Raw genomic sequence first — 43,228 nt, forward strand, 5'->3', positions numbered from 1 at the left:
CCGCACCGCCGACGTCTTCAACCCCAGCACCGGCGAGGTGCAGGCCACGGTGCCGATGGCCGGCAAGGCCGACGTCGACGCGGCGGTGGCCTCGGCCGTCGAGGCCCAAAAGGGTTGGGCGGCATGGAATCCGCAGCGCCGGGCCCGGGTCATGATGCGCTTCATCGAACTGGTCAACAAGAACAGCGACGAGCTGGCCGAGTTGCTGTCCCTCGAGCACGGCAAGCCGGTGGCCGACTCACGCGGCGACATCCAGCGCGGCATCGAGGTGATCGAGTTCTGCATCGGGATTCCGCACCTGCTCAAGGGCGAGTACAGCGAGGGCGCCGGTCCGGGCATCGACATCTACTCGATGCGCCAGCCGCTGGGGGTGGTCGCCGGCATCACCCCATTCAACTTCCCCGCGATGATCCCGCTGTGGAAGGCCGGACCGGCGCTGGCGTGCGGGAACGCGTTCATCCTCAAGCCCAGCGAGCGCGACCCGTCGGTCCCGGTGCGGCTGGCCGAGCTGTTCATCGAGGCCGGCCTGCCGCCGGGCCTGTTCCAGGTCGTGCACGGCGACAAGGAGGCCGTCGACGCCATCCTGCATCACCCCGACATCAAGGCCGTGGGTTTCGTCGGCAGCTCCGACATCGCGCAGTACATCTACTCAACGGCCGCGGCGACCGGCAAGCGGTCGCAATGTTTCGGCGGCGCCAAGAACCATATGATCGTGATGCCCGACGCCGATCTCGACCAGGCCGTCGACGCCCTGATCGGGGCCGGATACGGGAGCGCCGGCGAACGCTGCATGGCGATCAGCGTCGCGGTGCCCGTCGGCGAGCAGACCGCGGAACGGTTGCGCGCCAGGCTGATCGAGCGGATCAACAACCTGCGTGTCGGGCACTGCCTGGATCCCAAGGCCGACTACGGCCCACTGGTCACCGAGGCCGCCTTGGCCCGGGTGCGCGACTACATCGGCCAGGGTGTGGACGCGGGCGCCGAAATAGTGGTCGACGGCCGCGAGCGCACCAGCGACGACCTCGCGTACGGCGACGCCAACCTGGAGGGCGGATTCTTCATGGGACCGACCCTCTTCGACCGCGTCACCCCGGACATGTCGATCTACACCGACGAGATCTTCGGGCCGGTGCTGTGCATCGTGCGCGCCCACGATTACGAGGAGGCGCTGCGCCTGCCCTCGGAGCACGAGTACGGCAACGGCGTGGCGATATTTACCCGCGACGGCGACACCGCCCGCGATTTCGTCTCGCGGGTGCAGGTGGGCATGGTCGGCGTCAACTTTCCGATCCCGGTCCCGTTGGCCTACCACACCTTCGGCGGCTGGAAGCGCTCCGGCTTCGGCGACCTCAACCAGCACGGTCCGGCGGCGATCCAGTTCTACACCAAGGTCAAGACCGTCACGTCGCGCTGGCCGTCGGGCATCAAGGACGGCGCCGAATTCGTCATTCCCACAATGGATTAGCGCCGTGTTCACCCTGAACGACGACGAGCGGGTCATCATCGAGACGGCGGCCGCGTTCGCCGCCAAACGAATCGCCCCGCACGCGCTGGAATGGGATGCGGCCAAGCACTTTCCGACCGACGTGCTGCGCGAGTCCGCCGAGCTGGGCATGGCCGCCATCTACTGCCGCGAGGACGCCGGCGGCAGCGGGCTGCGCCGGCTCGACGGGGTCCGCATCTTCGAGCAGCTGGCCATCGCCGACCCGGTCACCGCGGCGTTCCTGTCCATCCACAACATGTGCGCGTGGATGATCGACAGCTTCGGCACCGACGAACAACGCAAGTTCTGGGTTCCGCGGTTGGCCTCGATGGATGTCATCGCCAGCTACTGCCTCACCGAGCCGGGCGCCGGCTCGGACGCCGGCGCGCTGAGCACCCGGGCCGTCAAGCAGGGTGGCGACTACGTGCTCGACGGCGTCAAGCAGTTCATCTCCGGCGCCGGGGCCTCCGACGTCTACGTGGTGATGGCCAGGACCGGCGGCGAGGGGCCGCGCGGCATCTCCGCGTTCGTCGTCGAAAAGGGCACGGAGGGCCTGGGTTTCGGGGCGCTCGAGGAGAAGATGGGCTGGCACGCCCAACCCACCGCGCAGGTGATCTTCGACGGCGTGCGGGTGCCCGCCGACGCCATGCTGGGCGGCGCCGACGGCGAGGGCGCCGGCTTCGGCATCGCGATGAACGGCCTCAACGGCGGCCGGCTCAACATCGCGGCGTGCTCGCTCGGCGGCGCGCAGTCCGCCTTCGACAAGGCGGGCGCCTACGTGCGCGAGCGGCAGGCCTTCGGCTCTCCCCTGCTCGACGAGCCGACCATCCGGTTCGCCCTGGCCGACATGGCCACCGGGCTCGAAACCTCGCGGATGATGTTGTGGCGCGCCGCGAATGCGCTGGACGCCGAGGACCCCGACAAGGTCGAGCTGTGCGCGATGGCCAAGCGCTACGTCACCGACACCTGCTTCGAGGTCGCGGACAAGGCGCTGCAACTGCACGGCGGCTACGGCTACCTGCGCGAGTATGGTCTGGAAAAGATCGTCCGCGACCTGCGGGTGCATCGAATCCTGGAAGGTACCAACGAAATCATGCGGGTGGTCATCGGCCGGGCCGAGGCCGGCCGCGTGCGGGCGAGCGCCTAGGAGGCTCAGTTGACGTCAATCGCGTTCCTGGGGTTGGGCAACATGGGCGGGCCCATGTCGGCCAATCTGGTTGCCGCCGGCCACGCGGTGCGCGGGTACGACCCGGTGCCCGCGGCGGCAGCCGCCGCGACCGCCGGCGGCGTCACGGTGTTCGACAGCGCCGCCGACACGGTGGCCGAGGCCGACGTCGTCATCACCATGCTGCCCAACGGCGACATCGTCAAACGCTGCTACGCCGAGGTACTGCCCGCCGCCGCAGAAGGCGCGCTGTTCATCGACAGCTCGACGATCTCGGTCAACGATGCCCGCGAGGTGCACGAGCTTGCCCAGCAGCACGGGGTCGCACAGCTCGACGCTCCGGTTTCGGGCGGCGTGAAGGGCGCCGTCGCCGGGACGCTCGCGTTCATGGTGGGCGGCGACGAGTCGGCGCTGCAGCGGGCCCGGCCGGTGCTGGAACCCATGGCGGGCAAGGTCATTCACTGCGGCGCCGCCGGGGCGGGCCAAGCCGCCAAGGTGTGCAACAACATGGTCCTCGCGGTGCAGCAGATCGCGGTCGGCGAGGCGTTCGTGCTCGCCGAAAAGCTGGGGCTGTCGGCGCAGTCCCTGTTCGACGTCATCACCGGCGCGACCGGGAATTGCTGGGCAGTGCACACCAACTGCCCGGTCCCCGGCCCGGTTCCGACGTCACCGGCCAACAACGACTTCAGGCCGGGCTTCGCGACCGCGCTGATGAACAAGGACCTCGGCCTGGCGATGGACGCGGTGACCTCCACCGGTTCGGCGGCGCCGCTGGGCACCCACGCCGCGGAGATCTATGCGAAATTCGCCGCCGACCACCCGGATAAGGACTTCAGCGCGGTGATCGAGGCGCTGCGCTCCGGCTCGGCCTGAACGCTTGCGTCACTGCACCTTTCGCCCGAGGAACGCCGCCAGCTGATCGGCGGGCGCCCGTTCGGGCGAGCACGACTGCTCGTGACCGAACGGTCGGCCCGGGCCGCGGAATTCGTTCCTGACAAACGCACGCACGGCGGCCAGCTGCTCGGCCGCCAACTCCGGATCGAGGTCGGTGGACTGGTTGGTGGCAAAGGCGAGATCCCATGCATGGGTCAGCACGTCGGAGGTCCGCATCCCGACGAAGACCTGCCCGGGGACTTCGCCGAACGGCAGCTTGTACATGCCGGTCATCCCCTCCGGTCCCGCGAAGACGTTCTGGGCGGCCAGCGCGGAGGCCCGGTGCGCGGCGACGGCGTCCCCGGGCCGGGCCTGCGGCTGCGTGGGGTTGGCCGCCCACAACCCGACGCGTTCGTTGCCGCCGATGACGTGCTCGATCAGGTCCCCGATCGTCCACTCCGAGCAGGGCGTCGGGGCGCCGAGCTCATCGGGGTGCACGCGGGACAGGACGCCGGCGAACGCCTCCTGCGCGCGCTGATGCGCAACTAATGGGTCCACTGGAGTACCGCCTTTCTCTCGTGTCAGTCTGAGAAGTCACCCGCGTTGCGCCGCAAGGTTTCGATGGACGACACCAGCGCTTCGGATTCGGCCGCCTGGATTCCGATATCGGCGAACACCCGCTCGTTGAGCGTGACGGTGGCGTCCTCGACGGTGGAACGTCCGAGATCGGTGATCTGCACCAGCGTCGTGCGCCCGTCGGTGGGGTGCGGCACCCGCTGGACCAGCCCGTCGGCCTCCAGCCGGCGGATGGCGTGGGTCACGCTGGTCACGTGCACCTGCAGGCGATCGGACGCCTTGGTGATCGGCAGCGCTCCGGTCCGGCTGAATGCCAGCAGCCGCAGCAACTCGAAGCGGGAGAAGCTCAAGTCGTAGGGCCGCAGCGCATTCTCGACGCGGGCCAGCAGGATTTGGTGCGCGCGCATCACCGAGGTGACCGCGACCATGCCCTGAGACACGTCGCCCCACCCGGCACGCTCCCAGTTGGCCCGTGCCGCGGCGATCGGATCGCGCTTGGAGCTTGATGGGGCCACGCCCATTCTTACCGCATCTACAACCCAGCCGTGGCCTTTCCTATCGCCGACACCACCGCCAGCGTCGACGCGCGGTTGCCGACGGTAATCCGCGCGCCGCCGTCCGCGTAGTGGCGGACGTGCAGGCCGCTGCCCGCGAACACCTCGTGCCACGGCCGAACCCGCCGACCCCTCGAAGGCAGGTACATGAAGTTCGCGTGGGCATCGGTGGTGTAGATGCCCAACGCGCTCAGCCGCATCCGCAGATAGCGACGCTCGGCGTTGATCGCCTGAATCCGTTGCAGCAGTTGGCCTTCCGCCTCATAGGAGGCCGCGACCGCGAGCAGGCCGGTGAGCGCAACGCCGAACGGCAACTGCTGGGACCACAGGGGGCCGGCCAGTTCCGGCGACGCCAGCCCGTAGCCGATCCGCAACCCCGCCAGTCCGTACGCCTTGGAAAAGGTCCGCACCACCACGACATTGGGAAAGCGCACGAGCAACCCCGGGATGTCGATCCGGTGCTCGGGCACGGCGAATTCGATGTACGCCTCGTCGAGTAGCACGACGGTGTCGCGCGGCACCCGGCGCAGGAACCGCACCACCTGGGCCGCGGGCTCCAGCGTGCCGGTCGGGTTGTGCGGGCGGCACACCACCACCACCCGCGCGGTGGCGGCGGCGTCGGCGAGCCCGTCGAGGTCGTGGTGGCCGTCCGCATCAAGCGGAACGGTCAGCGAATTCAGCCGGGCCATCCGCGCGATGATCGGATAACCGTCGAAGGTCGGCGAGGCCATCGCCACCGCGTCACCCGGCGCGGTCAGCGCCTGCAGGGCCTGCAACGCCACACCCGTCGCGCCGGCGCCCAGCACCACCTGCTCGGCGGGCACGCCGACGTGGCCGGCGATCACGCCGCGCAGCCGTTCGGGCAGGAACTCCGGATACCGGTTGACCGCGTAGATGGAGCGGATCAGCGCCGACCGCACCGCCGGCAGCGGCGGGAACGGGTTCTCGTTGAGCGACAAGGCAAGCGGATCGATCGCGGTGGGGAACGCGTCGTCGATCCCGGCGGCGAAGGGGCTGCGGACGGGTTGCATCAGTCGCGCCCGCCCCAGCGCACCGCCGCCGCGCCCGCGAAGTCGCCGGCGTGGGCGAAGGCCGCCATCATGACCACGTCACCGGGCTTCGCCTGACCGTCGGAGATCGCGTGATCGAGGTTGACCGGGATCCCGGCGCCGAACAGGTTGCCGCATTTGTCGAAGGTGTCGCGATGGCGTTCGGGGGGCAGCTCGAGCGCGTCGCGCCAATTGCGCAGAAACGCCCGGTTGGGCTGGTTGGTGACCAGGACGTCGACGTCCTTGGAAGACAGCCCGATTCGGTCACAAACCGCCAGCGCCACCTCGGGCACCTGCCGGTTGCCGCGGGCCAGCACCTTGGTGATCTTGCTTTCGGTGAAGCCGATGCTGCCCTCGCCGGGGCCGGCCTGCCACCACTTGCGGGGCGGGTCGTAGGACAGCGCCATCTCACCGGCGTATTCGCCGTAGGTGCGGCACTCGACGCCGAGGATGGGCGACCGGTCGGACAGCGTCACCAGGCCCACCGCCGCCCCGTCGCCGGGCACCGCCGACTGCGCCTTGCGGCGGATCGTCGGCTGGTCGAAGAACTGCCCCGCGGCGTTCTGCGCGACGGCGATCAGCGCGGTCTGACCCTCCCCCGATGACAGCAGTTTGCGGGCCACGTTGAGCGCCAACACGAACGCCGCGCATCCACCGTTGTTCAGGTCGAGCACCCACGAGGGCCGCATGCCCAGCCGGTGCGCGATGCCGCCCCCCTGGCCGTAGAACGCCATGTCCGGCACCTGGGTGTGGGTGATCAGCACGTCGGCGCCCTCGATGGCGTCGTGGCCGTGCCGCTCGATCAACCCCTGCGCCGCGCGCTCGATCATGTCGATCGAGCCCTCCTCGGGCGCGACGTGATGGCGGAACGCGGGGGCGCGAAACATGAGATTGTCACGCAGGTCGTCGGATTCGGCGAACTGCGCGTAGTAGTCGGCGCCGATCGGCTCGCCGGGCAGATACGTGGAGACGTCGATCAGGCTGACGCTCGGCTCATTCATAGTTCACCCCATCCATTTCGGCGTCACCGGCAGCCCGTTGCGGTGGCGGTACTCGGCGATGGCCTTGAGGTTCTTCAGCTCCAGCAGGTGGCCGGCGCCGAACATGTCCCAAAAGTCGCCGACCCACACCGGGCGCTGCGGCGGCGCGGTGTCCGGATACGGGTTGTGGTCGTAGAACGGGTGGTGGCAATTGGTCCACAGCACAACGGAACCCGGCTTGTCGAGGACGACCTGCGCGTCGACGACGCGCATCAGGTAGACCATCCACAGGTGCTTGCCCTGATCCCACGCGCAGTGGTAGTCGACGGTGCGGGCCCGCGCGTTGGCGATGGTCCGCGTGTAGATCTCGGTCTCCGAGCCGAGCCGGTCACGGGCCAGCCACAGGCCGGGCTCGTCGGTCGGGGTGAACCCGCGCAGGCTGTACGTCCACTCCTCGAGGCTGCGGGTGTCGGCCATGTACTCGTACAGCTCGTCGGGCGGACAGTCGACGTAGGCGTTGACGGTGCAGTACTCCCCGAAGACCTGGTCGTGCGGGTACACCGACCGCATCATGTCCATGATGATCGGGGTGGCCTTCTCCCGAGGGCTGGTCTCGATGCGGGTCACGCCGTCGAGGGGCGTGGGGATGTCCTCAAGCGCTGGCAGCGACATCGGTCCTGTCCTCCTTGATGGTCGGAATCAAAAACGGTGCGAACGGCGGGATCTCGTCGGCGGCGCATTCGACGCTGACGACGGCCGGGCCGTCGGTGGCCAGCGCCACGCGCACCGCGGAAGCCAGGCCGTCGAGGTCGGCCACGTCGACGGACCTCAGGCCCGGGAACATCGACGCCAGCCCCGCGCCCAACCGGCTGGACCGGAATCGGTTGTAGCTGTACTGATTTTCGTAGAACAGCTGCTCGCGGGTCACGCACATGGCGTGCGCGTTGTTGTTGAACACCACGAAGGTCACCGGCAGCCGGTACTGCACGGCGGTGTGCACCTCCATGCCGTGCATGAAGAACGCCCCGTCGCCCGCGATCACCACGGTGCGCCCGCGGGGCCGTCCGCTGTTGGCGCGCCCGAAGGCCATCCCGATGCCTGCGCCGAAGCTGTAGCCCATGCCGCCCATCCCGAGCGCGACCGCGAACCTGCCGTCCCGCCGCGCCGGTAGGTAGTGGATCGCCGCCGCGCCGGTGTTGCCCGCGTCGACGACGATGTCCGCGCCGTCGGGCACGCAGCCGTCCAGCACCGCCATCGCGTCCCGGTAGCGCACGCCCGGACGCGCGCACGGCGGCGGCGACAATTCGGTGCGCCGGACCACGTCGGGCACCCGCACCCATGCCGGTCGCCCCGGCCCCGACAGCGCCCGGGTCAGCATGCGCAGCGAGCCGCGCAGGTCGTCGGTGTGCACGTGCGTGCACGGAACGTACGGCGGCGCCGAGCCGATCGAGACCGTCCGCACGGCCGCCAGCGCGTCGTCGAGGCCGGTGCGCGCGGTGAGCGGCAGCCGGGTGCCGACCACCAGGCAGACGGCGCTGGCGGCCACGGCTTCGGCCACGCCCGGGTGGCCCATGACACCGGTCACCCCGAGCGCCGACGACGAGCCCAGACCCGGTGTGCCGGCGCCGTCCTTGGCGTCGGGCACGGTCGCCACCCGGGCGCGCAACACCGCACGCAGCGCTTCGAGCTCGTCGCGGGCGTCGTCGCGGGCCACCTGCTCGCCGACGATGATGGTGACGGGGCCCTTCGCGTCGCGCAGGATTGCGGCGAGCGGGTGGGGGCTGAAAACCCGCGCGACGGGCCGCAGATGCTGCGCGGTGTAGCCCGTGCGCTCGTCCAGGTAGCCCTGCTGAATGTCCTTGGGCAGCAACAGCACCGCCGGGCCGCCGGTGCGCGCCGCGGCGATCGCCCTGGACAGGGCCGGCGCGGCGCCGGCCGGGGTGAGCACCCGCTCGCATGACACCGACACCGCGGAGAACACCGCCCGCGCGTTCAGCGATCCGTTGTCGCCGCTGGTGTCCTGAAAGCTGCCCCGGCCGTCCATCGTGGTGGGCGTTTGGCCGACGAGGGCCAGCACCGGAACCCGGCTTGTCAGCGACTCCCCAAGGGCGGCAACGAGATTGAGCGCCCCGCCACCCGAGGTCGCCGCCACGCACCCCAGCCCGGCCCCGCTGCGGCTGTACCCGTCGGCCATGGCCGCCGCGGAAAACTCGTGCTTCGCCAGCACCGCGGTGACCTCGGATCGGAAGTGCGCGGCGTCGTACAGGTCTTCGATGTTGGCGCCGTCCACTCCGAAGATGTGGTCGACGCCCGCCGAGGCGAGTCGCTCGACGATGTGGTCGACCACCCGCTGCTTCCTGGGCATGCCTGTAACACGGCGCGCGGGTAACTTGAGTTCACCGCGCGCCGGGTTTTTACAGCGAGCGCTGCAGCAGAACCTGACCGCTATCCGCCGAAACCACCTGCACGGCGGCAATCTGGTCGACCGGCGTCGAGATGCTGCCCGCGGGCGTCGCCGTGTGGCCCGGTTCGGCCACCCACGTCGCGAGCCGGGTTTGGCTGCCGTCGCGACCGACCACGACCATCGCCAGCGTGTCGTGGTGCGCGTTCAGCGGGGCCAGGCAGACGCACTTCAGGTTGATCGACGTCCCCCAGTGCTGGCTGGACAGCTGCACCGTGGACGCCAGCAGGGTGGTACCGACCTGCGCCATGGGTTGCGAGGACGACGCCGCCTGCTGTGCGGGCGACGAGGTATACCCGTGCACACCGACCAGCACTCCGACCCCCAGCACCGCGGCCGCCGCGGACGAGGCGACCCAGGTCGCCACCCGGGTGCGGCGCCGGCGCCAGCGCACCGTCGCCAACAACGCCGGCAGCAGCTCCGGTGACATCTCGGGTGTCGCCGCGGCGCGGCCCGGTTCGTCCATCGCGGCCACTTCGGCGCGGTCGAGCTGCGACAGCAGGGCCGGCACGCCACTCAGGTCGGCGACGGCCTCCCGGCATGCCGGGCAGCCGGCCATGTGCGACTCGAATTCGCGGCGGTCGGAGGCAGACAACGACCCCAGCACGTATGCGGCATCCCACATCGCGTAACGGTGGTCATCCCCAGTAGTCAGGCCAAACACCTCGCTGTCACCGGGCGGGCCGATGCCTGTCAGCGGCGTCCTCATCTCGTCCATCTCCTGTCACCCATCAAGTATTTCGGAGCCGATGGCCATGCGGATGGTCATCGCGTGACTCCAAGTTCCTGCAGAGTGAGCCGCAACGCCCGCACGGCATAGTGTAGTCGCGACTTCACTGTTCCTTCGGCGATGTCGAGGTCGGCAGCAATCTGCGCGGTGGTCCAACCGCGGTAGTAGGACCGTTCGATCACGGCCCGGTGCTCGGCGGACAATTGCGTCATGGCCTCGGCGATCAGCAGCCGGTCGAGCGCCGCGTTCACCTCGTCGGGCGTCGACTGCTCGGGCGCTCCCGCTTCGTCCAGCGAACCGACCACGTTGCGGTACCTGGCGCTGCGCCGGTCGTCGATGATCATGTTGCGGGCGACGGTGAACAGCCACGCCCGCGCCGACCGCTCGGTGTCGCCGATGACCTCCGGATGCTGCCACGCCCGCAGCAGCGTCTCCTGGACGACGTCCTCGGCATGGCTGGCGTCCCCCGTCAACCGGAGCGCGTAGCGCCACAAAACCGCGGCGTGCTCGTCGTAGAGCGCCTTCATCAGAGCGGCTTCAGCAGCCCTGGACGTCCCCCAAGTGCCTGCCACACGAGCCACTCGATCACCTCCGACTACTGAAACGAGTCGAATGAGCGTTTAGTTCAGGCCAGGGTCAGGATGCGCGGCCCGCCGTCGGTGACCGCGACGGTGTGCTCCCAGTGCGCCGCGCGCGACCCGTCGGCGGTCGTGACGGTCCACGCGTCGTCGAGGACCAGCGTTTTGCCGGTTCCCAGCGTCAGCATCGGCTCGATGGCCAGCACCGAGCCCGGGGCCAGCAGCGGGCCCCGGCCCGGGGAGCCCTCGTTGGGCAGGAACGGGTCCATGTGCATGTGCCGGCCGATGCCGTGGCCGCCGTAGCCCTCAACGATCCCGAACGCGATGCCGTAGCGGGCCGCGGCGGCGCGCGTGCCCGTTTCGATGGCGTGCGCGACGTCGGTCAGGCGGTTGCCGGGGATCATGGCCGCGATGCCGGCCTGCAGCGATTCCCTGGTCGCATCGCACAGCGCCTCGTCGGCCGCGTCCAGCTTCCCGACCCCGAAGGTGATGGCGGCGTCGCCGTGCCAGCCGTCCAGCACCGCCCCGCAATCGATGGACACCAGGTCGCCGGGCGCCAGTATTTCCGCGGCGGACGGGATGCCGTGCACCACGCGGTCGTTGACCGACGCGCAGATCGACGCCGGGTAACCGTGATAACCCAGGAACGACGGCACCGCGCCGGCCTCGCGGATCACCGACTCGGCGATCTCGTCGAGGCTCAGGGTCGACGCCCCGGCGACCGCGGCCGCGTGGACTGCCTGCAGGGCGGAGGCCACCACGGCGCCGGCCGCGGCCATCGCGTCGAGTTCGGCGGGGCTGCGCTGCGGCACGACCCGGCGACCCCGCAGTCGCGCCAGCGCGCTCACGGCTACTTGCCCAGCGCTTGCAGCGCGCGGGCGAACACCTCGTCCATCGACCCGACCGCGTCGACCGTCTTCAGTTGGCCGCTGTAGTACTCCAGCAGCGGCGCGGTCTCGTCGCGGTAAACCTTCATCCGGTTGATGATGACGTCGTCGGTGTCGTCGGCGCGGCCGCGCGCCTTGAGCCGTTGCAGCAACTCGTCCTGCGAGACGCGGAACTCGACCACCGCGTCGATGTCGGTGCCGCGGCGTCCGAGCATCTCGTGCAGCGCCTTGGCCTGCTCGAGCGAGCGCGGGTAGCCGTCCAGGATGAAGCCGTTGGCGGTGTCCGGATCGTCCAGCCGGTCGTCGACGAGCTGGTTGGTCAAATCGGAGGGCACCAGGTCACCGGCGTCCAGGTAGCGCTTGGCCTCCAGGCCGAGTTTGGTCCCGTTCTCGATGTTGTCCCGGAACAGCTCCCCGGTGGAGATTTGCGGGATCCCCAGCTTCTCGGCGAGCTTTTGGGCCTGCGTACCCTTGCCCGCCCCGGGCGGTCCCAGCAAAACCACTCTCACTTGAGGAACCCTTCGTAGTTGCGCTGCATGAGCTGGCTCTCGATTTGTTTGACCGTATCCAAACCGACGCCAATCATGATCAAAACCGCAGTACCGCCGAACGGCAAATTCTGGACCGTTCCGGTATTGCCGATCTGCAGGAACAGGTTGGGCAGCACCGCGATCGCGCCCAGGTAGATCGAGCCCGGCAGCGTGATCCGGCTCAGCACATAACGCAGGTAGTCGGCGGTGGGCTTGCCCGGCCGAATGCCGGGGATGAACCCGCCGAACTTCTTCATCTCCTCGGCACGCTCGTCGGGGTTGAACGTCACCGACACGTAAAAGTAGGTGAAGAAGATGATCAGGCCGAAGTAGATGGCGATGTAGACCGGGTCGCTCGGGTCGGACAGGTAAGTGCCGACGAACTTGTCCCACCAGCTGTTGCCCACACCGCCGCTGCCGCTGCGGACGAGCTGGGTGATCAGGTGCGGGATGTAGATCAGCGACGACGCGAAGATGACCGGGATGACGCCGGCCTGGTTGACCTTCAGCGGCAGGTAGGTCGACGTTCCGCCGTACATGCGCCGGCCCACCATACGCTTGGCGTATTGCACGGGAATCCGGCGCTGGCCCTGTTCGACGAACACCACGCCGACGATGATGGCCAGCGCGGCGGCGCAGACAGCGGCGAAGATGACCCCGCCGCGACTGTCCAGGATGGTCTTGCCTTCGCTGGGGATGCGCGCCGCGATGCCGACGAAGATCAGCAGGGACATGCCGTTGCCGATGCCCCGCTCGGTGATCAGCTCGCCCATCCACATCACCAGCGCCGCGCCGGCCGTCATCACCAGCACGATGACGACCAGGGTGAAGATGCTCTGGTCGGCGATGATGTCCAGCGAGCAGCCCTGCAGCAGCCCGCCGTTGGCCGCCAGCGCCACGATGCTGGTGGCCTGCAGGATGGCCAGCGCGATGGCCAGATAGCGGGTGTACTGGGTCATCTTGGCCTGGCCGGACTGGCCTTCCTTGCGCAACTCCTCGAACCGCGGGATGACCACGGTCAGCAGCTGCACGATGATGCTGGCGGTGATGTAGGGCATCACCCCGACGGCAAAAACCGTGAGCTTGAGCAGCGCGCCGCCGGAGAACAGGTTGATCAGCGAATAGATCTGTCCCGCCTCGCCGCCGCTGGCCTCTTTGATGCACTGCTGCACGTTCGGGTAGTTCACACCCGGAGACGGCAAAGCGGCGCCGACCCGGTAGAGAAGGACGATGCCAAGCGTGAAGAGGATCTTCCGTCTCAGGTCGACTGTCCGCAACGATGAGATGAAAGCCGAAAGCACTCTTCCTCCTGCGTCCTGCGTCACGCGCCTAACACCCGCAGGCCAGGACGTACGGCTGCCATATCTACAAGCGCGTCAAACCGTGTACGAGACTAACAGCTGGGCGGGGCAGGTCCTGTCAACACCCTTTTCGACGGCCTTTTTACGGCCTTTTGACGGCCTTTTGACGGCTGGTGACGGCCTTTTGACGGCCTTTTGACGGCCTTGTGACGACACAGGAACCGGACAGCCGCGAGGCGTAGAGTTTTCGGAGGCTCATTGCATTTGCTAAGTAAGTAGGAGCAACATGACGCGAACCGATCAAGACACCTGGGATCTGGCCTCCAGCGTCGGCGCCACGGCCACGATGGTCGCCGCGGCCCGCGCGCTGGCCAGCGCCGAACCGAACGCGATCATCAGCGACCCGTTCGCGGCGCCGCTGGTGCGGGCGGTCGGCCTCGACTTCTTCATCCGCCTGGTCGACGGTGACGTGCTCCCGTCGGACGCGCCCGGCGGCGAACGGGACCTGCAGCTCGAGACCGACTCGATCGCGGTGCGCACCCGCTTCTTCGACGATTTCTTCCTCAACGCCGCCCGCGACGGCGTCACCCAATCGGTGATCCTGGCCGCCGGTCTGGACGCGCGCGCCTACCGGCTGGCCTGGCCGCCCGGCAGCGTGGTCTACGAGGTCGATCAGCCCAAGGTCGTCGAGTTCAAGAGCGCCGCCATGGCCAACCTGGGGGCCGAGTCGACCGCGGACCGGCGCACCGTCGCCGTCGACCTGCGGGAAGACTGGCCGGAAGCGTTGCGCCGCAGCGGTTTTGACCCGTCGCACCCGACTTCGTGGAGCGCCGAAGGCCTGTTGATGTACCTGCCGCCCGACGCGCAGGACCGGCTCTTCGACAACATCACCGGGCTCAGCGCGCCCGGCAGCAAGCTGGCCACCGAATACCACGGCGATTCGGGCCGCACCATGACCGAACGCGCGCGGCAATTCAACGAGCGGTGGGCCAATCTGGGGTGCGACATCGACCTGTCGGGGCTGTTCTTCGACGGCGAGCGCAGCAATGTCGTCGACTACCTGGGCGAGCGGGGCTGGCAGGTCACCACCCGGCCGCGCCGGGAGTTCTTCGCCGATTACGGGCGCGTCTTCCCGGACGACGAGGAATCGCAGCTCCGCAACATCATCGCCGTCACCGCGACGCTGCGCTAGGAGCGACGATGGCCGAGACCGACAGCAAGCGGTTCGATGGCGACAGCTGGGATCTGGCGTCCAGCGTGGGCGCCACCGCCACCGCGGTGGCCGCCCGCCGGGCGATGGCCGCCAAGGGCCCGGACCCGCTGATCGACGACCCGTTCGCCGAGCCACTGGTGAACGCCGTCGGCGTCGACGCCTTCATCCGGATGATGAACGGCGAAATCGACCTGGCCGACGACGATCCGGCCTTCACGCCCCGCCGGCTCAGCGAAGGCATGGCCGTGCGCACCCGGTTCTTCGACTCCTTCTTTCTCGAGGCGGCCGATGCCGGCCTCCGCCAGGCCGTCATCCTGGCCTCGGGGCTGGATACCCGCGCCTACCGGCTGCCCTGGCCGCCGGGAACGGCCGTCTACGAGATCGACCAGCCCAAGGTGATCGAGTTCAAGACCCGCACCCTGGCCGACCTCGGCGCGGCCCCGACCGCCGACCGCAAAGCGGTGGGCGTCGACCTGCGCGACGACTGGCCGGCGGCGTTGCGCGACAACGGGTTTGACACCGCCCGGCCCACGGCGTGGATCGCCGAGGGGCTGCTGGGCTACCTGCCGCCGGACGCGCAGGACCGCCTGTTCGACCACAGCACCGCGCTCAGCGCCACCGGCAGCAGGCTGGGCACCGGCTACGTGCCCGACATGCGCGACCGCATCGCAAAGCGGGGCCGCGAGATCAGCGAGCGCTGGAGGCGGCTGGGACTGAACCTCAACTGGGCCGAGCTGGTCTACCCCGGCGAGCGCAACGACGTGGTGGCCTACCTGGCCGACCGCGGCTGGGCGTCGACGGTGCGTGGCACGCCGGAGCTCTACGCCCAGAACGGTTTTGAGTTCCCCGACCAGCCGTCCATGGTCGCCTTCGGCGACATCAAGTACGTCACCGCGACGTTGACCGGCCGGGGCTAGGCGGGCCTGGCCGGCGGCGTCCGGACGACCAGCGGCACGGCGGGAAAGCACCACGCCATCTCCGACCGCGACTTGCGCAGCGCGGCGGTGCCGTAACCCTTCTTCCGGTGCTCGGGGTGGATCCAGATCCGCACGTTCACCTCGCCACCGACCAGCTCGCCGAACACCATCCCGACCTTTTCGCCCGAATCGACGGCCACGAACCAAGCCGCCTCCTCGTCCTCGACGCGCCCCAGCGCCGCCCGGATCTCGTCGTCGAGGTTGCCGGCCGGCCCGCCGGACCCGTCCCCGGCGGCGCCCATGTCCTCGGTGCGGGCGGCGAAGATGTCGCGGTCCTCCTCGGCGGAGAAGGGCCGCAGCTCGAGGGTCTCCCCCGAACTCGCCGGACGCTCGCCGAGCGTGAAGCTCAGCTGCTTGTTCAGGTCTTCCAGGTCGGCCTGGATTTTCTTGCGCGAATCCTTGGTGAGCAGATCGAAGGACATGCCCATCACCGCTTCGGCGCCTGTGCGCGACGTGTCGAGCAAGCTGACGATCGCCTGGACCGCGGCCGCCTTGTCCTCGGACTCCACTATGAGGTCGAGTACTTCATGCCGACGTTCGAGGGCTTTCAGCAGGGCGTCCGCGATCTCGCGGCGGGAGGCTTTGCGGTCCTGGTCAGTCATTACATCAGCCTAGAACGCCGCCGGAGGTATGGCGGCGCCAGATCTCCGGTTTCCCAGCTCCAGGAAGCGTTGGTAGCGGTCCGCGGTCGCCGCGGCCCAGGCGGGATCGGGATCGACGGCGCGCTCGATGCGGGCCCACCGCGCGGCGTCGGCAATCGAGGTCTCCAGGCCGGCGGCCATGCGACCCAGGAAGGCCGCGCCCAGCGCCGCCCCCTCGGCCACCGCGGACACCTCCACCGGACGCCCGGTGGCGTCGGCGATGGCCTGCATCCACGGCGCGACCCGGGTGCCGCCGCCCGCGGCCACGATGCGCGCCACCGGCGCCCCGCTCAGCTCGATGAGCTGACGGACTACAAAGCCCGACGCCTCATAGGCGGCCCGCCGCAGCGCGGCGGCGTCGTGGGTGAGGTCCAAGGCGTCGAGCACGGCCCGGCGATCGGGGTCGTGGAACGGCGTGCGCTCCCCGCGGATGTACGGCGACCAGACAGGCACCCGGCGCGGGTCGGCGGCCGCCGGGTCACCTTGTGCGACAACGCGATCCACCCAACCGAGGAACAGGCCGCCCGCGTTGCTGGCGCCGCCGATCTGGTTTTTGCCGGGGGTGGTGTGCGGGATGGTCCACAGGCCGGGCACCTGCCGGGCCTCGGCGATGGTGTTCCACACGATCAGGGTCGTGCCGCACAACACCAGCACGTCGCCGTCGTGGTCGGCGCCGGCCACGATCTGCTCGCACAGCGCGTCGATGGCGCCAATGCCCAGCACGGCCCCGGTGCCGGGGATCTGCCCGACTGCGGCCCCCATGCTCTCGACCCGCGGCATCTGGTCGGGCCGCGCGCCGCGTTCGGCGCACGCCGTGGGATCCCAGCCGGTCCCGTCGAACAGCGGGTACGCGGTGGCGGCGGTCGCGACGTCCATCACCGCCTCGCCCGCCAGGGCGTGGTTGGCCACCGCGGGCGCGGGCCAGTACCCGGCGGCGGCGGGCGCCTCGGCGGCCGTCCAGCGCAGGAACTCGGCCGCCTCACCCAGCGCCGGCAGCGGCTGCTCCCGTTCTCCCCGGGACCCCGGACCTCGTCCCCGCGCGTCGCCGTACAGCAGCCCCGGCGTGAGCGGCGTGCCCGCGGCGTCGACGGCGGTCAGCGACGGCACCATCGCCGCGACGGCCACCGCCCTCGCGTCGGGACAGTCCAGCTGCGCGAGGGCGGCCGCCGGCCCCCGCCGCCACGCCTCGTCGGCGTCGTGCTCGAGCCGATCGGGCGCCGGCACCCGCAGCTCGTGCGGGACGCGCGCCCGCGCGGTCACCCGGCCGTCGGCGTCGGCGGCCACCGCCTTGACGGCCGTGCTGCCGACGTCGATGCCGATTGTGACGTCATCACGTGACACGGGCGTCACCGTACGCCAGCATTGACCCTCGTGACTGCAAGACCGCGCGCCCTGGTGACCGCGCCGCTGCGAGGGCCGGGGTTCGACAAGCTGCGGCGGCTGGCCGACGTGGTGTACGACCCGTGGATAGAGCAGACCCCGCTGCGGATCTACAGCGCCGAGCAGCTGGCCGAACGGATCACGGCCGAGCACGCGGATGTCGTTGTGGTGGAAAGCGACTCGGTGCGGGGCCCGGTGTTCGACCGGGGGCTGCGGGTTATCGCGTCCACCCGGGGCGACCCGAACAACGTCGACATCGGCGGAGCCACCGCGGCCCGCATCCCGGTGCTGAACACCCCGGGCCGCAACGCCGACGCGGTGGCCGAGATGGCGGTGGCGCTGCTGCTGGCGGCCACCCGCCACCTGTTGACCGCCGACGCGGATGTCCGCAGCGGCAACACCTTTCGCGACGGCAGCATCCCCTATCAGCGGTTCCGCGGCTGGGAGATCGCCGGGCGCACCGCCGGGCTGGTCGGCCTGGGCGCCGTCGGCCGCGCCACCCGGTGGCGGCTGGCCGGGCTGGGCATGCGGGTGATCGCCCACGACCCGTACAACGACGAGGCCCGCCACGGCCTCGACGAACTGCTGGCCGAGGCCGACGTGGTGTCCCTGCACGCGCCGGTCACCGACGACACCGCCGGCATGATCGGCGCGCGCCAGTTCGCCGCCATGCGCGACGGCGTGGTGTTTCTCAACACGGCCCGGGCGCAGCTGCACGACACCAACGCGCTCGTCGACGCGCTGCGCGACGGCAAGGTGGCCGCCGCCGGCCTGGACCACTTCGTCGGCGAATGGCTGCCGACCGATCACCCGCTCGTGGGCATGCCCAATGTCGTGCTGACGCCCCACATCGGGGGCGCCACATGGAACACTGAGGCTCGGCAGGCGCAGATGGTGGCCGACGATCTGGGAGCGCTGCTGTCCGGCAAAACGCCCGCCCATATCGTCAACCCGGAGGTGCTGGCGTCATGAAGTTCGTGGACAACCCGGAGAACGCGGTGCTGGACGCGGCCAAAGACATGCTGCGGCGAGGCCTGGTCGAGGGAACCGCCGGCAACATCTCGGCGCGGCGCTCCGACGGCAACGTCGTCATCACGCCCTCGTCGGTCGATTATCGCGACATGCGGCTCGACGACCTCGTGCTGATCGACCCGCAGGGCGCGGTGCTGCACGCCGCCGACGGCCGGTCGCCGTCGTCGGAGATGCAGCTGCACCTGGCGTGCTACCGGGCGTTCGACGACATCGGCAGCGTGATCCACAGCCATCCGGTGTGGGCGACCATGTTCGCCATTGCGCACCAGCCGATTCCGGCCTGCATCGACGAGTTCGCCGTCTACTGCGGCGGGGAGGTCCGGTGCACCGACTACGCCGCCTCCGGCACGCCCGAGGTCGGCGCCAATGCGGTCAAGGCGCTCGAGGGCCGCGGGGCCGCCCTGATCGCCAACCACGGCATGGTGGCGGTGGGCCCGCGGCCCGACAAGGTCCTGCACATCACCGCCCTGGTCGAACGGACCGCCCAAATCGTCTGGGGCGCAAGGGCCCTCGGTGGTCCGGTGCCCATCCCCGAGGACGTGAACCACAACTTCGCCGGCGTCTACACCTATCTGCGCGCCAACGCCTGATGCGCCGGCTCCGGTTCGGCCACGCGAGCGTGGCCCGGGTGGCCGAACTCCAGTTCGACCTGCCGACAAGCTCCTTCCCGGGAACGCCACCCTCGGGGTGGCGGGACAACGCTGACCTGCTGGTGCCGGACTTCTTCGACCCGGACACCGATCAGTGGCACATCGCGATCCAGAGCTGGGTCATCGAGGTCGACGGGCTGACCGTCGTCGTGGACACCGGCGTCGGCAACGATCGCGAACGCCCCCACATGCCGCCCCTGGATCACCTGAGCACCGGGTTCCTGGCGGCGCTGCGGTCGGCGGGCGTCGACCGCGGCGCGGTGGACGTGGTGGTCAACACCCACATCCACTCCGACCACGTCGGGTGGAACACCATGCGCGAGAACGGCACCTGGGTGCCGACGTTCCCCAACGCCCGGTACCTGGTGCCGGCCGCCGACTACCGCCACTTCTCACCGGACGGGCCCGCGGGCCGGCAGCCCGGTGACCAGCTCGTGTTCGCCGACAGCGTGCTCCCCATCGATGAGGCCGGGCAACTCGTCTTGTGGTCCGGGGACTTTCAGCTCAGTCAGTCGCTGCGACTGCGGCCCGCCCCCGGGCACACGCCGGGCTCCTCGGTGCTGTGGCTGGACGCCGGTCAGCCGGCTGTCTTCGTCGGTGACCTCACCCACAGCCCGCTGCAGCTACGTCGCCCCGCCGACGCGTGCGCGTTCGACGTGGACGCACCCGCCGCCGCCGAGACCCGCGGCCGGATCTTCACCGAGGCCGTCCGGGCCAAAGCCGCCGTGATACCCGCCCACTACCCCGGCCGGGGCGGCGCGACGATCCGCGCCGTCGCCGACCAATTCGACGTTGACGATTGGCTGGACATCGAATCCCTTTGACAGCTTAAGCATTTCGTGATCAGCGCACCCGAAGTTCGCGGAACAGCCTCATGCGATGGAGGTTGATCCGATAGAACAGGCCCGGAAACCTGCGGTACAACTGCCAGATCACCTGAACCGCAGCGGGAAACACAATCAGCGGTCGATTCCGGTCCGCGCCGCGCAGGATCGCGCGGGCGGCGGCGTGGGCGCTCATCTGGGGCATCAGGTAGTGGGTGCGCCGACTCAACGCCGCCACCTGCTCGCGCGGCATGTTGACCACGACCATGTTGTCGTAGATTTTCGTCTTCATGTCGCCCGGACATGCCGCACTTACTTTCACCCCGAGATCCGCTCCCTCAGCCCGCAGCGAAAGCGAAAGCCCCACGATGCCATGCTTGCTGGTGCAGTAGGGGACATTGCCCGGCTGGGGAACCAGCCCGCTCAGCGAGGAAATGTTGATGATGTGGCCATGGCCCTGGCGCGCCATGACCTGATAGGCGTGCACCGTCCCATGCACCACACCCAGCAAGTCGACATCGAGCACGCGACGCCACTGCTGCATCGACAGGTCGCGAGAATCCCCGCCGATCGCGATGCCGGCGTTGTTGATCATGTAATCGATGCGTCCGTATTCGGAAAGTGTGTTCCCGATCAGCTGCGCCATCTCGATTTCGCTGGCCACGTCGACCGGCGCGGCAACCGCCGGTGCGCCGGCCTGCACCAGGCGCTCCGCTACCCGACGTGCGGCATCGCCGTCGATATCGGCGACCACGACCGTCGAGCCCCGGCGCCCGAGTTCCTCACATAGCGCCTCGCCCAGACCCATTCCGCCGCCGGTGACGATCGCGACCGCCTTCTCGAACCGCTGCATGTCAGGCCCTCTCCGACGAGCTACGGCGATTTCATTACATTCGCTGTAATATTACATCAGATGTACATCTAGCGGGAAGGGGCGATTACGGCAAACGAGACAAGCCTGCGCGAGCGCAAGCGAAAGCAGACGAGGCGGGAGCTGATCAGCGCGGCTATGCGTCTCTTCGGGGAGAAGGGCTACGAGCAGACCACCGTCGCCGAAATAGCTTATGCCGCAGGAGTTTCCACGAAGACATTCTTCAATTACTTCGCCAGCAAGGACGAGATCCTTTTTCCCCACCTATCCCGCCGGATCGACGCCGCGGTAGCTCTCATCGAGCAGCGCGCACCCGACGATCGGATGGCCGACGTCCTCGTGGCAGCGATGCAGCACATGCTGGCCGATGCCCTGACCGAGGAGGTCGACGGCGGCCTTGCCGCGGTGCGGTTGCCGATGGTCCTGTCGGTGCCCGCCGTCCAAGCCGCCACGCTGCACCGCTACTTCTTGGCCGAAACCCGATTGGCCCGGGCGCTGCACGACGCCTATGCCGACGCGCTCGACCCGGCGGCGGCCGCTGCCGTCATCGGCTCGGTTATGGGGGCGGCGATCGCCGCGGCGCTCGTCTGCCTGCAAGACGGCGGCGGCGCCGAACAGCTGCGCGCCGCAGTCGAACGCGCCATCGATATCGCAGTGCAGGGCGTGCACAGCCTGCCCACTAGTGCGCGCCGCGCCAGGCGCGGGGCGAGGCCCCGTGCGCGCGGCCGAACAGCCGGCTGAAATAGCCGGGATCCGAGACCCCGATCCGGCGGGCCACCTCCGCGACGGGCAGGTCCGTTTCGGCCAGCAGCGCGCGGGCCGCGGTCATCCGGCGTTCGGTGATCCACTCCCCGACGGTGCGCCCGGTGCGGCGCCGCACGACGGTGGTCAGGTGTCCCGCTGTCACGCCGACTTCGCCGGCCACGTCGCGCAGCGACAACGGCTCGGCGTGCCGCCGGTCGATCACCTCGAAGACCTCGGCCAGCAGCGGTTCGCCGCTGCGCCGCAGCCCGGCCACCACCGGGCCCGCCAGCCTCGCCAGGTCGATCAGCAAGAGGGTGAGGTGCGCCAGGACCGCCTGACGATAGCCGTCCTCCCGCGCGAGCAGTTCGGCTTCGATCGACCGGATCGCGGCGTCCCACGCCGAGCGCCGGGTCGTGGGCAACTCCAGGCGCAGGATGCCGCCGGCGTGCCCGTGCAGGAACGGGAACAGCAGCGGGTGCGCCCGCCACGCCGGCCACGGCGATCGGGCGTCTTCACCCAGCGCGGCGGGGTCGAAGAACACCGCAACACCGGGGTCGCGATCCGCCAGCCGCCCCGGGTCGAGCACCTGACCCGCGGCCGCGACGTAGACCAGCCCGGTCGCGGGGAGGTACCACAGCGCCGGAAAGTCGTGGATGTGGCGACCGCGGTCGATGAAATCCTCGGGGCCGGAGCGCACCACCGACACCGGGGGCGTTTCCGGATCCGTCCGGTATTCGTAGATCGGCACCCCCGCGCGCTGCCGAACCAACCGAGCCGGTCGCGTCATGCCGCCAAAAATAGTCCAATTTTCACCGAGGATCACTCAATTCTTCGTCCATTCAGCGGATCACCATGGATTGCGTGACAAAGCATCATCCACATGATTACCTGCCAGCCGCCGGCCACGACTCGCTGCTGCCCGCTTACGATCTGATGTCACGCCTGCTGGGCATGAAAAAGGTCCAAGACGCCCTGATCGCGCAGGCCGAACTCGACGACTGCCAGCGCGTCCTCGAAATCGGTTGCGGCACTGGAAATCTCATCATCGGCGCCAAAAGCGCCTATCCCGACCTGGAGGTGATCGGATGCGATCCCGACCCGCGGGCGCTTGACCGGGCGCGGCGGAAGACGGACGGCATCCGCTTCGATCAGGCCTACGCCGAACGGCTCCCCTACGCCGACGGCGAATTCGACCGGGTGTTGTCGTCGATGATGCTGCACCATGTCCACGACGACGCGAAAACCGCCGCGGCGGCCGAGGTCTTCCGGGTCCTTCGCCCCGGCGGCAGGCTGCACCTGGTCGACATCGGCGGCGACCTGACCACCGACCACGGCCTGATGGCGCGGCTCATCAGGCGCAACCACCACGCGGCCGGAAACCTCGGCGACGCCATACCCCGACTGCTCCGTGCGGCCGGGTTCGACTGCGCCGAGGTCGCATCGCAGCGGCACCGCATCCTCGGCCGATTGAACTTCTATCGCGCCACCCGCCCCGCCTAGGCCGCCGGTTACTGTGGACGCCATGGCGGCCTACCGCGTGGTTCAGTGGTCAACCGGCAACATCGGGAAGCGAGCGCTCGGCATCCTGCTCGACCGCGACGACATCGACGTGGTGGGCGTGCACGCCATGGGCGCGGACAAAGTGGGGTGCGACGCGGGGGTACTCGCGGACAGGCCCCCGGCCGGAGTCACCGCGACGGGCGATGTCGACGCGTTGCTCGACCTTGCGCCGGACTGCGTGAACTACATGCCGCGCGCCATCGACTACGACCTCGTGAAAAGGATGCTGCGCCGCGGCATCAACGTGGTCACCACCGGAGACTTCCTGACCGGCACCCACCACCCGGCCGAACTTCCCGCGCTCGAGGAGGCGGCGCAACAGGGACGCGCAACCTTCCTGGGTACGGGATTCGAGCCCGGCTTCATCAACGTCGTCGCCGGCTTCCTCACCGGCGCATGCCCACGGGTGCGCAGCGTCAAACTCGTCGAAACATTGGACTGCACAACCTATCCCGTGCACGAGGTGTGGAAGGTGCTCGGATTCGGCAAACCACCCCGTCAGCGGGTGACGCAACTCGACCCGGAGACGCAACGCTACGGCCTCGGCTACTTCGAGACCCTGGACATGATCGCCGCGATGCTGGGTGCCGAACTCGACTCGAAGGAGGCCTTCGTCGAGAACGCGGTGCTGACCCGGGACCTGAATCTCGGGTGGACCGACTACGCCGCCGGCACCGCCGGGGGCCAGCGCCGCACCTATCGCGGCTATCGCGGCGGCCGCCCGGTAGTCGAGCTGGCCATCTGCTGGACCATGAGCGACGATGCGCTGGACCCACAGTGGACCGACCCCAAGGGTTTCAGCGTGGTGATCGACGGCGAACCACACGTCGACGCGACGATCCGGTTCGGCAACCCCGGCGAGGACGTGATGACCGTGTTGATGGACAGCACCGCCGTCGCGGCGGTCAACGCCATACCGTCCCTGTGCGAGGCGCCGCCGGGCGTCATCACCCCGATCGACCTTCCTATCACCGGATCCCCGGGCGCTTTGGGCTAGCGCTGGTCGATGCCTACCTTGATAGCGCCACTTTCGGCCTGGTTGGCGATCGCCAGGAAGGCCGCACGCCACTGCTCGAGCCCGAAGGTGTGGGTCAGCATGGGGCGCAGGTCCACCCGGCCGGCGGCGGCCAGGTCCAGGTAGTGGGCGATGGCGTGCTTGCGCCGGCCTTCGACCTCCTCGACACCGAACGCGTTCGACCCGACCCAGTTGATTTCCTTGAAATACAAGGGACTCCACTCCCAGCGGCCCGGCGCGTGCACGCCGGCCTTCACCAGCGTGCCGCGGGCGCGCAGGACCCGGACGCCGACCTCGAAGGTCTCCGGCTTGCCGATGGTGTCGTAGACGACGTCGACCGCGCCCGGGTAGGCCATCGGCAGGCCCAGCAGCGGCTGGCGCAGCCGGCCGCCGCCCCACGCGACCAATTGCTCGATGACGGCCAGGCGCGGCTCGTGCCCTACCACCAGCGCGGCCCCGAACCGGCGGGCCAGCTCGGCCTGGGCGCCGAACCGCGCGACCACCGCGACGGCCACCTCGGGGTAGAGCGCCCGCAGGATCGCGAGCGCGCACAACCCCAACGAGCCGGCCCCATACACCAGCACCCGGCCCGAGCGCGGCGGCGGGTGGCGGGTGATCGCGTGCAGGGACACCGAGAACGGGTCGGCGAACACCGCCAGCTCGTCGGGCACCGAATCCGGGACGGCGAACAGCATGCTGTCGTGGGCCGGCATGAGTTCGGCGTAGCCGCCCGTCACGTCGGCCGACACCCCGGTGTGGATCCCGGGCTTGATGTCGCCGTCGGTGAAGCTCCAGCACAGGCTGTAGTCGCCGCTTTCGCAAGCGGGACACGGCGGTTCGATGCCGCGCGGCCCGCAGGACAGCCACGGGTTGAGCACCACCCGCTGGCCGACCCGCAGCCCGCGGGCCTGCGGCCCCACCGCGACCACGTCGGCGACCACCTCGTGCCCCATCACCTGCGGGAAGGAACAGAAGGCCGACATGGCGTTGTCGGCGTCGGCCTCGCCGAAATCCATCAGGATCTGCTTGGAGTCCGACCCGCAGATGCCGGTCAGCCGCGGCCGGGTGATCACCCAATCCTGTTGCGGCAGTTGCGGATCCGGCACCTGGCGCAGCGCTGTCGGGGTGCGGGCCAGGTTCTGCGTCAGCCTGTTGGCGCCGGCGGGAACCTCGAAGGGTTCCGGCGGCACGCCGTAGACGAGCGCCTTCATCGCGCCGCCATCCCCGCCGAGCCCGCGATGAACGCGTCGAGGTCGGCGTTCTTGCCGTCGACGACCGCTTTCATGTCCGGGATGTAGTGTTCGAACTTCTCGCCGCCGAGGGCCTCGATGATTCCCTCGGCCACCTCGTCGGCCGGCACCTTGGGACCCTGGTAGAGCGGCTCCTCGCTGCCCGGGTGGTCCCAGATCTCGGTGTCGACGGGCCCCGGTTCGATCAGCTTCACCGCGACGCCGCTGCCGTGCAGGTCCACGGCCATCGCCTCGCTCCAGCCGCACAACGCGAATTTACTTGCGCAGTAAGCGGTTTCGTGGATGATGCCGAGCCGGCCGCCCACACTGGACACGTTGACGATCAGGCCCGAGCCGCGCGCCAGCATCGGCGGCAACAGGGCCAGGGTCAGCCGCATCGGCGCAAAGAAGTTGACCCGCATGACGTCCTCGACCTCGCCGGGCTCCAGGGCGGTCACGGGACGCCGCTTCGGGATCGCGGCGTTGTTAACCAGCACGTCGATGCCACCGAGCGCGTCCCATGCCCGCAGCGCCAGCTCGGGCAACGCCCGTGTGTCCGCCAGGTCGGCCACCCACATCGCCGATTCTGGCGAGGCCCGCCGGCAGTCGGCCAGCACGTCGGCCAGGCGGTCCCGGCGGCGGGCGATCAGTCCCACCACCGCCCCCCGCTGGGCCAGCTGCCTCGCCAGGGCCGCCCCCAGGCCCGACGAGGCGCCCGTGATGAGGGCCCGTTTGCCCGAGGCCGTGTACGTCATCAGTCAAGGTTGCCGCGAAACGGGGGAAGCGTACAGTAGGAGCAGCTTGTTATATCGGCTAAATATTAGCTTAACTAGATCCGAACAGGGGAATACATGACTTCCACCAGGTATGAGGGCGACACCTGGGACCTGGCGTCGAGCGTCGGGGTGACCGCGACCATGGTGGCCGCGGCCCGCGCCGTGGCGTCCCGCGCCGACCGTCCGCTGATCGACGACCCGTTCGCCGAGCCGCTGGTCCGGGCCGTCGGCGTGGACCTGCTCACCCGGCTGGCGACCGGCGAGGTGAATCCGGATGACTTGAACGACGTGCACGACGGCGCCGGGGCTTCTGCTGCGTCCGTCGGGGCGATGTCCCGGATGGCCGACAACATGGCCGTGCGCACCAAGTTCTTCGACGAGTTCTTCCTGAGCGCCACGCAGGCGGGCATCAAGCAGGTCGTGATCCTGGCGTCGGGCCTGGACTCGCGCGGGTACCGGCTGGCCTGGCCCGCCGGGACCGTGGTCTACGAGGTCGACCAGCCGCAGGTCATCGAGTTCAAGACCGGCACGCTGGCCGAGCTGGGCGCGTCGCCCACCGCCGAGCGGCGGGTGGTGGCCGTCGACCTGCGCGAGGACTGGCCCGCCGCCCTGCGCGCCGCGGGATTCGACCCGGCCCAGCCGACCGCGTGGAGCGCCGAGGGCCTGCTCGGCTACCTGCCCCCGGAGGCACAGGACCGCCTGCTGGACACCATCACCGAACTCAGCGCGCCGGGCAGCCGGTTGGCCACCGAAAGCGCGCCCAACCCCGAGCCCCGGGACGAGGACAAGATGAAACAGCGCATGCAGACCATCTCCGAGCGCTGGCGTGCCCACGGCTTCGACCTGGACATGGCGGGCCTGGTCTACTTCGGCGAGCGCAACGAGGCCGCCCCCTACCTGAGGGAGCGCGGCTGGGCGATGGACGGCATCAGCATCCGGGATCTGTTCGCCGCCAACGGCCTTCCGCCGCTGACGGACGACGACATGCGCATGGGTGACGTGCTCTACGTGAGCGGCAGCCATGAGTGAGGGTCGCACCGACGGGGACAGCTGGGGACCGGCTTCCAGCGTAGGGGCGACGGCGACGATGGTCGCGGCATCGCGCGCGGTGGCCTCGCAGGGCCCCGAGCCGCTGCTCGACGACCCGCTGGCCGATCCGCTGGTCCGCGCCGTCGGGTTGGACCCCTTCATCCGGATCATCGACGGGGAGCTCGATTTCGAGGACGACCCGCTGTTCAACCGCAAGGCCAGGGCGCAGCAGATCACGGTGCGCACCCGGTTTTTCGACGACTTCTTTCTCGGCGCCACCGCGGACGGCGTGCGGCAGGCGGTGATCCTGGCGTCCGGCCTGGACACCCGGGCCTACCGGTTGCGGTGGCCGGCCGGCACGGTGGTCTACGAGATCGACCAGCCACAGGTCATCGCGTTCAAGACCGAGACCCTGGCCAACATCGGCGCCGAACCGACCGCCGAGCGCCGCGCGATCGCCATCGACCTGCGCGACGACTGGCCGGCGGCGTTGCGCAAAGGCGGTTTTGACGTCGCGCTGCCGACCGCATGGAGCGCCGAGGGGCTGCTGCCCTACCTGCCGCCCGAGGCGCAGGACCGGTTGTTCGACAACATCACCGCGCTCAGCGCCGCCGGCAGCCGGCTGGCCACCGAGCACGTGCCCGACCCGAACGCGTTCTCCGACGAGCGCCTGCAGCGCATCTCCGAGCGGTGGCAGCGCTTCGGTTTCGACCTCGACGCGGCCGACCTGTTCTACCGCGGCGAGCGCAACGTCGTCGTCGACTACCTGACCACCCACGGTTGGGACGTGACGCCCCACCCCGTCAGGGACTTGTACGCGCGCAACGGGTTTGACTTCCCCGAGGACGAGATGGCGGCCACGTTCGGTGAGCTGAGCTACGTCGCAGCGACCCTCAAGTAGGGTTGCGCGTATGCCACGCGCTCATGACGACAACTGGGATCTGGCGTCCAGCGTGGGCGTGACCGCGACCATGGTCGCGGCCGCACGCGCGATGGCGACCAGGGATCCCCACGGCCCTGATCAACGACCCGTTCGCCGAGCCGCTGATGCGCGCGGTCGGGGTGGATCTGTTCACCAAGCTGATGGACGGCGAAATCGACCTCGACGCCATCGAGAACGCATCGCCCGCGCGCATGCGGGCGATGAGCGACGGAATGGCCGTGCGCACGAAGTACTCGACGACTACTTCATGGACGCGACCGGCACCGGGGTGCGCCAGGCGGTGATCCTGGCGTCTGGCCTGGACTCGCGCGCCTTCCGGTTGCCGTGGCCGGCCGGCACGGTGGTCTACGAGCTCGACCAACCCCAGGTGATCGAGTTCAAGACGACCACGCTGGCCGGCATCGGCGCCCAACCGACCGCCACCCGGCGCACCATCGCGGTCGACCTGCGCGGCGACTGGCCGGCCGCGCTGAAGGCGGCCGGGCTGGACACGACGGCGCCGACCGCGTGGTTGGCCGAGGGCCTGCTGATCTACCTGCCGCCGGAGGCGCAGGACCGGCTGTTTGACAACATCACCGCGCTCAGCGCGCCCGGAAGCACCATCGCCACCGAATTCGTGCCCGGCATCATCGATTTCGATGCCAGCCGGGTGCAGGACATGTCCGGCGTATTCCGGGAGCACGGCGTGGACATCGACATGGCGTCGCTGGTCTACACCGGAGAGCGCAACCACGTGGTCGACTATCTGCGGTCCAAGGGGTGGGACGTCGACGGCATCACGCGGACCGAGCTGTTCCAGCGCCACGACATCGAGGTGCCCGCGCCCGAGCACGACGACCCGCTCGGCGAGATCATCTTCATCAGCGGCAGGCTCGCCGGTTAGGTTAGTGGCGATCGCAAGCGCGGCATAGCCGGGCGCTGGGGGTACCCCCGCGAAGCTGGGGGACGGGTCGCCACCATCGGACTAGAGCCGCGGGTTCCCGAGCCATAGGGCGTTGGCGCCACTCATCGTCTGCTCCACCTGGTCGAGGATTCCCGCGATCGAACGTCCGAGCAGCGCGCCCAGCGCGTCCGGGAGCGACGCGGCGGCCGGTTGGGATGAGGCGCGGGGTCGCACCAGGTCCAGCAGCGACGAGCTCGGATAGCCGACGAGACGCACCTCGGTGTCCTCGTCCAGCCCCGCGAGGGCCTTGGCGCGCCGCACCGCCTCTCGGAAGCCGCCGAGTTCGTCGACCAGGCCCCGCTCGGCGGCGTCGGCGCCGGTCCAGACCCGCCCCCGCGCAACGGCTTCCACTGCCTCGGTGCTCAGCTTGCGGCCCTCGGCGACCCGTTCCACGAAGTCGGTGTACATCAGGTCCGCCTCTGCCTCCCGATGCGCCCGCTGCTCCGGCGTGAACGGCGCGTCGGCCGACCAGGCGTCGGCATTGGCGTTGGTGCGCACCGTATCCGACGCGACGCCCAGTCGTCCCTTCAGGTCACGAACCACCAGCTTCCCGGTGATCACGCCGATCGAGCCGGTGATCGTGCCCGGATTGGCCAGGATCGCGTCGGCGGCCATCGCGACGTAGTAGCCGCCGGACGCGGCGACCGCACCCATCGACGCCACCACCGGCTTGCCGCGTTCGCGTGCGCTTATCACCTCGCGCCAGATCGTTTCGGATGCGGTGACCGACCCCCCGGGGCTGTTCACCCGCAGCACGATCGCGGACACCGAATCGTCGGCGGCGGCCTCCCGCAGCGCCGCCGCGATGGTGTCGGCACCGGCGGTGGGCGTGCCGAGGGGCAGGAATTGCGGGCCCCCGCGCCCGCTGACGATGTTGCCGTCGACGGTGACCACGGCGAACGTCGGCTTGGACCGGCGGCCGGGCACTGGCGGCACGGGCGGGGCCAGCCGCGGCCGGGCCGCGCCGGCGTACCGCGCCAGGTACAGCCGCGGCGGCTCCTTTTCATCCGAAACATCCTGCACACCAACCAGTTCCGCCATCCGGGCGTAGGCTTCGTCGCGGAATCCGATCCGGTCGACCAGACCGGAGGCCACCGCGTCGTCGCGCAACAGCGGGCCCCGGTCGGCCATCGCGTCGAGCGCCTCCGGCTCGACCTTGCGTGATTCGGCGACCGCCCGCCACACCTGGTCTTGCAGGCTCTGAAGCATCCGGGTGACGGCCTCGCGGTGCGCCTCGGTGAAGCCGTGTTCGGTGAAAAGGTTTGCCGCCGACTTGTATTCGCCGCGCGCGATGATTTGCGCCTCGATGCCCGCCTTGTCGAACGCGTCGCGCAGGAACATGGCGTTGCTCGCGAAGCCGATCAGCCCGACGCTTCCCGCGGGCTGCATCCAGACCTCACCGAACGCCGAGGCCAGGTAGTAGGACAGCGTGCCGGGATAGGTCTCCGCCCACGCCAGGGATGGCTTGCCGGCGCTGAAAGCCGCGATCGCCGCCCGCAGCTCCTGCACCGCCGCCGGAGGCGACGCCCCCAGCTGTACGCGGGCGATCAGCCCGGCGACCCGGGGGTCATCGGCGGCGCGGTGGATCGCGGCGATGGTGTCGCGCAGCGCCGTCGGCCGGCTGCCCGCGGTGATGATCGCCAGCGGGTCAAAGCCCGTCGTCTCCGGCGGCACCGAACGCAGGTCCAGCTCGAGCACGCAGCCGTTGGGCACGCCGTGGTGGCGGGCGGTATCGACCCGGCCGGCCAGCGCGCGGACCTCGTCGATCCCGGGAAGGGAGGGCAGGAAAGCGAACATACTGTGCAGGGTACCGATCGGCCGCCGTACGGTGGTCGGGTGAGGTTCTCCATCGCAATCCCCCAATTCGACTACAACGGTTTCGACGATGCCGGGCTGCGCGCCTATCTCGCCCGCGCCGAGGAGCTTGGGTTCGAGGGCGGCTGGACGCTCGAGCAGACGATCGGCCCAGCGCCGCTGCTGGCGCCGCTCGAGCTGCTGGCGTATTGCGCCGCCTGCACCGAGCGCCTGCGCCTGGGGGTTGCGGTCCTGGTGACGTCCCTGCACGACCCGCTGCAGCTGGCCTCGGCCGCGACTGCGGTCGACCGGATCAGCCACGGACGGTTGGATATCGGCGTCGCACCCGGCGGCGGCGCCCGCCAATTCGCCGCCTTCGGCGTGGAGAAGGACAGCTTCATCTCGTATTTCACCGAGGGCCTGGAGCTGATGAAGGCCGCCTGGTCCGACGAGCCCAGGGTGACGTTCCACGGCCGGTTCCGCGATGTCGACGACCTGCCGATCGCACCCAAGCCGGTCCAGCGGCCGCATCCGCCGATCTGGTTCGGCGGCCTCGCCCCCAAGGCGCTGGCCAGGGCCGTGCGGCACGGGGACTCGTTTCTGGGCGCGGGCTCGTCGACCACCGAAGCGTTCGCCGGCGCCGTCACCGTGGTGCGCCGCGAACTCACCGAGCAGCGGAAAGACCCGTCGCACTTCACCATTGGCAAACGCGTGTATCTGATGGTCGACGACGACGCGGCGCGGGCGCGCGAGCGGGTGCTGGCCGGGCTGCAGCGCATCTACGGCGAGATGCCCGGCGTCAAAGACGTGCCGGTGTCGGGCACACCCGACGACGTGGCGCGCGGGCTGCGCGAGGTGATCGACGCCGGCGCCGGGTACCTGTTGCTCAATCCCGACGGCGCCGATGTCCCCGAGAACCGCGAGCAGATGGAACGCCTTGCCGCCGAGGTGATTCCGCAGCTGAGCTGACTACAGCTCGGTGACCGAGCCGCCCGCGGCGGTGATCTTCTCGCGCGCGCTGCCGCTGAACTTGTGCGCGGACACCTCGACCTTGGCGGTCAGCTTGCCGTCGCCGAGGACCTTGACCAGACAGTTCTTGCGAACCGCCCCCTTGGCCACCAGCTCGGCCACGCCGACGGAACCGCCCTGCGGGAACAGCCGGTTGAGGTCACCGACGTTGACGATCTCGTATTCGGTGCGGAACCGGTTCCGGAATCCCTTCAGCTTGGGCAGGCGCATGTGGATCGGCATCTGGCCGCCCTCGAAGGTGGCCGGCACGTTCTTGCGGGCCTTGGTGCCCTTGGTGCCCCGGCCCGCCGACTTGCCCTTGGAGCCCTCGCCGCGACCGACCCGGGTGCGCGCCGTCTTCGACCCGGGTGCGGGCTTGAGGTCATGCAGCTTGATGGTCACTGTGTCTTCCCTTCGGGCGCCGACTCCACCTCGACCAGGTGGCTCACCACCGCGATCAGGCCGCGGGTCTGTGGGTTGTCCTCACGGATCACCGAGTGGCGAATCCGCCGCAGGCCCAGGGTGCGCAGGCTCTCGCGCTGCTTCCAGCGCGCACCGATGGTGCTGCGCACCTGGGTGATCTTGAGCTGACTCATGGCTATGCCGTTCCCTCCCGGACGGCCGCGCCCGCGGGCAGGCCGGCGAGCGCGTCGCTTTCCCGCCGCGCCTTGAGCATCCCGGCCGGGGCGACGTCCTCGATCGGCAGCCCGCGACGAGCGGCCACCTCCTCGGGACGCTGCAGCAGCTTGAGCGCGGCCACGGTGGCGTGCACCACATTGATCGCGTTGTCGCTGCCCAACGACTTGGCCAGGATGTCGTGCACCCCGGCGCATTCCAGCACCGCGCGCGCCGCACCGCCGGCGATCACACCGGTACCCGGGCTGGCGGGGCGCAGCAGCACCACGCCGGCGGCGGCCTCGCCCTGCACCGGGTGCGTGATGGTGCCGCCGATCAGCGGGACGCGGAAGAAGCCCTTGCGGGCCTCCTCGACGCCCTTGGCGATCGCGGCCGGCACCTCCTTGGCCTTGCCGTAGCCGACGCCGACCATGCCGGCGCCGTCACCGACGATGACCAACGCGGTGAAGCTGAATCGCCGTCCACCCTTGACCACCTTGGAGACGCGGTTGATGGCGACGACCCGTTCCAGGTAGTTGCTCTTCTCGCCGTCGCGGTCGCGATCGCGCCCCCCGCGGCCACCTTCGCGCCGTCCGCGGCTATCGCGGCTGTCACCGCGCGAGTCGCGGTTGTCGCCGCGGGCCTCCGGGCCGCCGGCTGACTGCTCCGCCATTATGCGGTCCTTCCAGTTGTCATCAGGCTGATGTTGTTCATCAGAATCGCAATCCGTTCTCGCGCGCGGCATCGGCCAGCGCAGCGATCCGTCCGCCGTAGGTGTATCCGCCACGGTCGAAGACCGCGGAGTCGATGCCGGCGGCCTTGGCCCGCTCGGCGATCAGCTGACCCACCCGCACGCTGTGGGCTTTCTTGTCACCGTCCAGGCTCCGCACGTCGGCCTCGATCGACGAGGCGGCGGCCAGCGTGGTGCCGTTTTCATCGTTGACCAGTTGCACGTGAATGTGCCGCGCCGAGCGGTGCACCACCAGCCGCGGACGCTGCGGGGTGCCCGCGATCTTCTTGCGCAGCCGCGCGTGCCTGCGCAGCCGCGAGACCCGCCGGGTTGCGGATACGCTCTGCCCGACCGGCTTTCGCGCGGCGGCGGTGTCAGCCTTCTTTTGCGCCATGACTACTTACCTGTCTTTCCGACCTTGCGGCGGATCTGCTCGCCCTCGTAGCGCACGCCCTTGCCCTTGTACGGGTCGGGACGGCGCAGGCGGCGGATGTTCGCCGAGATCTGGCCGACCTTTTGCTTGTCGATCCCCGACACCGTGAACTTCGTCGGCGACTGGACCGCGAACGTGATGCCCTCGGGCGCCTCGATCACCACGGGATGGCTGTAGCCCAGCGCGAACTCGAGGTTGGAGCCCTTGAGCTGCACGCGGTAGCCGACCCCGAAGATCTCCATCTTGACGGTGTAACCCTCCGTCACACCGGTGACGAGGTTGGACACCAGGGTCCGCGACAGCCCGTGCAGCGAGCGGTTGTGCCGCTCGTCGTTGGGGCGGGTGACCACGATCGCGCCGTCGTCGTTGCGCGCCACCGTAATCGGCTCGGCGACCGTCAGATTCAGGGTGCCCTTGGGCCCCTTGACCGAGACGTTCTGGCCCTCGATCGTTACGTCGACTCCGGTGGGCACCGGAACCGGCTGCTTACCAATGCGCGACATAGTCTTTCTCTACCTCCCCGGCCCTACCACACGTACGCGAGGACTTCGCCGCCCACGCCCTGTCTGGCCGCCTGACGGTCGGTGAGCAGACCCGACGACGTGGAGATGATCGCCACGCCCAGTCCGCCGAGCACCCGCGGCAGGTTGGTGGATTTCGCGTACACCCGCAAACCCGGTTTGGAGACCCGGCGCAAGCCGGCAATGCTGCGCTCGCGGCTCGGGCCGTACTTCAGCTGAACGATCAGCGCCTTGCCGACCCGAGCGTCCTCGGTCCGGTAATCGCTGATGTAGCCCTCACTCTTGAGGATCTCGGCAATGTTGGCCTTGATCTTGGAGTGCGGCAGGCTCACCTCGTCGTGGTAAGCCGAATTGGCATTGCGCAGACGCGTCAAGAAGTCCGCGATCGGGTCCGTCATCGTCATATCGTCAGTCCCCTGTTACCAACTGCTCTTCTGCACACCGGGCAGCTCGCCCGCGTGCGCCATCTCGCGCAGGCAGATCCGGCACAGCCCGAACTTGCGGAACACCGCGCGCGGACGGCCGCACTTGCTGCAGCGGGTGTAGCCGCGCACCGCGAACTTGGGCTTGCGTGCGGCCTTGTTGACCAATGCTTTCTTCGCCATCCAGTCAGTTCTCCTTGAACGGAAAGCCGAGGGCCCGCAACAGCGCTCGTCCTTCGTCGTCGGTCGTCGCCGAGGTGACGACGTTGATGTCCATGCCGCGGACCCGGTCGATCTTGTCCACGTCGATCTCGTGGAACACCGACTGCTCGGCCAGTCCGAACGTGTAGTTGCCGACCCCGTCGAACTGCTTGGGCGAAAGGCCCCGGAAGTCGCGGATACGCGGCAGCGCGATCGACGTGAGCCGGTCGAGGAACTCCCACATCCGGTCCCCGCGCAGGGTCACCCGGACGCCGATCGGCATGCCCTCGCGCAGCTTGAACTGCGCGATGGACTTCCGCGCCTTGCGAATCTCGGGCTTCTGCCCGGTGATCAGCGCCAGGTCGTTGACCGCGCCGTTGATCAGCTTGGCGTCGCGGGCGGCGTCGCCGACCCCCATGTTGACGACGACCTTGGTCACGGTCGGGATCTGCATGACGTTGCCGTAGCCGAACTCTTTGTGCAGCGCATCCCGGATCTCTTTGAGGTAGCGCTCCTTGAGACGAGGCTGAGCTTTCACATTGGCCTCTGTTGTCGTCATTTCAGATGTCCTTGCCGTTGCGCTTGGAGATGCGGACGCGCTTGCCGGTTTCCTCGTCCACCCGGTAGCCGACCCGGGTGGGCTTGCCGTCCGAGTCGACCACCATCACGTTGGAGACGTGGATCGGCGCTTCCTGGGTGACGATGCCGCCCGAGCGCGCTCCGCGCTGGTTGGTCGAAATCGCGGTGTGCTTCTTGATCCGGTTGACGCCCTCGACCAACACGCGGTTGCGTTCCGGGTACGCCTGCAGCACCTTGCCCTTGGCGCCCTTGTCCTTGCCCGCGATGACGAGGACGGTGTCGCCCTTGTGGACCTTCATCTACAACACCTCCGGGGCCAGCGAGATGATCTTCATGAATCGCTTCTCGCGCAGTTCGCGGCCGACCGGCCCGAAGATGCGCGTGCCGCGCGGGTCGTTGTCGGGCTTGATGATCACCGCGGCGTTCTCGTCGAACTTGATGTAGCTGCCGTCGGGACGCCTGCGCTCCTTGACCGTGCGCACCACGACGGCCTTGACGACGTCGCCGCGCTTGACGTTGCCGCCGGGGATGGCGTCCTTGACGGTGGCGACGATGACGTCACCGATGCCGGCGTAGCGTCGCGACGAACCGCCGAGCACCCGGATGCACAAGATCTCCTTGGCGCCGGTGTTGTCGGCGACCTTCAGCCGCGATTCCTGCTGAATCACTCGATCTCCTGACCTGGTCCACGTGCGCGGCAGGAGGCAGGCAAAGCCCACCACAAATCCTGACATGCGCGGTCTTGAAACACTTTTGTCACCGAAGGGCACGCGGGGCCGATTCGCACCGGCCGAGGTCTGCCCAAGGCAACCCCTAGAGTCTAGGGGACGGCCAGCTCAGCGCCAAATCGGGCAACCCCGGGTTGCCGCTTCAGTCCCCTTGCCGGATCCAGGAAACGAAGTACAAGCTCATGGCTGTCACCAGTGCGAGCAGCACCCACTGCACGAGGGCCTGGTCAATCCATGAACCGGGTGGTGGGCTGCCGGGGAGGATGTTGCGCAGCGGTACGACTGCGAACAGCATCGCGGCATACCACGTTCCGAATGGCGGCACGAACTTCCGCCTGCCCATCGCCATGGGAATGGCCACTATCAGCGCTATGGTCGGCAGCGTCATCAGGACGAGGCAGATGACCAGGTCGAAAATCAGGGGGCCCTCGGCTCTCTCCAGGGTGATGACCACGTTGCCCGTGTCCATGGACCGCGAGGTCCGCAGGCCGCTCGGGTCGCGAATGCGCTCGACATCGATGTTCCAACCGTCCAGCGCTCCGGTTACTTCGACAAGGGCCGGCACCTTCCGGCGGTTGTCACCGGACCCGACGAACGCATCGGCCGCGATCGGCTCGGTCTTGTACTTGTCGAACGGCCAGTTGCGCGGATTGCCGTGTGCCTCGATGGTGGCGGTGAGTTGCGCCGGCGCTTTTCCCTTCGGGTAATTGAGGTCGCCCAGGTCGCTCGTTGGATACAGTCGGACGGCGACGTCGTTGCCCAACACGTCGAATCGCGGGTCGTACTGCGCAATCCCGGGGTAGACCAGCACGTTGACGGTGAGGCGATTCGTGACGGGTTTCAGCTCCTCGACGCGTAGCTGCACGATGGTTGCGTCGCCCCCGCCCTGGCTCAAATCCAGGGCGGGCAACGGACGCCCTTCTCGCTGCAGCAAGTGGGCGGCGACCAGCGACAGGGCGTAGGTGACGGCCACGGTGACCAGAATGGCCACACCGATCTCGATCTGAGATTTCGTCAACTTGGGCGGCTTTGCCTTGCCGGGCGACTTCTTCTTTTTCTTTGGGGCCGGGGCCGGCTCGTCGAGCGCCGGAGGCGCGGCAGGTGTCGACTGAGTCTCCGCTGTCATTGATCGCCGCCGGGACCGAACGCATGCCGTGGGCACCGCACTGCTTGCCGGGGCGGGTCTACGACTGGCTGCCGAAATCCGGTTTGTCGGGGCGCCACGGGGTCAGATGCTAGCGAAGGACCGTGCTGATCGCGCGCGGAAATCCCAAGCCTGCGCGCGCCGGAAGGCTTCCGTCACCCGCCCGACATCCGACGTTCACTTGCGGTAGGGGGATTGCGGGAGCCCGGGTCACGACATGCTGAAGCGTTGCCGGGTCGAACCCGAATCCACCACGCAGCGAAACCCGATGTGGGTGGTCGCCGAGTCTTGCGACTGCGGTGACCGTGCTGCCGGGCGGTAGCGGTGGCAGTACTCCGGCGCGCACAGGTGCGAACCGCCCTTCAAGGTCTGGCTGACGGCCGGATCGGCGGGCCCCGACGGTGTGCAACAGGCTTTCGGCGGCCGATCGAGCCGGTGGTGTGCGGAAAATTCGGTGGCGGTCCACTCCCAGACATTGCCGATCATGTCGAGTAGGTCGAACCCATTGGCCGGAAACGCGCCCACCGGCGAAGTCCCCGTCCAGCCGAGCGCCCCGTCATTGCGGTAGGGGAACCTGCCCTGCCAGGTATTGGCCATCAATCGGCCATCAGGTGTGGCCGCGTCACCCCAGGAGTACGTCGTCGCGCTTCCGGCCCGGGCCGCATACTCCCATTCGGCCTCGGTCGGCAGCCGCCGGCCGGCCCAGCGCGCATAGGCCGCGGCGTCCGGATAGGCCACCTGCACCACCGGATGATCGTCGAGGCGCGCGACATGGTTGTCCGGCCCGAACGGATGACGCCAGCTTGCCCCGGGTACCCAGTCCCACCATTGACGCCAGTCACGCAGATCGACGGGCCCGGGTGTGGGGCGGAAAACCATGGCGCCCGGGCACAGATCGTCAGGATTCGCACCGGGATAGAGCGCGGGGTCGATCGGTTGCTCAGCGACCGTCACATACCCTGTGGCCGAGACGAATTCGGCGAACTGCGCATTGGTCACCGGGTGCCGCTCCACTGCGAAGGGACCCACCGTCACGGTATGGATCGGCGCCTCTTCCGGGTAGAAGCTCGTCGAGCCCATGCGGAACGACCCGCCGGGCAACTCGACCAACTCAGTAAGCATTACTTCAGGGTATGACGACGGCAAACGGCCCCGTGCGGCTCGTCCGCGCAATTCAGAGAAGGACCGATCCGGCCATTCATACAGTCGAGCCCGCCCGTTCATCTAATCTTTGTTTACTTGCTCGTTTCGATGGCTGTATCTGTCGACATGTGCCGAAATGGGGATGACACTGCCGTTGCCCCTTGCGCTCGCCGTCGGCCACGGGCGCCATCGTGGTCGACGAGGCCACGCGAGTCCACCCGCCGGATCCGCTGTCGCAAGGAAACAACCAACGTGAAGCGCAATCGATCAGCTACAACCCTGAGCTTGCTGGCTGCGGCCGCCCTGCTCGTCTCGGCATGCAGCAACGCCCCCGCGACCCTTCCCTACACCGCCGGGGCCAAGGTCAGCTGCGGCGGCGACCAGAACTTGAACGCCAGCGGCTCGACCGCCCAAGCCAATGCGATGAACCGGTTCATCGACGCCTACACCAAGGCCTGCCCCGGGCAGCACCTCAATTACACCTCAAACGGTTCCGGCGCCGGAGTCAGCGACTTTCTCTCCGGCAAAACCGATTTCGCCGGGTCGGACATACCGCTGACCGCCGAGGAATACCCCGCGGCCAAACAGCGATGCGGCGGTGCCGAGGCCTGGAACCTGCCCGTGGTATTCGGCCCACTGGCCATCACGTACAACCTCAGCTCCGCCGACTCTTTGGTGCTCGACGCGCCCACGCTGGCCAAAATCTTCAACGGCACGATCAAGCGCTGGGACGATCCGGCCCTCACCGCGCTCAACGCATCCATGCCGGCGGAGGACATTCACGTCATCTACCGCAGCGACGCATCGGGCACCACCGACAACTTCCAGGCCTACCTGCAGGCCGCATCCGGTGGAGCGTGGACTCAGCCCGCGGGCAAGACCTTCAACGGCGGTGTAGGCACCGGCGCTGTCGGGAACGCCGGCACCGCGGCGCTGGTGAGAACCACCGAGGGCGCGATCAGCTACAACGAATTGTCATTCGCGCTGAAAGAGGGGCTTTTCGCCGCAGAGATCAAGACCCCGGCCAGCCGCAGGTCGTTGCGGCCGGTCCGGATCGGCACCGACGCCGTCGGCAAGACCATTGCCGGCGCCAAAGTCATCGGCAACGGCAACAACCTCGTGCTCGATCTTTCGTCGTTCTACAACCCGGCCCAACCCGACGTGTACCCGATCGTCATGGCCACCTATGAGATCGTCTGCTCCACATATCCCAGCGCCGACGTCGCCAAGGCGGTCAGAGCGTTTCTGCAGGCGGCGATTGGTCCCGGCCAAGTCGACCTCGCGAAAACCGGCTACATCCCGCTGTCGGCGGACTTCCGAGAAACGGTATCGAGCGCCGTCGATGCGATCGGCCCCGGGGAACCATCGAATTCGGAGTAGCGGCCGGCTGTGAACGCTAGGGCTTCGGCGGCTTCTTTCGATCGCGGAACCGCCACCAGGCGAAGATGAATATGGTCATCGCGGCGACCAACCCCAGCAAAACCCATAGCACGACGGCCTGGTCGATCCACGAGCCTGGCGGTGGGCTGCCGGGAAGGAAGTTGCGCAGGGGCATGACGGCGAAAAGCATACCGGCGTACCAGGTTCCGAACGGTGGCAAGAAGGACGTCCGGCCCAACGCCATCGGTATGGCCACCCAAAATGCCAACGCGGGCAGGGTGATCAGGACCAGGATGATTCCGAAATCGAAGATCAGCGGACTCTTGGATCTCGACAATGTGAGCCGCGCGTTGTCCTGGACATCAGGTGGGTCGGCGGGGTCATGGATGCGGGTGACAACGGCGTCCCAGCCGTCCAGCTTTCCGGTGACTTCGACGCGAGCAGGTACCTTTTCGCGGTTCGGGCCGGACCCGGTGAACACGTCGGCCGAGATCTCATCAGTGCTATAGGAGTCAAAGGGCCAGTTGCCGGGATCGCCGTGCGCCACGATTGCGGTGCTCACCTGCGCCGGCGCTTTGCCTACCGGGTATTGCAGGTCGCCCAGGTCGTTCTCCGGATACAGCCGCACGGTGGCGTCGGTGGTCAACACACCGAGGTTCTTGTCGTACAGCGAATCCTTCGGGTAGACAAGCACATTCACCGTCAGTCGGTTTGCGACGGTGTCCAGCTTCTCGAGGCGCACCTGCACCACGCTGTCCTCGGCCTCGATCTTGCTGAAGTCCACCGAGGGCAGCGCGGGCGCCGATTGGGTCAACAGGTGCACGGCGATGAGGGACAGGACGTAGATAACGATGACGGCCACGACGATCCCGAACGCGATGGCAACGCGCGGTCCTCGTGCGGCGGGCGGTGCCGACGGCGAAGGTTCAGTGCTCATGAGGCATCACGGGGCCAGATGCTACAGCCCGCGACCCCCAAAGTGGGGATTAAGGAAACGGCGGCAGCAAAGTGCTGCCTCGTTGTCGGCTTCGGCGCGTCGCAACCGGGGCATCGGCCGGCCCTTCCAGATGGATCGCCACCGGGGCCCAAACCGTGCCGCTCAGCAACTGTCTGCTGTCGCCGCGGAACTGTGCCGGCGCGATGGCGACCGCACCGACATCGCCGGAACGCCGGCTCAGTCGCGCGAAAAGGCGAGCGCGAGTTCCCTTTCCACATCCTCGTACGGCCTGCCCGAAAAGTCGACGGTGACCTGGGCGATGGTGCCGCCGGTGAAATTGAACGGTGCCTTGTAGCGGCCGGACACTCCCGATCCGCCGTTGTGCCCGACGGTGATCCCGGCCCCCGCCAGCCCGAACGTCCCGGGGTGGGTCGTCACATCCGGCAGCGTGCCGACCACCTCGTCGTCGACGAACAACGTGACGTCACCGAGCGGGGTGTGGCTGTTCTCGACCGTTCCCGTCCGCGCATAGCGAACACCGAACATGTGTCGCCCCAGCGGCACCGGGCCGGACGAGGAAACCAGCTGCTGGCGCTCGCCGAGGAAGTTGTAGACGTAGTGCAGCCGCCCGTCCTGGACGAACAGGACGTGGCCGCCGTGGGCGCCGCCCTGCTTGAACAGCACGCCCTCGGCCCCGGTCGTGTTTACGGTCACGTCGGCCAGCACGGCGAACGAGCGGCCGCGGATCTCGGCGGCCGCGCCGATGCCGACGTCCGCGCAGTGGGGGTAGTAGGTGTAGCTGTCCCGCTCGCCGACCAGGTAGGGCCGCGAGCGCATCATCGTCTCGACGATGTTCAGATCCGACAGCGGCAGGCCGTTGTACTTGGCGGCTTCGGAAAACCACAGCGCCTTAAGCTCTTCCAGCTTGCCGGGGTTCTCGGCGGCCAGGTCGTGGCACTGGCTGCGGTCGGCCTCGATGTGGTAGAGCTCCCAGCGATCGGCATCGAAATGCGACCAGCCGGCCGGCGTGGCGGCATGGATCGTGTTGGCGAACCAGCCCTCGTGCCAGATCCCCCGGGTGCCCAGCATGGTGTAGAACTGGGTCTTCTTCCCAGTGTCGGCGCCCGGATCGTCAAGCGCCGCTTTGAAACTCACCCCGTCCAGTGGCTTCTGCGCGATGCCCTTGACGGTCTCCGGGGGCGTGATGCCCAGCAGGTCGAGGACGGTCGGCGTGATATCGCAGACGTTGACGTAGTTGTCGCGGACCTCGCCGTGCGCCGCAATGCCGTTGGGCCACGAGACGATTGCCGCGTCGGCGATGCCGCCCTCATGCGAGGCATAGCGCTTGAACAGCTTGTAGGGCGTGTTGAAGGCCATCGCCCAGCCGATCGGGTAGTGATTGTAGGTCTCGGGCCCGCCCAGCTGGTCGAAGAGCTTCATGCTCTCCTCGACGGTGTCGATGTAGCCGTTGAAGAACTTGCCCTCGTTGACCGATCCGTTGGGGCCGCCCTCGCCGCTGGCGCCGTTGTCGGAGATCACCACGATGATGGTGTTGTCCAGCTGCCCGGACTCCTCGAGATAGTCCAGGATGCGGCCGATCTGGGCGTCGGTGTAGCTGAGGAAGCCGGCGAACACCTCGGCCATCCGGCAGAACAGCTTCCTCTCCACGTCGTTGAGCGAGTCCCAGGGCCGCACCGTGTCCTGCAGCGGCCAGGGCTCGCCCTGTGGTCCCTTGACGCCCGAATACGGGTTGACCGGCGACAGTTCGGTGCCGGGCGGCACGATCCCCATCGACTTCTGCTTTTCCAGCACGATCTCGCGGTAGCGCTCGTAGCCCATGTCGAACCGGCCCGCGTACTTGTCGGCCCACTCCGTGAAGACGTGGTGCGGCGCGTGTCCCGCACCGGGGCACACGTAGCTGAACCATGGCTTGTCCGGCGCGATCACCTTGGCGTCGCGGATGAATTCGATGGTCTTGTCGGCGATGTCCTTCGACAGGTGATAGCCGTCTTCCGGTGTGCCCGGCGGGCTGACCGGGTGGTTGTCGTACACCAGGTCGGGATACCACTGGTCGGTCTCGCCGCCCATGAAACCGTAGAACCGCTCGAAGCCGCGCGAGGTGGGCCAGTGCCGTTTGGTCGATGCCAGATTGGACTCTTCCAGCGGCGTCAGGTGCCACTTGCCGATGCAATACGTGTTGTAGCCCCGTTCGGCGAGCACCTCGGAGAGCAGCGCGGTGTCAGCGGGGATGCGCCCGTTGCAGTTGGGGAACCCATCGGTGAATTCCTCGATGGTGGCCATGCCGACCGTGGTCGCGTTACGCCCGGTCAGCAGTGACGCCCGGGTCGGCGAGCACAGCGCGGTGGTGTGAAATTGCGACAACCGCACGCCGCGCTCGGCGATCCGCGTCATGGCGGGCATCTCGACCAGCCCGCCGAAGCAGTCCCAGGTCGCGATGCCGGTGTCGTCCCACACTAAGTAGAGGATGTTCGGTGAGTCCTCCGGTGCCGTCGGCGCCGCGTACGGCCCCCAGTCCGGCTCCGAATCCCGGATATCGAGCTCGATCTTGCCTTGAAAGCCTCGCGAGTCAGTGGACATG

General features: G+C 68.6%; 48 protein-coding genes. 16 read left to right on the plus strand and 32 right to left on the minus strand.

The genetic code is table 11. From position 1 onward, the window contains the following. From VMD50_RS14545 to mmsB, 3 genes are all read left to right on the plus strand, one after another. The coding region (locus VMD50_RS14545; protein WP_325428447.1) for a CoA-acylating methylmalonate-semialdehyde dehydrogenase at positions 1-1,465 on the plus strand (1,465 nt) is incomplete at its 5' end. Positions 1,466-1,469: 4 nt separating this feature from the next. Then, positions 1,470-2,630, plus strand: coding sequence for an isobutyryl-CoA dehydrogenase (locus VMD50_RS14550; RefSeq protein ID WP_325428448.1), 1,161 nt, complete (start codon positions 1,470-1,472; stop codon positions 2,628-2,630). Between the two features lie 9 nt (positions 2,631-2,639). Then, positions 2,640-3,521, plus strand: a complete 882-nt coding sequence (gene mmsB / locus VMD50_RS14555) for a 3-hydroxyisobutyrate dehydrogenase (RefSeq protein ID WP_325428449.1) — start codon at positions 2,640-2,642, stop codon at positions 3,519-3,521. Between the two features lie 9 nt (positions 3,522-3,530). On the opposite strand, the gene VMD50_RS14560 is transcribed toward mmsB, so the two are convergent. From VMD50_RS14560 to secY, 11 genes are read right to left on the minus strand one after another with little or no spacing between them, the layout of a single operon-like run. After that, positions 3,531-4,079 (minus strand): TIGR03086 family metal-binding protein, encoded by a 549-nt coding sequence (locus VMD50_RS14560; protein ID WP_325428450.1) that lies wholly within the window; start codon positions 4,077-4,079, stop codon positions 3,531-3,533. A 23-nt stretch (positions 4,080-4,102) separates the two neighbouring features. Continuing rightward, positions 4,103-4,618 (minus strand): MarR family winged helix-turn-helix transcriptional regulator, encoded by a 516-nt coding sequence (locus VMD50_RS14565; protein ID WP_325428451.1) that lies wholly within the window; start codon positions 4,616-4,618, stop codon positions 4,103-4,105. Positions 4,619-4,629: 11 nt separating this feature from the next. Beyond that, positions 4,630-5,682, minus strand: a complete 1,053-nt coding sequence (locus VMD50_RS14570) for an aminotransferase class I/II-fold pyridoxal phosphate-dependent enzyme (RefSeq protein WP_325428452.1) — start codon at positions 5,680-5,682, stop codon at positions 4,630-4,632. Next, positions 5,682-6,701, minus strand: coding sequence for a 3-oxoacyl-ACP synthase III family protein (locus VMD50_RS14575; RefSeq protein ID WP_325428453.1), 1,020 nt, complete (start codon positions 6,699-6,701; stop codon positions 5,682-5,684). The genes VMD50_RS14570 and VMD50_RS14575 overlap by 1 nt, the downstream gene beginning before the upstream one ends. 3 nt (positions 6,702-6,704) lie before the next feature. After that, positions 6,705-7,352 carry an SRPBCC family protein gene (locus VMD50_RS14580; RefSeq protein WP_325428454.1) on the minus strand — a complete coding sequence of 216 codons (648 nt, stop codon included), beginning with the start codon at positions 7,350-7,352 and terminating at the stop codon, positions 6,705-6,707. Beyond that, positions 7,333-9,045 (minus strand): thiamine pyrophosphate-binding protein, encoded by a 1,713-nt coding sequence (locus VMD50_RS14585; RefSeq protein WP_325428455.1) that lies wholly within the window; start codon positions 9,043-9,045, stop codon positions 7,333-7,335. Before VMD50_RS14585 ends, VMD50_RS14580 begins: the two co-directional genes overlap by 20 nt. 49 nt (positions 9,046-9,094) lie before the next feature. Continuing rightward, positions 9,095-9,859: an anti-sigma factor family protein gene (locus VMD50_RS14590; protein WP_325428456.1), complete on the minus strand. Its 765-nt coding sequence runs from the start codon at positions 9,857-9,859 to the stop codon at positions 9,095-9,097. 47 nt (positions 9,860-9,906) lie between these two features. Next, positions 9,907-10,452 (minus strand): sigma-70 family RNA polymerase sigma factor, encoded by a 546-nt coding sequence (locus VMD50_RS14595; protein WP_325428457.1) that lies wholly within the window; start codon positions 10,450-10,452, stop codon positions 9,907-9,909. 44 nt (positions 10,453-10,496) lie between these two features. Beyond that, entirely contained in the window at positions 10,497-11,297 is an 801-nt protein-coding gene (gene map, locus VMD50_RS14600; RefSeq protein ID WP_325428458.1) for a type I methionyl aminopeptidase, read from the minus strand. A 2-nt stretch (positions 11,298-11,299) separates the two neighbouring features. Further along, positions 11,300-11,845, minus strand: a complete 546-nt coding sequence (locus VMD50_RS14605; protein ID WP_325428459.1) for an adenylate kinase — start codon at positions 11,843-11,845, stop codon at positions 11,300-11,302. Next, entirely contained in the window at positions 11,842-13,167 is a 1,326-nt protein-coding gene (secY, locus tag VMD50_RS14610; protein WP_325428460.1) for a preprotein translocase subunit SecY, read from the minus strand. Before secY ends, VMD50_RS14605 begins: the two co-directional genes overlap by 4 nt. A 286-nt stretch (positions 13,168-13,453) precedes the next feature. Here secY and VMD50_RS14615 point away from each other — a divergent pair, with 286 nt between their 5' ends. Both VMD50_RS14615 and VMD50_RS14620 read left to right on the plus strand, forming a co-directional pair. After that, positions 13,454-14,359, plus strand: a complete 906-nt coding sequence (locus VMD50_RS14615; RefSeq protein WP_325428461.1) for a class I SAM-dependent methyltransferase — start codon at positions 13,454-13,456, stop codon at positions 14,357-14,359. Between the two features lie 8 nt (positions 14,360-14,367). Beyond that, positions 14,368-15,297 carry a class I SAM-dependent methyltransferase gene (locus VMD50_RS14620; protein ID WP_325428462.1) on the plus strand — a complete coding sequence of 310 codons (930 nt, stop codon included), beginning with the start codon at positions 14,368-14,370 and terminating at the stop codon, positions 15,295-15,297. Here the strand turns inward: VMD50_RS14620 and VMD50_RS14625 are convergent. Together VMD50_RS14625 and VMD50_RS14630 are read right to left on the minus strand one after the other, a co-directional pair. Next, entirely contained in the window at positions 15,294-15,959 is a 666-nt protein-coding gene (locus VMD50_RS14625) for a GNAT family N-acetyltransferase (RefSeq protein WP_325428463.1), read from the minus strand. The genes VMD50_RS14620 and VMD50_RS14625 overlap by 4 nt on opposite strands. Before the next feature lie 9 nt (positions 15,960-15,968). Continuing rightward, positions 15,969-17,339, minus strand: coding sequence for a xylulokinase (locus VMD50_RS14630; RefSeq protein WP_325428464.1), 1,371 nt, complete (start codon positions 17,337-17,339; stop codon positions 15,969-15,971). A gap of 30 nt (positions 17,340-17,369) precedes the next feature. On the opposite strand from VMD50_RS14630, the gene VMD50_RS14635 reads away from it, so the two are divergent. From VMD50_RS14635 to VMD50_RS14645, 3 genes are read left to right on the plus strand one after another with little or no spacing between them, the layout of a single operon-like run. Further along, positions 17,370-18,350 (plus strand): NAD(P)-dependent oxidoreductase, encoded by a 981-nt coding sequence (locus tag VMD50_RS14635; protein WP_325428465.1) that lies wholly within the window; start codon positions 17,370-17,372, stop codon positions 18,348-18,350. Beyond that, positions 18,347-19,000: an L-fuculose-phosphate aldolase gene (locus tag VMD50_RS14640; protein ID WP_325428466.1), complete on the plus strand. Its 654-nt coding sequence runs from the start codon at positions 18,347-18,349 to the stop codon at positions 18,998-19,000. The genes VMD50_RS14635 and VMD50_RS14640 overlap by 4 nt, the downstream gene beginning before the upstream one ends. Further along, on the plus strand, positions 19,000-19,884 hold the full coding sequence (locus tag VMD50_RS14645; RefSeq protein WP_325428467.1) for an MBL fold metallo-hydrolase: 885 nt from the start codon (positions 19,000-19,002) through the stop codon (positions 19,882-19,884). The genes VMD50_RS14640 and VMD50_RS14645 overlap by 1 nt, the downstream gene beginning before the upstream one ends. A gap of 19 nt (positions 19,885-19,903) precedes the next feature. Here the strand turns inward: VMD50_RS14645 and VMD50_RS14650 are convergent, their stop codons facing one another. After that, positions 19,904-20,737, minus strand: coding sequence for an SDR family NAD(P)-dependent oxidoreductase (locus VMD50_RS14650; protein ID WP_325428468.1), 834 nt, complete (start codon positions 20,735-20,737; stop codon positions 19,904-19,906). A gap of 144 nt (positions 20,738-20,881) precedes the next feature. Here VMD50_RS14650 and VMD50_RS14655 point away from each other — a divergent pair, with 144 nt between their 5' ends. Next, positions 20,882-21,496 carry a TetR/AcrR family transcriptional regulator gene (locus VMD50_RS14655; RefSeq protein WP_325428490.1) on the plus strand — a complete coding sequence of 205 codons (615 nt, stop codon included), beginning with the start codon at positions 20,882-20,884 and terminating at the stop codon, positions 21,494-21,496. Here VMD50_RS14655 and VMD50_RS14660 read toward each other — a convergent pair. After that, positions 21,435-22,286, minus strand: coding sequence for a helix-turn-helix transcriptional regulator (locus VMD50_RS14660; RefSeq protein WP_325428469.1), 852 nt, complete (start codon positions 22,284-22,286; stop codon positions 21,435-21,437). The two genes, VMD50_RS14655 and VMD50_RS14660, sit on opposite strands and share 62 nt — an antisense overlap. Before the next feature lie 74 nt (positions 22,287-22,360). On the opposite strand from VMD50_RS14660, the gene VMD50_RS14665 reads away from it, so the two are divergent. Then, entirely contained in the window at positions 22,361-22,999 is a 639-nt protein-coding gene (locus tag VMD50_RS14665; protein ID WP_414686071.1) for a class I SAM-dependent methyltransferase, read from the plus strand. 22 nt (positions 23,000-23,021) lie between these two features. Further along, a complete protein-coding gene (locus tag VMD50_RS14670) occupies positions 23,022-24,056 on the plus strand; it encodes an NAD(P)H-dependent amine dehydrogenase family protein (protein WP_325428471.1) in 1,035 nt (344 codons plus the stop codon). Here VMD50_RS14670 and VMD50_RS14675 read toward each other — a convergent pair. Continuing rightward, positions 24,053-25,285, minus strand: a complete 1,233-nt coding sequence (locus VMD50_RS14675) for a zinc-dependent alcohol dehydrogenase (protein WP_325428472.1) — start codon at positions 25,283-25,285, stop codon at positions 24,053-24,055. The genes VMD50_RS14670 and VMD50_RS14675 overlap by 4 nt on opposite strands. Then, positions 25,282-26,058: an SDR family NAD(P)-dependent oxidoreductase gene (locus VMD50_RS14680; protein WP_325428473.1), complete on the minus strand. Its 777-nt coding sequence runs from the start codon at positions 26,056-26,058 to the stop codon at positions 25,282-25,284. The genes VMD50_RS14675 and VMD50_RS14680 overlap by 4 nt, the downstream gene beginning before the upstream one ends. Positions 26,059-26,154: 96 nt before the next feature. Here VMD50_RS14680 and VMD50_RS14685 point away from each other — a divergent pair, with 96 nt between their 5' ends. From VMD50_RS14685 to VMD50_RS14695, 3 genes are all read left to right on the plus strand, one after another. Continuing rightward, positions 26,155-27,108 (plus strand): class I SAM-dependent methyltransferase, encoded by a 954-nt coding sequence (locus VMD50_RS14685; RefSeq protein ID WP_325428474.1) that lies wholly within the window; start codon positions 26,155-26,157, stop codon positions 27,106-27,108. Continuing rightward, positions 27,101-28,009, plus strand: a complete 909-nt coding sequence (locus tag VMD50_RS14690) for a class I SAM-dependent methyltransferase (RefSeq protein ID WP_325428475.1) — start codon at positions 27,101-27,103, stop codon at positions 28,007-28,009. Before VMD50_RS14685 ends, VMD50_RS14690 begins: the two co-directional genes overlap by 8 nt. Positions 28,010-28,100: 91 nt before the next feature. Continuing rightward, positions 28,101-28,934 (plus strand): class I SAM-dependent methyltransferase, encoded by an 834-nt coding sequence (locus VMD50_RS14695; RefSeq protein WP_325428491.1) that lies wholly within the window; start codon positions 28,101-28,103, stop codon positions 28,932-28,934. 81 nt (positions 28,935-29,015) lie between these two features. Here VMD50_RS14695 and sppA read toward each other — a convergent pair whose 3' ends face one another. Next, positions 29,016-30,791, minus strand: a complete 1,776-nt coding sequence (sppA, locus tag VMD50_RS14700) for a signal peptide peptidase SppA (RefSeq protein WP_325428476.1) — start codon at positions 30,789-30,791, stop codon at positions 29,016-29,018. 39 nt (positions 30,792-30,830) lie between these two features. Here sppA and VMD50_RS14705 point away from each other — a divergent pair, with 39 nt between their 5' ends. Next, positions 30,831-31,757 carry an LLM class flavin-dependent oxidoreductase gene (locus VMD50_RS14705; protein WP_325428477.1) on the plus strand — a complete coding sequence of 309 codons (927 nt, stop codon included), beginning with the start codon at positions 30,831-30,833 and terminating at the stop codon, positions 31,755-31,757. Here VMD50_RS14705 and rplO read toward each other — a convergent pair whose 3' ends face one another. The 12 genes from rplO to VMD50_RS14765 all read right to left on the minus strand — a co-directional run bounded on the left by rplO (position 31,758) and on the right by VMD50_RS14765 (position 38,291). Continuing rightward, the gene (gene rplO / locus VMD50_RS14710; RefSeq protein WP_325428478.1) at positions 31,758-32,198 is read right to left on the minus strand and encodes a 50S ribosomal protein L15; all 441 of its coding nucleotides are present in this window, start codon (positions 32,196-32,198) and stop codon (positions 31,758-31,760) included. It abuts the gene before it with no gap. After that, positions 32,195-32,392 (minus strand): 50S ribosomal protein L30, encoded by a 198-nt coding sequence (gene rpmD, locus VMD50_RS14715; RefSeq protein ID WP_067873386.1) that lies wholly within the window; start codon positions 32,390-32,392, stop codon positions 32,195-32,197. The genes rplO and rpmD overlap by 4 nt, the downstream gene beginning before the upstream one ends. Positions 32,393-32,394: 2 nt before the next feature. Further along, positions 32,395-33,084 carry a 30S ribosomal protein S5 gene (rpsE, locus tag VMD50_RS14720; protein WP_325428479.1) on the minus strand — a complete coding sequence of 230 codons (690 nt, stop codon included), beginning with the start codon at positions 33,082-33,084 and terminating at the stop codon, positions 32,395-32,397. 40 nt (positions 33,085-33,124) lie between these two features. Further along, positions 33,125-33,535, minus strand: a complete 411-nt coding sequence (rplR, locus tag VMD50_RS14725) for a 50S ribosomal protein L18 (RefSeq protein WP_325428480.1) — start codon at positions 33,533-33,535, stop codon at positions 33,125-33,127. 2 nt (positions 33,536-33,537) lie between these two features. Continuing rightward, a complete protein-coding gene (gene rplF, locus VMD50_RS14730; RefSeq protein WP_325428481.1) occupies positions 33,538-34,077 on the minus strand; it encodes a 50S ribosomal protein L6 in 540 nt (179 codons plus the stop codon). 23 nt (positions 34,078-34,100) lie between these two features. Then, the gene (gene rpsH, locus VMD50_RS14735; protein ID WP_325428482.1) at positions 34,101-34,499 is read right to left on the minus strand and encodes a 30S ribosomal protein S8; all 399 of its coding nucleotides are present in this window, start codon (positions 34,497-34,499) and stop codon (positions 34,101-34,103) included. A gap of 15 nt (positions 34,500-34,514) precedes the next feature. Beyond that, entirely contained in the window at positions 34,515-34,700 is a 186-nt protein-coding gene (locus tag VMD50_RS14740) for a type Z 30S ribosomal protein S14 (protein ID WP_011739072.1), read from the minus strand. Positions 34,701-34,704: 4 nt separating this feature from the next. Beyond that, positions 34,705-35,277 carry a 50S ribosomal protein L5 gene (rplE, locus tag VMD50_RS14745; protein WP_325428483.1) on the minus strand — a complete coding sequence of 191 codons (573 nt, stop codon included), beginning with the start codon at positions 35,275-35,277 and terminating at the stop codon, positions 34,705-34,707. A 1-nt stretch (position 35,278) separates the two neighbouring features. Then, positions 35,279-35,596, minus strand: coding sequence for a 50S ribosomal protein L24 (gene rplX, locus VMD50_RS14750; RefSeq protein ID WP_325428484.1), 318 nt, complete (start codon positions 35,594-35,596; stop codon positions 35,279-35,281). Next, a complete protein-coding gene (gene rplN, locus VMD50_RS14755) occupies positions 35,597-35,965 on the minus strand; it encodes a 50S ribosomal protein L14 (RefSeq protein ID WP_003403649.1) in 369 nt (122 codons plus the stop codon). A gap of 202 nt (positions 35,966-36,167) precedes the next feature. Continuing rightward, the gene (locus VMD50_RS14760) at positions 36,168-37,151 is read right to left on the minus strand and encodes a DUF4436 domain-containing protein (protein WP_325428485.1); all 984 of its coding nucleotides are present in this window, start codon (positions 37,149-37,151) and stop codon (positions 36,168-36,170) included. Positions 37,152-37,379: 228 nt separating this feature from the next. Then, entirely contained in the window at positions 37,380-38,291 is a 912-nt protein-coding gene (locus VMD50_RS14765; protein ID WP_325428486.1) for a formylglycine-generating enzyme family protein, read from the minus strand. Between the two features lie 273 nt (positions 38,292-38,564). Between VMD50_RS14765 and pstS the strand changes: the two genes are divergently transcribed. Continuing rightward, positions 38,565-39,692: a phosphate ABC transporter substrate-binding protein PstS gene (gene pstS, locus VMD50_RS14770; protein ID WP_325428487.1), complete on the plus strand. Its 1,128-nt coding sequence runs from the start codon at positions 38,565-38,567 to the stop codon at positions 39,690-39,692. Positions 39,693-39,708: 16 nt separating this feature from the next. Here the strand turns inward: pstS and VMD50_RS14775 are convergent, their stop codons facing one another. Both VMD50_RS14775 and VMD50_RS14780 read right to left on the minus strand, forming a co-directional pair. Further along, the gene (locus VMD50_RS14775; RefSeq protein ID WP_325428488.1) at positions 39,709-40,629 is read right to left on the minus strand and encodes a DUF4436 domain-containing protein; all 921 of its coding nucleotides are present in this window, start codon (positions 40,627-40,629) and stop codon (positions 39,709-39,711) included. A gap of 237 nt (positions 40,630-40,866) precedes the next feature. Further along, entirely contained in the window at positions 40,867-43,227 is a 2,361-nt protein-coding gene (locus VMD50_RS14780) for an arylsulfatase (protein WP_325428489.1), read from the minus strand. Position 43,228: the final 1 nt, after the last annotated feature.

Origin of the sequence: Mycobacterium sp., from assembly GCF_035506235.1 — a bacterium.
Lineage (GTDB): Bacteria > Actinomycetota > Actinomycetes > Mycobacteriales > Mycobacteriaceae > Mycobacterium.

Excerpts from the sequence above, each read along its gene's own strand:
- VMD50_RS14650 (WP_325428468.1), bottom strand. The coding sequence starts at position 20,737 with ATGCAGCGGTTCGAGAAGGCGGTCGCGATCGTCACCGGCGGCGGAATG.
- VMD50_RS14670 (WP_325428471.1), top strand. The coding sequence starts at position 23,022 with ATGGCGGCCTACCGCGTGGTTCAGTGGTCAACCGGCAACATCGGGAAG.
- VMD50_RS14740 (WP_011739072.1), bottom strand. The coding sequence starts at position 34,700 with ATGGCGAAGAAAGCATTGGTCAACAAGGCCGCACGCAAGCCCAAGTTC.
- VMD50_RS14660 (WP_325428469.1), bottom strand. The coding sequence starts at position 22,286 with ATGACGCGACCGGCTCGGTTGGTTCGGCAGCGCGCGGGGGTGCCGATC.
- VMD50_RS14590 (WP_325428456.1), bottom strand. The coding sequence starts at position 9,859 with ATGGACGAGATGAGGACGCCGCTGACAGGCATCGGCCCGCCCGGTGAC.
- VMD50_RS14685 (WP_325428474.1), top strand. The coding sequence starts at position 26,155 with ATGACTTCCACCAGGTATGAGGGCGACACCTGGGACCTGGCGTCGAGC.
- VMD50_RS14675 (WP_325428472.1), bottom strand. The coding sequence starts at position 25,285 with ATGAAGGCGCTCGTCTACGGCGTGCCGCCGGAACCCTTCGAGGTTCCC.
- rplF (WP_325428481.1), bottom strand. The coding sequence starts at position 34,077 with ATGTCGCGCATTGGTAAGCAGCCGGTTCCGGTGCCCACCGGAGTCGAC.
- sppA (WP_325428476.1), bottom strand. The coding sequence starts at position 30,791 with ATGTTCGCTTTCCTGCCCTCCCTTCCCGGGATCGACGAGGTCCGCGCG.
- VMD50_RS14775 (WP_325428488.1), bottom strand. The coding sequence starts at position 40,629 with ATGAGCACTGAACCTTCGCCGTCGGCACCGCCCGCCGCACGAGGACCG.
- VMD50_RS14565 (WP_325428451.1), bottom strand. The coding sequence starts at position 4,618 with ATGGGCGTGGCCCCATCAAGCTCCAAGCGCGATCCGATCGCCGCGGCA.
- rplR (WP_325428480.1), bottom strand. The coding sequence starts at position 33,535 with ATGGCGCAAAAGAAGGCTGACACCGCCGCCGCGCGAAAGCCGGTCGGG.
- VMD50_RS14695 (WP_325428491.1), top strand. The coding sequence starts at position 28,101 with ATGGCGACCAGGGATCCCCACGGCCCTGATCAACGACCCGTTCGCCGA.
- VMD50_RS14615 (WP_325428461.1), top strand. The coding sequence starts at position 13,454 with ATGACGCGAACCGATCAAGACACCTGGGATCTGGCCTCCAGCGTCGGC.
- VMD50_RS14620 (WP_325428462.1), top strand. The coding sequence starts at position 14,368 with ATGGCCGAGACCGACAGCAAGCGGTTCGATGGCGACAGCTGGGATCTG.
- VMD50_RS14760 (WP_325428485.1), bottom strand. The coding sequence starts at position 37,151 with ATGACAGCGGAGACTCAGTCGACACCTGCCGCGCCTCCGGCGCTCGAC.
- rplX (WP_325428484.1), bottom strand. The coding sequence starts at position 35,596 with ATGAAGGTCCACAAGGGCGACACCGTCCTCGTCATCGCGGGCAAGGAC.
- VMD50_RS14765 (WP_325428486.1), bottom strand. The coding sequence starts at position 38,291 with ATGCTTACTGAGTTGGTCGAGTTGCCCGGCGGGTCGTTCCGCATGGGC.
- VMD50_RS14585 (WP_325428455.1), bottom strand. The coding sequence starts at position 9,045 with ATGCCCAGGAAGCAGCGGGTGGTCGACCACATCGTCGAGCGACTCGCC.
- rpsE (WP_325428479.1), bottom strand. The coding sequence starts at position 33,084 with ATGGCGGAGCAGTCAGCCGGCGGCCCGGAGGCCCGCGGCGACAACCGC.
- VMD50_RS14690 (WP_325428475.1), top strand. The coding sequence starts at position 27,101 with ATGAGTGAGGGTCGCACCGACGGGGACAGCTGGGGACCGGCTTCCAGC.
- VMD50_RS14625 (WP_325428463.1), bottom strand. The coding sequence starts at position 15,959 with ATGACTGACCAGGACCGCAAAGCCTCCCGCCGCGAGATCGCGGACGCC.
- VMD50_RS14645 (WP_325428467.1), top strand. The coding sequence starts at position 19,000 with ATGCGCCGGCTCCGGTTCGGCCACGCGAGCGTGGCCCGGGTGGCCGAA.
- VMD50_RS14780 (WP_325428489.1), bottom strand. The coding sequence starts at position 43,227 with ATGTCCACTGACTCGCGAGGCTTTCAAGGCAAGATCGAGCTCGATATC.
- VMD50_RS14680 (WP_325428473.1), bottom strand. The coding sequence starts at position 26,058 with ATGACGTACACGGCCTCGGGCAAACGGGCCCTCATCACGGGCGCCTCG.
- VMD50_RS14580 (WP_325428454.1), bottom strand. The coding sequence starts at position 7,352 with ATGTCGCTGCCAGCGCTTGAGGACATCCCCACGCCCCTCGACGGCGTG.
- VMD50_RS14640 (WP_325428466.1), top strand. The coding sequence starts at position 18,347 with ATGAAGTTCGTGGACAACCCGGAGAACGCGGTGCTGGACGCGGCCAAA.
- rpsH (WP_325428482.1), bottom strand. The coding sequence starts at position 34,499 with ATGACGATGACGGACCCGATCGCGGACTTCTTGACGCGTCTGCGCAAT.
- rplE (WP_325428483.1), bottom strand. The coding sequence starts at position 35,277 with ATGACGACAACAGAGGCCAATGTGAAAGCTCAGCCTCGTCTCAAGGAG.
- rpmD (WP_067873386.1), bottom strand. The coding sequence starts at position 32,392 with ATGAGTCAGCTCAAGATCACCCAGGTGCGCAGCACCATCGGTGCGCGC.
- VMD50_RS14575 (WP_325428453.1), bottom strand. The coding sequence starts at position 6,701 with ATGAATGAGCCGAGCGTCAGCCTGATCGACGTCTCCACGTATCTGCCC.
- VMD50_RS14570 (WP_325428452.1), bottom strand. The coding sequence starts at position 5,682 with ATGCAACCCGTCCGCAGCCCCTTCGCCGCCGGGATCGACGACGCGTTC.